At 63.8% G+C, this 53174-nt stretch carries 61 protein-coding genes and 4 pseudogenes; 43 read left to right on the top strand and 22 right to left on the bottom strand.

The features are described from left to right. Positions 1-3: 3 nt before the first annotated feature. Positions 4-543 (top strand): hypothetical protein, encoded by a 540-nt coding sequence (locus G3N61_RS05620; RefSeq protein ID WP_205821820.1) that lies wholly within the window; start codon positions 4-6, stop codon positions 541-543. Here G3N61_RS05620 and G3N61_RS05615 read toward each other — a convergent pair. Beyond that, complete coding sequence (locus G3N61_RS05615) at positions 540-1037, bottom strand: hypothetical protein (protein WP_205821819.1); 498 nt, start codon at positions 1035-1037, stop codon at positions 540-542. The two genes, G3N61_RS05620 and G3N61_RS05615, sit on opposite strands and share 4 nt — an antisense overlap. A 109-nt stretch (positions 1038-1146) precedes the next feature. Here G3N61_RS05615 and G3N61_RS05610 point away from each other — a divergent pair, with 109 nt between their 5' ends. Next, positions 1147-1611, top strand: coding sequence for a DUF2441 domain-containing protein (locus G3N61_RS05610; RefSeq protein ID WP_205821818.1), 465 nt, complete (start codon positions 1147-1149; stop codon positions 1609-1611). A 52-nt stretch (positions 1612-1663) separates the two neighbouring features. Here G3N61_RS05610 and G3N61_RS05605 read toward each other — a convergent pair whose 3' ends face one another. Both G3N61_RS05605 and G3N61_RS05600 read right to left on the bottom strand, forming a co-directional pair. Then, positions 1664-2002: a hypothetical protein gene (locus G3N61_RS05605; RefSeq protein ID WP_205821817.1), complete on the bottom strand. Its 339-nt coding sequence runs from the start codon at positions 2000-2002 to the stop codon at positions 1664-1666. 74 nt (positions 2003-2076) lie between these two features. After that, positions 2077-4143: a DNA cytosine methyltransferase gene (locus G3N61_RS05600; protein WP_205821816.1), complete on the bottom strand. Its 2067-nt coding sequence runs from the start codon at positions 4141-4143 to the stop codon at positions 2077-2079. Positions 4144-4583: 440 nt separating this feature from the next. Here G3N61_RS05600 and G3N61_RS05595 point away from each other — a divergent pair, with 440 nt between their 5' ends. From G3N61_RS05595 to G3N61_RS05585, 3 genes are all read left to right on the top strand, one after another. Continuing rightward, entirely contained in the window at positions 4584-5303 is a 720-nt protein-coding gene (locus G3N61_RS05595) for a hypothetical protein (protein WP_205821815.1), read from the top strand. Between the two features lie 422 nt (positions 5304-5725). Further along, positions 5726-5995 (top strand): hypothetical protein, encoded by a 270-nt coding sequence (locus G3N61_RS05590; protein ID WP_205821814.1) that lies wholly within the window; start codon positions 5726-5728, stop codon positions 5993-5995. A gap of 67 nt (positions 5996-6062) precedes the next feature. Continuing rightward, a complete protein-coding gene (locus tag G3N61_RS05585; RefSeq protein ID WP_205821813.1) occupies positions 6063-6551 on the top strand; it encodes a hypothetical protein in 489 nt (162 codons plus the stop codon). Between the two features lie 75 nt (positions 6552-6626). Here the strand turns inward: G3N61_RS05585 and G3N61_RS05580 are convergent, their stop codons facing one another. Continuing rightward, the gene (locus tag G3N61_RS05580; protein WP_241017603.1) at positions 6627-7043 is read right to left on the bottom strand and encodes a hypothetical protein; all 417 of its coding nucleotides are present in this window, start codon (positions 7041-7043) and stop codon (positions 6627-6629) included. Positions 7044-7117: 74 nt separating this feature from the next. On the opposite strand from G3N61_RS05580, the pseudogene G3N61_RS05575 reads away from it, so the two are divergent. Further along, positions 7118-7357 (top strand): annotated as a pseudogene (locus tag G3N61_RS05575) (hypothetical protein); the annotation flags it as partial. After that, positions 7354-7569 carry a hypothetical protein gene (locus G3N61_RS05570; protein ID WP_205821812.1) on the top strand — a complete coding sequence of 72 codons (216 nt, stop codon included), beginning with the start codon at positions 7354-7356 and terminating at the stop codon, positions 7567-7569. The pseudogene G3N61_RS05575 and the gene G3N61_RS05570, both read left to right, overlap by 4 nt. A 38-nt stretch (positions 7570-7607) precedes the next feature. Here the strand turns inward: G3N61_RS05570 and G3N61_RS05565 are convergent, their stop codons facing one another. Then, positions 7608-8258 carry a hypothetical protein gene (locus G3N61_RS05565; RefSeq protein ID WP_205821811.1) on the bottom strand — a complete coding sequence of 217 codons (651 nt, stop codon included), beginning with the start codon at positions 8256-8258 and terminating at the stop codon, positions 7608-7610. Between the two features lie 227 nt (positions 8259-8485). Between G3N61_RS05565 and G3N61_RS05560 the strand changes: the two genes are divergently transcribed. The 4 genes and pseudogenes from G3N61_RS05560 to G3N61_RS05550 all read left to right on the top strand — a co-directional run bounded on the left by G3N61_RS05560 (position 8486) and on the right by G3N61_RS05550 (position 10521). Beyond that, positions 8486-9457: a hypothetical protein gene (locus G3N61_RS05560; RefSeq protein WP_205821810.1), complete on the top strand. Its 972-nt coding sequence runs from the start codon at positions 8486-8488 to the stop codon at positions 9455-9457. Next, positions 9426-9848 carry a hypothetical protein gene (locus G3N61_RS05555; protein WP_205821809.1) on the top strand — a complete coding sequence of 141 codons (423 nt, stop codon included), beginning with the start codon at positions 9426-9428 and terminating at the stop codon, positions 9846-9848. The genes G3N61_RS05560 and G3N61_RS05555 overlap by 32 nt, the downstream gene beginning before the upstream one ends. Further along, positions 9845-9979 (top strand): annotated as a pseudogene (locus G3N61_RS40240) (RusA family crossover junction endodeoxyribonuclease); the annotation flags it as partial. The gene G3N61_RS05555 and the pseudogene G3N61_RS40240, both read left to right, overlap by 4 nt. 113 nt (positions 9980-10092) lie before the next feature. Next, positions 10093-10521 (top strand): hypothetical protein, encoded by a 429-nt coding sequence (locus tag G3N61_RS05550; RefSeq protein WP_205821808.1) that lies wholly within the window; start codon positions 10093-10095, stop codon positions 10519-10521. A gap of 705 nt (positions 10522-11226) precedes the next feature. Here the strand turns inward: G3N61_RS05550 and G3N61_RS05545 are convergent. After that, complete coding sequence (locus G3N61_RS05545) at positions 11227-11421, bottom strand: hypothetical protein (protein ID WP_205821807.1); 195 nt, start codon at positions 11419-11421, stop codon at positions 11227-11229. A gap of 85 nt (positions 11422-11506) precedes the next feature. Between G3N61_RS05545 and G3N61_RS05540 the strand changes: the two genes are divergently transcribed. The 4 genes and pseudogenes from G3N61_RS05540 (at position 11507) to G3N61_RS05525 (ending at position 14800) form a co-directional block, all read left to right on the top strand. Continuing rightward, a complete protein-coding gene (locus G3N61_RS05540) occupies positions 11507-12172 on the top strand; it encodes a putative metallopeptidase (protein ID WP_205821846.1) in 666 nt (221 codons plus the stop codon). 18 nt (positions 12173-12190) lie between these two features. Continuing rightward, on the top strand, positions 12191-12670 hold the full coding sequence (locus tag G3N61_RS05535; RefSeq protein ID WP_205821806.1) for a DUF2280 domain-containing protein: 480 nt from the start codon (positions 12191-12193) through the stop codon (positions 12668-12670). Beyond that, positions 12621-13844, top strand: a complete 1224-nt coding sequence (locus G3N61_RS05530; protein WP_241017602.1) for a hypothetical protein — start codon at positions 12621-12623, stop codon at positions 13842-13844. The genes G3N61_RS05535 and G3N61_RS05530 overlap by 50 nt, the downstream gene beginning before the upstream one ends. Before the next feature lie 284 nt (positions 13845-14128). Beyond that, positions 14129-14800, top strand: a pseudogene (locus G3N61_RS05525) (SOS response-associated peptidase family protein). A gap of 18 nt (positions 14801-14818) precedes the next feature. On the opposite strand, the gene G3N61_RS05520 reads toward G3N61_RS05525, so the two are convergent. From G3N61_RS05520 to G3N61_RS05500, 5 genes are all read right to left on the bottom strand, one after another. Next, a complete protein-coding gene (locus tag G3N61_RS05520) occupies positions 14819-15460 on the bottom strand; it encodes a hypothetical protein (protein WP_205821805.1) in 642 nt (213 codons plus the stop codon). Positions 15461-16433: 973 nt separating this feature from the next. Beyond that, positions 16434-16637 (bottom strand): integrase, encoded by a 204-nt coding sequence (locus G3N61_RS05515; RefSeq protein WP_241017601.1) that lies wholly within the window; start codon positions 16635-16637, stop codon positions 16434-16436. A 366-nt stretch (positions 16638-17003) separates the two neighbouring features. Then, positions 17004-17846 (bottom strand): phosphatase PAP2 family protein, encoded by an 843-nt coding sequence (locus tag G3N61_RS05510; RefSeq protein ID WP_205821804.1) that lies wholly within the window; start codon positions 17844-17846, stop codon positions 17004-17006. A gap of 321 nt (positions 17847-18167) precedes the next feature. Next, positions 18168-18827, bottom strand: a complete 660-nt coding sequence (locus tag G3N61_RS05505; RefSeq protein ID WP_241017600.1) for a VUT family protein — start codon at positions 18825-18827, stop codon at positions 18168-18170. A 450-nt stretch (positions 18828-19277) separates the two neighbouring features. Beyond that, positions 19278-19703 carry a hypothetical protein gene (locus G3N61_RS05500; RefSeq protein WP_241017599.1) on the bottom strand — a complete coding sequence of 142 codons (426 nt, stop codon included), beginning with the start codon at positions 19701-19703 and terminating at the stop codon, positions 19278-19280. A gap of 71 nt (positions 19704-19774) precedes the next feature. On the opposite strand from G3N61_RS05500, the gene G3N61_RS05495 reads away from it, so the two are divergent. Beyond that, positions 19775-20290, top strand: coding sequence for a GNAT family N-acetyltransferase (locus tag G3N61_RS05495; protein ID WP_205821803.1), 516 nt, complete (start codon positions 19775-19777; stop codon positions 20288-20290). 75 nt (positions 20291-20365) lie between these two features. Here G3N61_RS05495 and G3N61_RS05490 read toward each other — a convergent pair whose 3' ends face one another. Beyond that, positions 20366-20830: a hypothetical protein gene (locus G3N61_RS05490; protein ID WP_205821802.1), complete on the bottom strand. Its 465-nt coding sequence runs from the start codon at positions 20828-20830 to the stop codon at positions 20366-20368. A gap of 332 nt (positions 20831-21162) precedes the next feature. Between G3N61_RS05490 and G3N61_RS05485 the strand changes: the two genes are divergently transcribed. Both G3N61_RS05485 and G3N61_RS05480 read left to right on the top strand, forming a co-directional pair. Further along, a complete protein-coding gene (locus G3N61_RS05485; RefSeq protein WP_205821801.1) occupies positions 21163-21567 on the top strand; it encodes a hypothetical protein in 405 nt (134 codons plus the stop codon). Between the two features lie 210 nt (positions 21568-21777). Further along, positions 21778-22404, top strand: a complete 627-nt coding sequence (locus G3N61_RS05480) for a hypothetical protein (RefSeq protein WP_205821800.1) — start codon at positions 21778-21780, stop codon at positions 22402-22404. A 439-nt stretch (positions 22405-22843) separates the two neighbouring features. On the opposite strand, the gene G3N61_RS05475 is transcribed toward G3N61_RS05480, so the two are convergent. Beyond that, positions 22844-23587 (bottom strand): DUF695 domain-containing protein, encoded by a 744-nt coding sequence (locus G3N61_RS05475; protein WP_205821799.1) that lies wholly within the window; start codon positions 23585-23587, stop codon positions 22844-22846. A gap of 26 nt (positions 23588-23613) precedes the next feature. On the opposite strand from G3N61_RS05475, the gene G3N61_RS05470 reads away from it, so the two are divergent. The 6 genes from G3N61_RS05470 (at position 23614) to G3N61_RS05450 (ending at position 26644) form a co-directional block, all read left to right on the top strand. Further along, the gene (locus tag G3N61_RS05470; protein ID WP_205821798.1) at positions 23614-24057 is read left to right on the top strand and encodes a VOC family protein; all 444 of its coding nucleotides are present in this window, start codon (positions 23614-23616) and stop codon (positions 24055-24057) included. 45 nt (positions 24058-24102) lie between these two features. Continuing rightward, positions 24103-24411, top strand: a complete 309-nt coding sequence (locus G3N61_RS05465) for a hypothetical protein (RefSeq protein WP_043183156.1) — start codon at positions 24103-24105, stop codon at positions 24409-24411. 206 nt (positions 24412-24617) lie between these two features. Then, complete coding sequence (locus G3N61_RS40235; protein ID WP_043182706.1) at positions 24618-24860, top strand: hypothetical protein; 243 nt, start codon at positions 24618-24620, stop codon at positions 24858-24860. 178 nt (positions 24861-25038) lie between these two features. Further along, a complete protein-coding gene (locus tag G3N61_RS05460; RefSeq protein WP_205821843.1) occupies positions 25039-25581 on the top strand; it encodes an aspartyl-tRNA synthetase in 543 nt (180 codons plus the stop codon). A gap of 160 nt (positions 25582-25741) precedes the next feature. Beyond that, positions 25742-26215, top strand: coding sequence for a VOC family protein (locus tag G3N61_RS05455; RefSeq protein ID WP_043182707.1), 474 nt, complete (start codon positions 25742-25744; stop codon positions 26213-26215). Between the two features lie 201 nt (positions 26216-26416). Then, complete coding sequence (locus tag G3N61_RS05450) at positions 26417-26644, top strand: hypothetical protein (RefSeq protein WP_089450413.1); 228 nt, start codon at positions 26417-26419, stop codon at positions 26642-26644. A 136-nt stretch (positions 26645-26780) separates the two neighbouring features. Here G3N61_RS05450 and G3N61_RS05445 read toward each other — a convergent pair whose 3' ends face one another. Further along, positions 26781-27404, bottom strand: a complete 624-nt coding sequence (locus tag G3N61_RS05445) for a phospholipase D family protein (protein ID WP_011351878.1) — start codon at positions 27402-27404, stop codon at positions 26781-26783. A 341-nt stretch (positions 27405-27745) separates the two neighbouring features. Beyond that, entirely contained in the window at positions 27746-28234 is a 489-nt protein-coding gene (locus G3N61_RS05440; protein WP_089450414.1) for a helix-turn-helix domain-containing protein, read from the bottom strand. A 169-nt stretch (positions 28235-28403) separates the two neighbouring features. On the opposite strand from G3N61_RS05440, the gene G3N61_RS05435 reads away from it, so the two are divergent. Next, entirely contained in the window at positions 28404-28841 is a 438-nt protein-coding gene (locus tag G3N61_RS05435) for a PaaI family thioesterase (protein WP_039358790.1), read from the top strand. Between the two features lie 147 nt (positions 28842-28988). Continuing rightward, a complete protein-coding gene (locus tag G3N61_RS05430; RefSeq protein WP_043182711.1) occupies positions 28989-30041 on the top strand; it encodes an NADP(H)-dependent aldo-keto reductase in 1053 nt (350 codons plus the stop codon). A gap of 77 nt (positions 30042-30118) precedes the next feature. On the opposite strand, the gene G3N61_RS05425 is transcribed toward G3N61_RS05430, so the two are convergent. Further along, positions 30119-31405 (bottom strand): MFS transporter, encoded by a 1287-nt coding sequence (locus G3N61_RS05425; RefSeq protein ID WP_089450415.1) that lies wholly within the window; start codon positions 31403-31405, stop codon positions 30119-30121. A 35-nt stretch (positions 31406-31440) separates the two neighbouring features. After that, complete coding sequence (locus G3N61_RS05420; protein WP_089450416.1) at positions 31441-32862, bottom strand: M20 family metallopeptidase; 1422 nt, start codon at positions 32860-32862, stop codon at positions 31441-31443. A gap of 166 nt (positions 32863-33028) precedes the next feature. Between G3N61_RS05420 and G3N61_RS05415 the strand changes: the two genes are divergently transcribed. The 4 genes from G3N61_RS05415 (at position 33029) to G3N61_RS05400 (ending at position 36753) form a co-directional block, all read left to right on the top strand. After that, on the top strand, positions 33029-33982 hold the full coding sequence (locus tag G3N61_RS05415) for a LysR family transcriptional regulator (RefSeq protein WP_089450417.1): 954 nt from the start codon (positions 33029-33031) through the stop codon (positions 33980-33982). Between the two features lie 64 nt (positions 33983-34046). Next, positions 34047-35174 (top strand): tRNA 2-selenouridine(34) synthase MnmH, encoded by a 1128-nt coding sequence (gene mnmH / locus G3N61_RS05410; RefSeq protein WP_089450418.1) that lies wholly within the window; start codon positions 34047-34049, stop codon positions 35172-35174. Continuing rightward, complete coding sequence (locus G3N61_RS05405; RefSeq protein WP_089450419.1) at positions 35171-36229, top strand: permease; 1059 nt, start codon at positions 35171-35173, stop codon at positions 36227-36229. The genes mnmH and G3N61_RS05405 overlap by 4 nt, the downstream gene beginning before the upstream one ends. A 101-nt stretch (positions 36230-36330) precedes the next feature. After that, on the top strand, positions 36331-36753 hold the full coding sequence (locus tag G3N61_RS05400) for a hypothetical protein (protein WP_011351887.1): 423 nt from the start codon (positions 36331-36333) through the stop codon (positions 36751-36753). Between the two features lie 36 nt (positions 36754-36789). Here the strand turns inward: G3N61_RS05400 and G3N61_RS05395 are convergent, their stop codons facing one another. Then, complete coding sequence (locus G3N61_RS05395) at positions 36790-37623, bottom strand: ABC transporter permease (RefSeq protein ID WP_043182723.1); 834 nt, start codon at positions 37621-37623, stop codon at positions 36790-36792. A 6-nt stretch (positions 37624-37629) separates the two neighbouring features. After that, a complete protein-coding gene (nodI, locus tag G3N61_RS05390; protein ID WP_205821797.1) occupies positions 37630-38544 on the bottom strand; it encodes a nodulation factor ABC transporter ATP-binding protein NodI in 915 nt (304 codons plus the stop codon). A gap of 337 nt (positions 38545-38881) precedes the next feature. On the opposite strand from nodI, the gene G3N61_RS05385 reads away from it, so the two are divergent. Continuing rightward, the gene (locus G3N61_RS05385) at positions 38882-39379 is read left to right on the top strand and encodes a universal stress protein (protein WP_011351890.1); all 498 of its coding nucleotides are present in this window, start codon (positions 38882-38884) and stop codon (positions 39377-39379) included. 97 nt (positions 39380-39476) lie between these two features. On the opposite strand, the gene G3N61_RS05380 is transcribed toward G3N61_RS05385, so the two are convergent. The 3 genes from G3N61_RS05380 to lexA are packed head-to-tail and all read right to left on the bottom strand — an operon-like array spanning position 39477 to position 41250. Next, entirely contained in the window at positions 39477-40211 is a 735-nt protein-coding gene (locus G3N61_RS05380) for a DUF2939 domain-containing protein (protein ID WP_205821842.1), read from the bottom strand. Between the two features lie 29 nt (positions 40212-40240). Continuing rightward, positions 40241-40576 carry a hypothetical protein gene (locus G3N61_RS05375; RefSeq protein WP_043182727.1) on the bottom strand — a complete coding sequence of 112 codons (336 nt, stop codon included), beginning with the start codon at positions 40574-40576 and terminating at the stop codon, positions 40241-40243. A gap of 26 nt (positions 40577-40602) precedes the next feature. Further along, a complete protein-coding gene (gene lexA / locus G3N61_RS05370) occupies positions 40603-41250 on the bottom strand; it encodes a transcriptional repressor LexA (protein WP_009689103.1) in 648 nt (215 codons plus the stop codon). On the opposite strand from lexA, the pseudogene G3N61_RS40230 reads away from it, so the two are divergent. From G3N61_RS40230 to G3N61_RS05315, 12 genes and pseudogenes are all read left to right on the top strand, one after another. Further along, positions 41221-41331 (top strand): annotated as a pseudogene (locus G3N61_RS40230) (sodium:proton symporter); the annotation flags it as partial. The gene lexA and the pseudogene G3N61_RS40230 overlap by 30 nt on opposite strands. A gap of 183 nt (positions 41332-41514) precedes the next feature. Next, entirely contained in the window at positions 41515-42552 is a 1038-nt protein-coding gene (locus tag G3N61_RS05365) for a sulfate ABC transporter substrate-binding protein (protein ID WP_043182729.1), read from the top strand. A gap of 122 nt (positions 42553-42674) precedes the next feature. Then, the gene (cysT, locus tag G3N61_RS05360; RefSeq protein WP_089450423.1) at positions 42675-43568 is read left to right on the top strand and encodes a sulfate ABC transporter permease subunit CysT; all 894 of its coding nucleotides are present in this window, start codon (positions 42675-42677) and stop codon (positions 43566-43568) included. Continuing rightward, positions 43565-44515, top strand: a complete 951-nt coding sequence (gene cysW / locus G3N61_RS05355) for a sulfate ABC transporter permease subunit CysW (RefSeq protein WP_089450424.1) — start codon at positions 43565-43567, stop codon at positions 44513-44515. Before cysT ends, cysW begins: the two co-directional genes overlap by 4 nt. 13 nt (positions 44516-44528) lie before the next feature. After that, entirely contained in the window at positions 44529-45587 is a 1059-nt protein-coding gene (locus tag G3N61_RS05350) for a sulfate ABC transporter ATP-binding protein (RefSeq protein ID WP_043182735.1), read from the top strand. Between the two features lie 78 nt (positions 45588-45665). Beyond that, on the top strand, positions 45666-46592 hold the full coding sequence (locus G3N61_RS05345; protein ID WP_043182737.1) for a CysB family HTH-type transcriptional regulator: 927 nt from the start codon (positions 45666-45668) through the stop codon (positions 46590-46592). A 491-nt stretch (positions 46593-47083) separates the two neighbouring features. Next, the gene (locus tag G3N61_RS05340) at positions 47084-47470 is read left to right on the top strand and encodes a DUF805 domain-containing protein (RefSeq protein WP_043182738.1); all 387 of its coding nucleotides are present in this window, start codon (positions 47084-47086) and stop codon (positions 47468-47470) included. A 277-nt stretch (positions 47471-47747) separates the two neighbouring features. After that, on the top strand, positions 47748-48698 hold the full coding sequence (locus tag G3N61_RS05335; RefSeq protein WP_043182740.1) for a sugar ABC transporter substrate-binding protein: 951 nt from the start codon (positions 47748-47750) through the stop codon (positions 48696-48698). A 145-nt stretch (positions 48699-48843) separates the two neighbouring features. Beyond that, positions 48844-50457, top strand: coding sequence for a sugar ABC transporter ATP-binding protein (locus G3N61_RS05330; RefSeq protein ID WP_205821796.1), 1614 nt, complete (start codon positions 48844-48846; stop codon positions 50455-50457). After that, positions 50454-51473, top strand: coding sequence for an ABC transporter permease (locus G3N61_RS05325; RefSeq protein ID WP_043182744.1), 1020 nt, complete (start codon positions 50454-50456; stop codon positions 51471-51473). The genes G3N61_RS05330 and G3N61_RS05325 overlap by 4 nt, the downstream gene beginning before the upstream one ends. Positions 51474-51508: 35 nt before the next feature. After that, complete coding sequence (locus G3N61_RS05320; RefSeq protein ID WP_011351902.1) at positions 51509-52540, top strand: LacI family DNA-binding transcriptional regulator; 1032 nt, start codon at positions 51509-51511, stop codon at positions 52538-52540. Continuing rightward, positions 52537-53174: PfkB family carbohydrate kinase (locus tag G3N61_RS05315; RefSeq protein ID WP_205821795.1), on the top strand; the 638-nt coding region annotated here is incomplete at its 3' end. The genes G3N61_RS05320 and G3N61_RS05315, both read left to right, overlap by 4 nt.

Raw genomic sequence — 53174 nt, 5'->3', positions numbered from 1 at the left:
CACATGAGTTGGCACCGTGGAGATTGGCTGGCATTCGCTCAGGCGGCGGCATCGACGATCGCAGTTGCCGCTGCATTTGGCGTTGTATTTGTGCAGCATCAAATGCACGTCCGTCATACAAATCGGGTCGCTGAACGTGAGAGGTTGCGGGACCGCTACCAAGCAGCGACGTACGCGGAAGCACTCCTTCAGAACGCGATTGACTGTGCTGTTCCGGCTCTCCATGACATTGAAATCGTGTCGCGGCGGTCCACCCTAAACGGCCAAGTCGTTTTTGACGCGTCTCGGCTGGACAAAGCGTCGGATGCACTGGGGCAAGCTATACATAACAGGTTGCCTTCGGAAATAACAAACGCAGTTTTGTCGGCGTGGATGGCGGCCCAGCTGCTTTGTCACGCGCTTCATAGGACAGAGGAAATCCCAACGATGAACATCGAGAAGCTTTTGGCGTATTGCCGCGAACAGTACTCGGTGCTGAATTCGTCATTGGAAGTGGTGCACAATTCGAAGGCAAAGTGGGAGAGGCGGTTGAATGCGGGTTAGCCGGCTTCGACGGAGGGCACGAATCCGTTGGCATTCGCCAACACGATGCATTCCGCCCGCCCGTCCGATGATGGCTGTTGGGGCTGGTTGGTTTCGACCTCAGATTCTCGCTGCTCAAGGAAATTGACCAAATCATCGTAATCCGTGTTGTCCCACACAGCTCCGATGCCGCTGCACTCCGCGCAGCCTGCACCGAGATCGCATTGAAGAATCTCGCTGTACGGATATTCGCCTACCGGGTGGCCGTCCTCCGACTCGTAGCAGCCCGAACAGGTGCGCCAGAAGCCTTTGCCGCTCGTCAGCGCCTCGTGCACGTTCGACAGCTCTACGGCCGGCGCTGCTTCGTGCTGCTCGACAGCGGATGCGGCGAGGTGATCGATTACCCGCTGCAGTCGATCCCATCGAATGCGCCCGCTGTCGTCGCGGGCTTCGCGGCACGAGCCGAGATACGTTTGCTCGGCGCGCAAGCCTTCAATCAGTTGTTTCGTATCCATAGATGTCGCCTCTGTTCCAATACGTACGGCATTTAGAAATTTCATCGAGAAATAGACTGGACGCGGTGCGCGTTACATACTGCTGATCTCTCTAGGAGATCAGCCCTGTATGAATTCGTTCTTCCACTTCACGACCGTAATCCTTGAACCCAAGAGCATCATTCGACCTGGCAATTGGGGCTTTTTCCTGAGGACATACGACATCCGCAATCAGGGGCACGCCATGATGTTGGCCAGCGAAATGGTGCTGGAGCAGATCAGGCAAGCTTCGTTTCCCGATAGGCCGAGTCGACTCAATTGCAACTACGTCTTCGACGATGAGCAGATTGCACGGCAACAGCGCCCCGTGAACTTTGGACTTCATTTCCGTCTTTACGAGGTTCGACTCGTCGACAAAGCCCAGAAAACGCATCGTGCGGCGTTTAACCTTCTCAACGCACGGTTTCCCAATCAAGGCGTGGCCTATTTGCCTTATGCCGAAGACCTTGCGCATCGCTATTGGGGCGGCTCGGATATACAGATTCCTGAAGTGCTGACCGAGTCGCCTATCGAGATCGTGAAAGCTCTCGATTGACGGTCGAGTCATATCCAATACCCATGTCTGATCCAAACCCTTCATGACCGCCTCACAATTGAACCGCTTTGCGTTCGCGCTGTTTGCGGACTGATGCGGCGCGCGCCTGCGAGCAGTCCAGAAACTTGCGGATCTCGGTCACGGTCGCTCGCACGGTTCCTGCTGCGATCGCATTCGTGACTCGGGCAACGTCGGCGGGCTGCACGACGACTGGAAGGTGAAGCAGGAGCGCCGGCTCCGCGGCGGCCGGCGCGACCGGCGGCGTTACGGTCACAACCGGCACGACGGCGTTACTTGCGGGCGTGGCTGGCGTTACCGGATCGGCGTGACTTCCATGCTGGGCTGGCGTTACCGCGATTTCAGTCACGGCATCCGGGCGCAGCACGAGCATCCAAGCGAAGCAGGCAATAGCCTCAAGCACGCCCGCGAAAGCCAGTCCGGCGATCAGGTCGGCGCGTGCGGCGGTCAGGCCGCGACGTGCACGAGCCGGCGTTCGTGTGCGAAGTTGACGCGGGCCAGCGCTTTGGCCTGGAGCGGCGAAACGCTGTTGCCGCACATGCGGATCTGCGCGGTTGCAGTGAGCGGAATGCGGGGGATAAGCCGCGGATCACCTGGCACCTGCACGCCATCCTTGAACAGCAGCTTTGGGTCCGGAATTTCGTGGATGATGTAGTTGCTAGGGAACGACTGTGCTCGGTACAGCTCGGGCGCCTTCAGCATGCGCAGTGTGATGTCGACGAGTACCCACCAAGCATCGGAATGGAACATCAGCACCATCTCGACCTGCTCCGGAAACTGCTCCGGAAGGTGCAGGCGCATCAGATCGGCGCAGAGGCGTGCATTCTCGCGGTGTTCGGGCGACAGGCAGTCGGTAGGTACCTGCATGGCTTGCACGAGCCCCATACGGTCCTTTGTCGGAATCGTGTGCATCGGCTCAGTCAGGTCCTGCCACTGTCCGCCCTCGCTGTAGTACTTGACCAGGTAGGCAGTGACGAGGCGTTGATTCGCGCCCTTTGATGCAATGGTCGACAGCGGTGCGGTCGCGGGCCGGCCGTCGTTTTCCTCCCAGAATCCACCGTTTGCCTGCTCGAAGAATGCTGCCGACAGTGCCTGTTCGCCACGATTGGCGCCGGTAATGGTTGGGAGTGGCGAGTCCGGATGCGTACCCGGGCGCTCTCCGTGGTGCGTCACGTGCATCAGATGCGCTGCGACGATGCCGAGCGGTGCGCTGCCTCCGGGCCGCTTCTGGAAGCTGTTCGCCGTTACGGTCGGCATGGGATCGTTCATCGACGCGCCCGAGCTTCCGGCCCGGAATTTCGTGATGTGTTCTGCGACGACAGCTTGCTTCACTCCGCCGGCGACAGCCGTGCCGAGCGGCTGCTCGATGGATTGCGTACGCGGCTCTTGGCCTATGCGTTCGCCATAACCGACCGTGATCAGGTGGGCACTCGCCAACGCATGATGTGTGCCGCTAGCCGTAACGGTCGCCGTCGGTTGCTCGACGCTTCGCGCACCGAGATGTGACTCGCTAGTACCACGCATCTGAACTAGCGTGGGGGCTACGACGGAGAAGTGGCCGCCCTTGACCTGGGCGCGGATGGTCCGCATTGGTTCATCGGCACGCATGGTCCGCTGATTGCTGGCGTTCGCATGCTCCGTCATGAATGGCGTGGAGACGCTCGAATTATTAGCGCCGCCGGCGTGCTGCGCGGGGATGATGAAGGGTGATGAGCTCGCGAGAACATGCTTCCACATGCCTTTTGCAATGCGGCGCTCGGTGTTCGATACGAGCGGCTTCTTTCGGCCGAAGATGCTGCTTGCTTTGATGCTGAAGTCGATGCACTCGGCTGCCGTACGGTAGGGAGCAAGCATCCCCGCAAGAACTTCGCGCGAGGCAGGTTCGCCATGCTCCGGTTCGGAGAATTCGATCGGCAAACCGTCGCGGCGAGCGACGAGGAACAGACGTTTGCGGATCGTCGGCGCACCGTTGTCGCATGCGCGCAGTTCACGCCAATCCACGTCATACCCATGTTGCGGGAGCTGTCGCACGAAGCTCTCGAAAGTCTTGCCCTTACGCTTCGGATCCGGGCGTGCCGTGCCATCCGGCTGGACGATCAGTGGCCCCCAGTCCTGAAATTCTTCGACGTTCTCGAGCATCAGGACACGCGGCTTTGTGAGTGCGGCCCATCGCATTCCAACCCATGCCAGCCCGCGGATGTGTTTCGAGACAGGCGTGCCACCCTTTGCCTTCGAGAAGTGCTTGCAGTCCGGCGATAACCACACTAGGCCGACCGGGCGATTGCCGGTAACTTCGATCGGGTCGACGTCCCATACCGATTCACACCGGGGATGTGTGTACGGATGGTTTAGCGCGTGCATTGCGAGCGCTTCGGGATCGTGGTTGATGGCGATTTCGACCGGGCGACCGAACGCCCATTCGAGGCCAGTGGAGGTTCCGCCGCCGCCGGCGAAGTTGTCGACGATCAGTTCGCTGCCGAGGTCGAGCGGCATCGTGAAGTTATCGCGCTTCATGGGATCTCTGTCGGGAAAAAGGCCGGGCGCCGGACTGGCCGCCCGTGAAATGCTATTGCCAGGGGAAATTCGAAAAGAAGCGGGCGCTATACAAGCCGCCCACAAGAAAAAGCCACGCATCCGAGGCAACGGAGTTTGCGCGGCTTGAGGGTATGGGGCGTGCTACGATCACAAACTAAACAACTAAGGGGCATGCAGATGAAACACGAATTTGTCGAGGGCGATTACACAGTTGCCGTAACCGCGAGCCCCGATGATTCACAGGACGAGGGGAAGCGGTTTCGCGCTGATGTTGTGATTCGCCGGACGGGAACAGACCACGTCATAAATTCATTTATTCGATATGTAGCGGCTGCTCGGGGAACTCTCAGGCTCAAGGACGCGATATACCACGGGGTGCGTGAGGCACGTCAAAACATCGAGGCCGGATTCCCTCGAGATTGAATTTCGAGAATGGCGGCAGAGGATATGCCACTGAGCGATATATCAGCCATGCTACGATTCGCACCAAAACAAACGAGGGTGCGATGAAAAATTGGAAAACGGTATTAGCAGTGATCGCCGGGATCGCTGCCACGATTATCATTTCCGGATTCGGTGCGACATCCGCTGGCACACGCCCTTACAGCCCTGAACTCATGGCTGCCTGGGTTCAGGCAACTGGGGCCATCGGTGCGATTCTCGCGTCTGGCTGGCTCGTGAAATGGCAGTTCGACAAGCAACGGGCGCTTCAAATCGCTGACCAGCAAGAGAGTGTTCGTATTCGCGCGATGCATCTGATCGCCATTGCCAACGAGGCATTGACGACTGTCAATCTCATGGTCTCGAGCTTCTCCAGCGACGCAGACGCGGATCTGTTCCTGAAGGAGGAGCATGATCCAAATCGTATTGAAGTCATTGGGCTTGCATTGCGCGAGATCCCTGTTCTTGAGCTGCCGTCGACAGAACTCGTGTTGCCGGTGATCATGCTACGGTCAGCCTGCGAGCGCATCTCGGATGCTTCTCGCACACTATCCGAGATGAAAGTGCAATACCTTGGTCAGCACTATCCGGAGCGAGTGAACACGCTTGAACATAAGGTTCTCGTCGAACAGGCTGGATACGTTGACAACGCGAGGCATCAAATCGTTGCCTATGGACGGCAGAGAAAGCTGATCTAGCCCCGCAATATGATCACATGGCTGATTGGAAAAAGAAGGGCGCCAATTGGTGCCCCCTTGAATGCCGCGCGGACCGAGATAAGCCACACGGGTATGCTCCGTTTGATCAGTAAGGCATGCGGTGCGGTTCGGCCGCGCGGCGCCGTTTGCCACCAACGCTCCTCGACGCCTGGTTTGTGAGCGGTGTACACGCGGCTGAGCGGGCCCTTGTCACGCAGGAAGGCCCATTCCCTCTAGCTGCCCGCGCGGTGCGCGAAGATCGTCTTCATAGTGGAACGAGTTGTTCAGCTCTTGCTAGCATCTGGTGTGCCCTGGCAGATCATGATCTGCTATTGTTTCTTCGGGGAACGGTTTCCGGCGACTGTGTCCGCTGGAGAGCGCCGTACTATTGGATGTGGTGAGACCTCTAATGGAGATCGGTGATGTGGCGCAATGAATCGTACAAGGGCTTTTTAATCAACGTCCTGCCAGTGCTGAAACACAATCCGGAGCCAGGGCAACAGGTCCCATACGGCTATACGGGGTACGTGAACCGTCCTGGTGCAGTCATTGCAGTGGAGGCGAACATTCGTCGTTTCACTCATCCGTCGGCTGATTTTCCCAACGAAGCGATGGCGGCTCAGGCTGCGTTTGAAGAGGGGCGATCGATCATCGACCGAACGCATTCGGAACTCACCATAGACGGTCTTTGACCGTATGACCGTCGATATACCGAGCGCGTGACTCGTTCGTCGAACACCACTCAAATAGGAAACTTCCGTGAGCGACACTGAAAAGCGATTGGCCGCATTGGAGATAGCAATCAAACATGTTTTTGAGCAGTTGCCTTCCGGCTATCTGAAAGCAGCACGCCAAGAAATCGACAGCAAAATTGCGAATTGGCAGGCGACCCCTGTTCCTCAAAGGACGTCGATAACGCGGTCAAACGCCATGCAAACGATGGCGGAGTTCAATCCGAATGCAGATCAGCAGGCTAAGGAGCGACAGGCCGCAGGGGATTCACTGACGCGAGCTCGCGAGTTGATCTCTCAACACGTCTACGAGCTCGAGTACAACGGATACAGTGTTGACTTCACGCCACTGGACTGTGGGAATGGGGAATTCGGAGCCCGATGGTCTATGCGAAATAATCACCCGAATGCGGATGGCTTGCCGATGAACAGTGGCGACCTTGGGCATCGTGGCTCGAAAGGGGAAATGGCCAGTCTCGGGGAGAGGGAAGCGAAGCGCTGGATCGATGAAAAGTAGTTTGGCTAAATAAGAAAAGGGCGTCCAGAAGGCCGCCCATCAAAACGCCGCGCAAGGTCTCAGGGCGCGCGGCGGTTAAGCAACCAACAACGTCGGGCGCCACTCGGTGCCGCGCACGATCCGACCGACCGGCTCGAGTACGAGCACCTCGGATTCCTTTTCGCCGCGCACGAGAGCACTGCCGCGCTTCTGTGCTTTCTCGAGCGACGTGTGACGCTTCGGCTTGCAATATCTGCCGACGGTCACGAACAGTGGTGCGCGTGCACCGACCGGACCGAGCGTCAGCTCGTCGATGCGCGCTTCGAGCGTCGCGGCGTTTGCGCGCCAGGTATCGGCCTTGGCAACCGCAGCGTCGCGCTCTGCCGTCAACGTCTTGATGACCTCCAGCAGATCAGACACTCGAACTTCGGCGTCGACTACATCATCGGCACCGCCGTCCGGCACAACTGGACGTGCGACGCATGGGAAGTTGGCAGTGACGGGCGGCTGCACAAGTGCCACCTGAGCCACAGCGAGCGGCTGCTGCTCAGCCGAGTAGGTGACTTCAGGTTCAGTTTTGGCGGCCGCAGACGCTCGCGCGCAACTGCGACATCCACTATCCGCATTTCGCCGACCTGGTCGCCGGCCGCCGGCCGTTCCCCGCGACCAAGCTGCACCTGTTCTGCATGTTCACGGGCTGCGACTACCCGCGGCAGTGGCTCGCGATTCAGGAGCGCAAGGCGATCGAGGAGTGCCGCCGGCTCAGCAATGAAGCGATCGGCGAATACGTCCAACAGGCGTTCGGACAGCGTCAGGCGGCAGCATGACGGTGACGCTCCGCAACCGCGATGTCGGCAAGCTCTTCGCCCGCAAGCTCGGGCGCCCCATGACCTACCTTGGCATCGTCGAGGAAAAGCACCTTTTCATCTTTCGCGATCCCCCGCAGGACTATCTCGCATTCCGTCCGGACCAGCTCTGGATGCTGGAGCGAGTGCGGCCGGAAGCTGCTCACATCGACAACCAGAAGGAGGGGAGCTGATGTCGATGCGGTCGGCGAAACGTGCGCGGTGCGATCAATTACCCAAGGTCGAAATCGGGTGCGTTCTCAAGGTATCCGCGGCTTTCCCTTTCGCAGGTAAAGCTCGCCTGGGTGAGGAGAATGTGAGCTTCTCCGACACAGGCGCGAATCGTTTTCAAGCGCCGCTTGCGAGTGGAACTGTCGGAGTGACGATTCTGTTCTTCGACACGGAGATACGTGATCGCAACATGCAGTCTGTCTTTTGCCCCTGCAATTTTTTTTGCGCAGTTATCTGGGAGGGCGATAAGAGACCTAAGTTCATCCGTCGAGCATATGTCAAGCTCGTCGAGCTTATCCGCGTACATCTTGAATTTATCGGGCGCGGTGTCGACTTGCAGTGCTGCCTCGGCCCACTGCAGGACTCTGTTGACCGAGTTGCAAGCGATTCCGATCCGGAACGTAAGTCCGGCTGCAGCCAGGGACGCTTCGAGGCTTTCAGCGCGAGCCTTTCTTCGGCTGTCTCGGAACGCGACGTACAAAGCAACGACTACCGCGCCGCATGTGCCGATCGCAGTTGCGACGTCCCAGAAGTCTTTGGTAGATCCGCTGGCGCGCGCCGTGATCACCCAAATTCGGTGGAGAGCAAAAAAGGAAATACCGATCATGAGCGCTGCAAAGGCAAGTTCGATGATTTCCCACGCGCGTTTCATGATTTCCCCGGTTTTGATTTGGGGCGATCGTAGCATGACCGCGCTTCGATACCGCGGCGCGCCCACTTGGGAACAAGCTGGTGTGGAAAGTGTGCTGATGCCCGCGAAATCATTTCTGCATCATCCAGGCCGATGCGAGGCTAGTCGTACTTCAACACGCATGCGGTCGAGACACGAATGAACGAGCTTCCGAATTCTTTCACCGTTTCCAACCCCTGGGAGGCCAAGTGACGGCTATTCCCTATCCGGCGGATACCCGGGCCAAGGGCTGGCGCTTCGAGCTCGATTACGAGCGCATTCGCCAGTCCGATACGTGGGCGCTCGCGGTTCCGGAAATTCGCCCGTGGCTCCTCATGCTCTGGATGACTGCATGGGAACAGACGCCTTGCGGCAGCTTACCCGACGATGACGAACTGATCGCGGCACGTATTGGCATGGCGCTCGAGCACTTCCAGGAGATCAAGAAGCGCCTGATGCGCGGGTGGTGGCTTGCCGATGACGGTCGCTTGTACCACAACACGATGATCGAACGCGTGCTTGAAATGATCGATCGGCGTGATGGAGAGCGCATCCGTAAGGCGAATCAGCGCGCCAAGAAGGGGGCGGAGAGGGCGTCTGCCGGTGCTGATTCGGCTGCCGATTGTCCCAACGAGTCTGACAATGTCCATGACATGTCCCACGGGACAGGCGCGGGACAACCATCGGATTCCACCGGGACGGACGCTACCGGAACCGGAACCGGTAGTAAACCTAAACCCATAGGTTCTAGCGACGGCGATGGTGCTTCCTCGCAGGCGCGCGAAAGCCTTGGCGTGCTGACCGCCGTCGAGATCTCCGCGTCGTTGCGAGAGTGGGAGCGCGATCGCGGCAAGGCCGTGCGCAACCTCACGCCGAGCCAGCAGCAGGTGATCGACCTCGCCGCGGCAGGTCCGACTGCGCTTGAACTTCGCAAGGCATATGAGCTAGCGGTCGAAGATCGCGACAACGCGCACGATCCAGCGCCGATAAATGCCGGCTTCATTCGATCGAAGCTCGATCGCGTGCGTCGACCGCCACCGGCACGTGCATCACCTGGCGGTCAGCGCAGCTACCACGACGAACGCGAGGACGTACTCGCGAAGCTCACCGGCCGCAAGCCGGCCCATCAAACCGAAAACGGAGTCATCGATGTCGACGGCAACGCAAACCATCCCCGATAGGATTCCTGATCCGAAGTGGCCGGTGACGGCTATCCCGCAGCTCTGGGTTGAGGCGCTTTTCGAAGCGATGTCCGCGAACTACGGTGCGCGTTTTGCTGACCTCTGGCGTGGTACCGACATTGCGAAGGTAAAGCGGCATTGGGGCAATGAACTCGCGAAGCTGAGCCGCGAGCAGCTGAAAGCGGGCGTAGACCATCTGAGCGTGCTCGGTCGGGCGCCGACCGTTCCAGAGTTTCTCGCGCACTGCCGTCAGGCCCGTCTTGACGTTGCATCGTTGCAGCGGCCGAAGCTGGTAGACCGGCGAGAGTGTTCTCCGGAGGTTGTGGCGTCGAACATGGGGCGCATCCGCGAGATCGTCGCCGGTGTTGCTTCGCGGAAGGTGGCTAGATGACGCAGCAGTCCCTGATCGGTCAATCGCCCGTGGCACGTCGTGTTGAGTTCGTCGTGCCTGGCAAGCCGGTCGCAAAGGGCCGACCGCGCTTCTCTCGCCACAACGGCATCGTGCGGACGCATACGCCGGAGGAGGCCGTCTCAGCGATCGGCAGGCTGAGTTCCTTGACTACCTCTACGGCAGCTCATCGGGCACGATCAACTTCGATGGGCTGAACGGTGACGAAATCCGGGCTCAGTGCGCGATGGTCGTCGGATCTGTGCGCGATCACCTGCCGAAGCCGGAGCGCAATGCGGTTTGGCTCCGCTACGCCTGCGGGATGCCGGCGCGGCCCGCAAGCGCTACCCGTGCGGCAGACCCGGGAACCCCGCCGTCGGACGAGTGGAAGCGCGCTGTGGTCCAAATGCGGACGTATCTGCGGCCGTCGCTTACCGTGACGAGCAGCGACGCGATCATGGCGCTGATTGCGGGCCATTCGCAGACGCGTCTGTGCCAGGACGGGTTGTCGTATCGAGAAATCTCCGAGGAGACGCGCATCGCGGTTCGGACTTTGGAACGGAATGCGCAGACCATCCGGAAGCGCCTCGTCGATCTAGAGCAGCAGGCCGTGAAGCGGCTGACACCGCTCTTCGTGCGAAACAACGTGACGATCGCAGAGACCGTTGAGGCGTAAGCGATACACCGAAAAATCCCCTTGCAAATGTGGCGGATAGGGTGTAGATTTTCATCAGATTGCAGAGTTGCGACCAAAACCCGTCACGCGAAAGCTTGACGGGTTTTTTGTTATTTGCTTCTTGATTGTCTGGTCGACTGGTTACATCCTATCGCTTTCAGATTTACTTGAGGTCGAGGATGCGGGTCAGCGATATAGTAAAGAGACTTGAAAAGGAGCTTATTGGCGGCGTGGTTGAAATCGAGCTAGCGCGCCGGCAACTCGGGAAGATGCCACCGGATCCTGAATGGCCGATGACCGCGCTACGAGTCGTTGAGGATCGAAATCGACTTCCTGTCGTTAAGTGCTGTTACATGAGTCCTCAGTCACAGACCATTCTGCCCTTTTTCGCACCATGGGATGTGCTCCGCATTTATGAGCCAGCTGCAACGGTTTCTCGTGAGACTGACACTTTCAAGAAGGGAGATCGAGTGATGCTGAAGTCCGGCAGCTTGATCATGACGGTGATCGATGTTCACCCAGCGGGAATATCATGCGTGTGGCAACCGGAAATGCGACCGGCAGCAGAGTCCGAGCTGGTTAGTGCGATTGCTTTGCGCAAGGTCTAGTGGAAAGCTAGAACACGGTAGCGTTAGGGTAGGCGCCACTCGCTTGTAGTGACGTGTTGCGGAGCCCGCTGAGCCGACAAGCCAGCGGGCTTTTTCGTTACAGCTTTTGCAGACTAGCTTTCAACTCAATAATCGCGGCGCCGATAAACTTGCCCAGCTTCTCCCCTTGAAATTCGGGATCGGTGGCGTTCCACCAATTGGCAGGCGCAATAAGCGACCCGGATTGAATTGCGGCTTGGATTAATTCGATTGCTTTCGCTGCAGCAATTTCTTCGTGTTCAAAGTAGGCCATCGCATTCCCCATAGGTTGTGCCGGAAAGATCCAGCTCGATGATTCTACGCCGGTGGCAAGCCATTACCGAGCAGACTCGAATAAGATGCCTCGTCCGAAGCGAACCGATGTCGCGCACGTAGCTCACGTGCCTCGTCCTGCACCGCCTGATGCGCTGTTCGACGGCGCAAACTGGTTTCGCTACATCGCGCCAGCCGATGGCGTTGCCGAGTGGGTGAGTGAGACATTGCTGCGCGAAGGCGCGCCGCTGCACAACCCGGATCACGCGCACCTGGTCGATGCTGACGTCGCCTATCTCTGGGCGGCCGTCGAGAACGTGCGCCAGATGCGCCGCGTCGTCGGCCAGTGCGAAGAGGTGATGATCCGCGCCGGCGGCTGGCAGCGTGCCCGGCAGGAGCAGCAGCTCTGCGAGTGGTTCGGCCGCGTGCCTGCGTTCCTGATAACGCTCGACGCGCACTACGCACGAGAGTGCGGCGACCAGGAAAGGTGCGCACTCGTCGAGCACGAGCTGTATCACATCGGCCAGCGCGACGACGGTTTCGGCGCACCGGCCTTCACGAAGGACGGCATGCCGAAGCTCGGTATCCGCGGACACGACGTCGAAGAATTCGTGGGCATCGTCCGGCGCTACGGCGTGGCCGGAGGCGCGGGCGACACGGCGAAGCTCATCGCCGCGGCCCAGCGCGCGCCCGAGGTCGGTCACGTCGACATTGCGCGCGCCTGCGGTACTTGCATCCTGCGGGCCGCATAACCCGAACGTTTTCCCGTCATGGCAGCACTTCCCGAACCGATCAAGGTGTTCGTCACGCAGGCGCTCGCCTGTTTCGACACGCCGTCGCGCGCCGCGAAGGCGGTGCGCGAGGAGTTCGGTGTCGAGGTGTCGCCGCAGCAGTGCGAGCGGTACGACCCGACGAAGCGCGCCGGTTCGGCGCTCAGCAAGAAATATCGGGAGATCTTCGAGCGGACGAGGTCGGAGTTCCTGAGCGACACGTCGCGTATCGGCGTGTCGCATCGCGCCGTGCGTCTGCGGGCGCTTGATCGCGCCGTCGCGCTCGCCGAGCAGCGCGGCAATCTGCCGTTAATGGCGCAGCTGCTCGAGCAGGCGGCGAAAGAAGCTGGCGACGCGTTCACGAACCGCCGCCGCCTCGAACATACCGGGGAGGACGGCGGCCCAATCGTGAATAGGACGGTCGTCGTCGATGAAAAGCAGGTCGCAGACGCCGTCGCCAAACTCGAAGACGAGTATTGACCCCGCCATCGAGCGGGCCGTCCTAAAGGCGAAATGCGAGCGCGATCACCTGTTCTTCAGCCGGTACTTCTTCAAGCATCGGCAGTCGATCAAGTTCCGCGTCAACTGGCACCACATGCTCATCGCCGACGCGGTGCAGCGTGTGATCGACGGCAAGCTGAAGAATGTAGTCATCAACGTGCCGCCGGGCTCGTCGAAGACCGAGCTCGTTGCGATCAATCTGATCGCACGCGGTCTCGCGCTGAACCCGCGCGCCCGGTTCCTGCACATTTCGTACTCGGACGACCTTGCGCTGCTGAACAGCGAGGCGGCGCGCGACATCGTCGCATCCAGCGAATACCAAGCGCTTTGGCCTCTTGTCATCGCTGACGACGCGAAGTCGAAGAAGCGCTGGAACGTACTCGTCAATGGGAAGAAGGCCGGGGGCGTGTACGCGGTATCCCTCGGTGGCCAGATCACCGGCTTCCGTGCTGGCCACATGGCCGAAGGGTGGCAGGGCGCGATCGTCATCGACGACCCACTGAAGGTCGAGGACGCGTACAGCAAGACGAACCGAAACAAGGCGAACCGCAAACTGCTGTCGACCGTGAAGAGCCGTAAGGCGAATCCGGACACGCCGATCATCGTGATCATGCAGCGGCTCGCAGAGGAAGACCCGACGGGCTTCATCAAGTCCGGCAAGCTGCCCGGCGACTGGGAGTTCATCGAGATCCCGGCGCTGATCGCGGACGAGTACGTCGCGAAGCTGCAAGAACGGGAACGACATCGTGCCCGAGCTCCCGCTCGACTGGCACCACGCCGGCTCGATTCAGCAGATCGGGCGCCCGATGTTTCCATTCCCGAATGTGACGGACCACGCGATCACCCGCGTGATTTCGGCACTCGCGTCACAGCAGGCTGTATAGCCGCGGCCATCAGATCATCCCGGCGCTCCGCTTTTCCTTCCGGAGAAGGTGGCGCAGTTCCTGAAGCTTTCCATTCCCGCCACCAAGTTGACCGCGATCCTCGACATTCTTGTCGACGTAGTCGAACCACTCCTGAACCCGATCCAGCGATTTCCGTAGGGCAAGGATCTCGAGGATCAACCTGCGAACCTGAAGATCGGAGTACTCGCGCCACAGCCTGCGCAGCTCGGCATCGTTGGGGGCGTCGAACTCCGGTGTCCTTGCCTTGATCTTGAAGCGAGGATCCGTGAGCGGCACTCGATTGCGATCGATCCTGGTTGCCTCGATTGGCCAGCGAGGGCCGAGAAATGTCGACCTTTCGTCCTGATCGACCCAAAATTCAAATTCCTGCTTGGTGAGCTCGACAGGCGTCCTCAGGCGATTCTTGTCGCCTTCGAATCCGTACTCCCAGATTAAGCCCACTGCGGCTTGATCACGTCGCCATCACTGTATAAAAACACAGTACATTTTGAGATATGCTGGTTCCGTCAAGGGCAGAAAATGGGGAGGGGCGATGTGCACAAATTACCGGGCGCCGCACGAGGACTACGAAATCCGCGAACTGCGGATCGAGCCGTTCAGCGACCTGTACAGGGACTTTCCGTGGAAGCCTGAGATCTACCAGGACTATCTCGCGCCGATCGTTGCAAACGTCGACGGAAAGCTCAGACCATTGGGGGCAGGGTTCGGCTTCTGGCCGCGCGCGCTGCAGAAGGCGAACATCGAGAAGGCGAAGGAGCAGGGGCGGAAGCCGCCGATCATGCGCAGCACGATGAACGTGCGCGACGACAACCTCGGGAAGTCACCTCTGTACGGGCCCGCCTGACGCGCCGGTCGGCGCTGCCTGATCCCGGCCGACTGGATCTACGAACCGTGCTACGAGACGGGCAAAAATGTATGGCACCGGATCGGTCTCACCGATAGGCGAACGATGTGTGTCGCCGGCATCTGGCGGACGCTGCAGGGCCAGGACGGCGCCGCCCACCACGTGATGTCGATGATTACGGTCAGCGGTGAGGGGCACTCTATTTTTTCGCGGATGCACAAGCCCGACGATGAGAAGCGGGCTGTCGTGATCTTGCGACCGGACGACTGGGAAGAATGGCTGACAACATCGAACGTCGAGGCGGCACGGGCGATGCTGCAGCTGTACCCGGCCGAAGACATGGCCACAGAGCCGGCGTGAGCGAATTACGCCAGATCGTTAGCCAATCTTTCCCGCAATTGTGGAGCTGACTTTACCTATAAGCTTGGTTGTGCGCTCTCGATGTGCGGCCTCGTCCAGGGCACTCTTTTTGTCTCGCGCAATGATTAATACCGCCTCTTTCATGAGTTCGAAGTTAGCTAGGCAATCCTTCTCCGACAGCTCATGAATATGTTTGCTCAGAATGCCATACAACTGCGGGTTCTCGACCAAGAATTCCGGAAGGTGAGAGGCGACCAGTTCAATTTTCTCGAGCATCCGTGATTGGCGATATTTTTCCTCGTCCCAAGATGGTCCGGTCTGCGCCAATTTGTGGGCTTCTTCAACGAGCGATTCGAATACTCGACGGAGATAGATGTACGATCCAACGCCGACGCCGTGAGCAGCCAGTCCTATAGCCTTATTTAGCTCTCGCACTCGATCTTGCCCCAGTGCCTTCTCAAACTGCGATGTGTCCGGGATGGAAAGATCTGCCAGAGACGGAAACTGGCCGATTTTCTGTACGCTCTCGCCCCGAACGTGCAGAAATATGAACCGAGCAGTATGCTCAAATGATCTGGCACAGCGAGCTTCGATTTGGAAGTCTTCCACTTCAATCATAGGGCTTTTTATCCCCTCTCTGGCCGCCATTTCGGCTGTCATTTTGCGCCTCTTCGCTTCATCACTCGGAATTGGCGTGTATGTGGAGTGTGCGCGACAACCCGGACAATACATATCAAACGGCGCATCAGTCGTTGTTAGCGCGTGGATCGCACTAACTGTCGACTTTTCCTCATACTCAAATAGCGTCTCGTACAGTGGCGCTTCGACGAGCCACTTAGAAATTTTGCTCCGCGCATCCGTAAGGTTCAACTCGAATCCCCGTTAGTGTTCGTTGTGTGTGTCGCCCCCGGCCGTCGCCGGGCCGGCTTGCCGATTACGTCAGGTGCCGTACGAAAAATGGTATCGCGGGCAGTCTATTCACGCCAGAAGAATCACGTACGTGTCGTTCCGGAGTCGTTCATAACGTCCTGCGATTCGTCATGTTGCACGCGCTCCAGGCGCAGCCGCGGATGTGGATTTCTCTGCAACACGCGGGAACTGGCCTAAAGAACAGCCTTACCGTGAGTGTTTACGCGTTGGTTTTAGCGTAGGTTTTACGGCGATATGAGGCTTGGTATAGCAAATCGTTTCTTCGCAGATGGGAGTCGATGTGGTCGGCGCTGTTTTGCGTCGATGAGGAGCCCGCGAAGCCAAGTAGGGTGGCGGCCGGTGCCACGATCAGACGGCGAAGCCGCGCGTGCAATGCTGCAGCTGTACCAGCGGACGACATGGAGGCCGAGCCGGCGGGAGCCAAATGATGCGAATTTCTCTGGAAGATGAGGAATTTTCGCTACGCCAGACAAGGCTCTCGCGACACCACATATTCCAATGTTCCCGCCTAACACCATGAAATATAAGAAAAATGTATAAGGATTGTGATTCCTGTCGTCGTGGGTTCGAGTCCCATCAGTCACCCCAAAGAATTCCAAGCGGTATCAAGCAGTTAGAAACGGCACTGAGATTTTATCCAGTGCCGTTTTTGTTTTGGAATTCCACAAAATGGAATTCACAGCGCTTTACGATTTTGTTTCGGTCATACACGCGTGTGGTTGTCTGGATTCGCGTGAAGGTCGGGCAGCGCGCCGCGCTTGTCCTTATGCTGTGTCGCGTAATATGCGCACAGGTCATGGAACGTGAACCGGCCGGCAAATACTTTTTCCTCGGTTGCCTCGTTCAGCAACGTCCCCTGGAACCTTTTGACGCCATCGCGCGTGTAGCGCGTGCCGGACGTCATCATGATTTCGATCTGCTCGATTACCTCGCTGCGCCTCTTCCCACGCTTCACTTTAATGTGACCGGCCTGGCGGCCGACCTGCGGCCACGACAGGTCACTTCGGTTACGGCGCGATGAATGCGGCGTGAATCTGGTCGGTCACTGCGTGCAATTTGCTATTTACGACGTCACCGATGACGATCCAGAAGAGGACGCGAGCGGCTGCTTCACGGCGTCTCCTGCCGCGCGAAATTGCTGGATGTCCGATAGTTCAGATAGTTCTAACGCACAGTCGAGCAGTTTCTAAAACGTGAAACCAAAAAAATTGCCCGTTCGAGGCGGGCAGCACTGAAAGCAGTCCGGGAGCGGCCGGACATGGCGGCCACTGACTTATTGGCGCTTGTCGGTAGAGAGAGGGTGGGCGGCGATCGGCAGATCGCGATCGGGCAGCGGGGATTCGGCGGTTGCCCGTAAGTAACCCGGCAGGAAAGCGCGCGTCACGTATATCGTGGCGACGCCGAGGAAGATTCCGGCGACGACGTCGGCGAGATAGTGGCCGCCTTCCGTGGGCGTCGACAGGATCATCGCGATGTTCAGAACGCAAGCGGCAGGAAAAACCCGCCGGACATGCCGGAGACTCCATGCGAAACAGATTGCTAGTGCCGCATGGTACGACGGCATCGATACGAGCCCCTGCGCGTTCTCAAGGACGATCTGCCGTAGTTCGCCGGACCGAAGCAAGATGAAATCTGAAACCGTGTCGGCTGTCCCGGGCGCGTGAATTCCGAAGTGCAGATACGCGCTGCTGGCTGGGTAGAGCCAGCCAACCAATACCACAATGAGCCCCGAGATCGTGGCGTTCAGGACCAGCTCCGAGTAATCTTGCGATTTTCTGACAACAGCCAAAATAAACGGGATTGTCGCAAGCTGAATTAGTCCAGTTTCATACGCCACGTGCAATATGGTTTTTATGGTGGGATGTGCGCCGACCCACTTATATAGTACCTCCCACTCGAAACCGAAGTGTGAATCGAACCGTAGCAACGCCGTGTCGACCAGCGGGTGCCCAGCGCTTACGGTCAGGTATTGCAGTACCAGAGCGGCGTCGGTGAACGCACAGAAGGCACCGATCCACCACAGCACGATGGCGATTTCACGGTAGAAGATGGTCCGCGATTCAGACCGATTACGGAATGCCCGCGAGACCATCCACAGTAGAGTGCCAAGCAACATGGCTAGCACTATTCCGACGCCCTTTTTTGCGATAGTAGAAATAGGCACGGATATTCCGGCTGCTGGGAGCCAGAATAAATCTATCAGTGCGAGTATGCCGTTGATAGCCCATAGGGCGGCATATGGTCGGCTCCGCGTTTTATCGTGGTTTGTCATTATCTTGTCGATCGAGCAATACGTCATCGCCCATACCTGGACGGCAGGTGCGTGGCGATCGAACACGGCGCTACCGCGATCTTTTCTCTGCAGTGGGTGCAGTCGATCGAGGCAACATCGCAGTCGTCCGATGGCTTTGGCCCGTGGCCAAACGCCGACCCGTCCTCACCGATCTACCACATTGCTCGCGATCCCCGCCTGTACCGTTCGAGTATTTCGAAAAACCACCCACGACCACAAAGCGCCGCCAGCCACTTTGGCGACGAACTGCAATGCAGCGATCGTCGGGAACACCGTCCCGAACGCAATCAGCGGAAAGATGATGGAGTCGACAGCCGCCCCCGCGACATTCGCGCCATTTGCACGCGCCAGTATCGGGAAACGACGTGCGAGTTGAAACACGATCGCGCTCGCCACGGCTGCCGAACCAAACGCCACCAGAGACGCGAGGGCGATTTCCTTGGCGGCGGGATTGAGCGCGTAACTGACGACGCCGGCGGCTGCGATCAACGCAAACATCCGTGACCAAAGCGCGCGGCCGCGCCAGTCCAGATGGAGCCGGTCTCGAATCGCGAGATCGAGTCCGATCAGAAGGAACGCGATGATCGGGGTAGCAGCCGGTCCGAAATGAGCGACCATCAGGTTAGCGACAGCGACCGCTGCGATATAGATCAGGACGTACATGATTCCCCTGTGATTAAGAGTGCGCGCGGCGTCGATTCGGAGCCGAAGTTTGCCATACATGGCCAATGAAACGGACGGGCACTCCGCTACGCGCAAGCCGGGTCGAACGGCGAACGATTGACGGAAAGCAGGGTTGGGCATGACAGGATATCGTCATTGTGTAGCAGGTTTTCATCAAACCATCTTTGCCGCGAGATCGTATGGCCGTATCCGGTCGACGTGATGTCGCGCAGTTTCCTTTCCCGATTAAGGTTCTCGCTCCCCGTGCCGTTATCTTCCCTGGACAGCCCTCGTGCCTCGAATGCTGATCCGTTTTCTTGCCTGCTCGCGTTCAGCGTGAGCAGGCTTTTTTCGTTTATGGCCGCCCTTTATCGCCTGAATGGCCGAATGAGACAGGGACTTGGCGTGAACCGACAATGTGCAACAATCTTACATTGGTGTAATGTATCGACTTCCTCGTGCCCTCATGCTTTGCAGGGCCGTTCGATCCCGACAACCCATGAAGGTGTCGGGATTTTTTTTTGCCGGCATCCCGTTGCGCTGGCAACGAGTTGCAGCGACGCCCGGCAGGCACGCGCTGACGCGATCGCGTCAGACGTGAAGGAGGCGAACGCCCACGAACGTCACGAGCCAGTGTGTGGCGACGGCGCATGCAAGGTACGCGACGATCACGTGCGGCGGGCGACGCCGTGAAAACAGATAGGCGCCGAGCACCGCGAACAGGATGGGCGGGCCGAACAGATACGCGAACAGGTCGACGGTGGCGTGGATCGTTGCTGCGCACGCATCTACGCCGCCACCGCAGGAACCGGCCGGCGGTATGCACAACCGATCGAACGCGATACACAGGCGGCTGTCGATCGTGGCCCACGCGATCACGCTGATGACGCCCGCGATTGCAAATCTGATCGTTCCCAACACACGTCGCATTGTTTGAATTCCCCAAGGTTTGTGTACCCGTGGTTCCGGGTTGGGCCGACAAGTATGGTTCGAGCGCGGCGCCGTCGATTTTTGCATGCGTGCAACGCGCGGTATATTTTGCGACGAGACGTCCCGATCAAGACAACAAGCGGAAGGAGTGACCACCGATGCCGGAAACCCGGGCCACGCTGCGCGCCGCGACAGCGCAAGACGCCAACCACATCGCTCGCCTGCACACGCTGAGCTGGCAAACCGCGTACAGCCATATCCTGCCGGTGGCCTACCTGTCCGACGAGGTGCCGACGGAACACGCGATCCGGTGGCGGCAATATCTCGATCGCAATGAAACAGAGTGGGGCCTCGTGCTGATCGCCGAGGTGGACGGCGAGCCCGTGGGCATCGTCAGTGCCGAGCGTCCCGTCGATCCGGCGCTGGGCGTGCTGCTCGATTGCCTGCACGTCCATCCTTCTCATCACGGAAGCGGCACGGGCAAGCGCATGATCGAAGCCGTTCGGGCGTGGGCGCGCGGGCTCGGCGTGGACAGGGTCCACCTGAAGGTGCTGGAGGGCAACGAACGGGCGATCGGTTTCTATGAACACAACGGCTGGCAACTGGCGGGTATCGAAACGAGCCGCATCGGCCAGACGGAGGTCACCGACCGGATCTACGCGATACCGGCGTAGCGGCCTGGCGACATTCGGGCGAACGGTCGCATGACGTTCGGCCATTGCCGGGCGAAGGCCAAACGTACTCCAGCGCTACTCGCTGCAGTACCGCACGAGCAAATCGGCTTCCGTCTCATGCACCTCGACGGGCAGGGTCGTTGCGCCCGCATAGGCGAGATAGCGCGCGCGATGCTGGCCGTTGCGGAACGACGCCACGCCGACTTTCGACAGGCCGGGGATGCCGAGCAGCGTGCGCGTTCTCGTCTCGCGAAATGTGATGTACGGCATGTCGGGAATCCTGTCCTGGTCCGGATCGAGGAATTCGCGAATGCCCGCGGCCTTTCCGGGGGCCCAGTACAGCACTGACGGCAACACGTAGTCCGTCGTGTCTCGGTCGGCGCATGTCAGCAGTTTCTTCAGGTCGATCGTCACGACCCGGTGTCGCGTATCGTCGGACGAGAATACCCGCTTGAGGTGCGTATAGGCATAGGGGGCGTGCCCGGGGAGCTGGACAATCCAGACTTCTACGCCATTCTGTTGTGCGTGGGCGAGTGCCATTACCATTACTTCCTCTGGTGCTGCAAGCGGTCGTCTTTGTTGAAGTTTAGCAGCGCGATTGCGGCGGGGAAGCAGGGCAATACCCGCAACCGGAAAGCGGAGCGATTCGCAGCAGAACCTGAACCGCGAATGAAAGCGCGGAGAGGAAGGGTGGAAAAATCGAATGCGGTCTTGTGTCGGCGATCGATATCGACAGGTCACGGGAATGTCGCGATACTGCCAGCGGGAATGACGCACCGCGCGAGTTTCACTCGGGATTCACGCGGCGTCGCGAAACCCGGGATGCACGAATCATCATAAGAACAGAGAGGGCAGATTGACCGGAGAAAACCATGCCGTCGAAACTTGAGATCGAGTATCTCGATTACTGTTTCACCGCAACGCTCGAAATCAGGGAGTCCGGTCGGACAGGCGTTGTCGATTGGCGTCTCGAATCCGCTGCGCGAAGCAAGACGCTTGCGTGGATCGTGTTCGACCGCTTTCTCGAGCGGCATGATTTCGCCGATGAAGAAGAGGCGCGTGCCAATATCGTCGACTGGCTGGAGCGGTTGGCCGATCCGAGATCCGGCGCGTCGGTCGAAATAGCGAAGGCGAACGCGGTTGCTGCTGGCGCGGTGGCGACGGGCGCATCGGCCGCATCGACCGAGTCGACTGCGGAAATCGTCGGCGAAACTGTCATGGACGTCGCCAGCGATCTCGACTGGATCGAGATGGTTGCGGAATGGCTTTTCAGCTGACTGTCACGACGGCGAAACCCGATTGTCATGACGCAAGTTCCTGGGTTCGCGAAACCCGGTTTCAAAAAAATCGGTAGAGAAAAATGAAGTCTGAATCGTGCCGCTAGAAAAAATAGAATGATCCTGCTTTGACAACACTTGCTACTTACCGGAAACTGGCCCCGGGCCTCAAATCATTCGCTTGAATTAAAACAAAATAAAATTCCGGACATGAAAAGAAGAACGCTACTGGCGGCGGGCGCGATCATTGTCGCTGCCGGCCTGACAGGCTGCACCGCCATGCTGTTCGAAGACGGCAGGTATGAAGAGACAGTCGACCGATTCCTTGTCAGCGAGGACGGCAAGAAATTCGTCGTGCTCGGCAAGAAATATCACTACATCTTCGATATGCCCGAGCATCTCGGCGCTGTGCTGGCATCGCCTTACCGCAAATCGATCAAGGCGGCGCTCTATGGGTTCGTCGCGCAGGGCAGCAAGATCTCGGGCAAGTTCTCGCTGCGGCTCCCCCGCAATGGCATGACCGACGAGGATTGGGATCGCGCGCAGGAGGACGGCTTCACGAAGCTCGGAAGCAGAGATCTGGAGATGAATGGTGTGCTGGACGGATCGCGCTATCTGGCCGATGGTTTTGCGCAAGGCAAGACGTGGTCGTCGTTTGAGCATTCGTACAGGATCCAGGTCACCGATCGCATTACCACGGCAGGCAAGGCCGTGCGCTTGCTCGCGACACCTGTCACGCTCGCGGCCGACGGCGTGATGATGGTCGGGGCAGTGGTGCTGTCGCCCGTCATCGTGGTGATGCTCGCGCCGGTCGCGGGCGTTGCGCTCGGACCGTGACGCGATTCGCGCGGCACGCACGCGGTCCGGTTGCCGCGGCATTGTCACCAAAGGGTGAGTTGGCGCACAGATCGTTGCGCGGCCCGCGCTCACAATTTGGCCGGTTGACCGTTCTTCCCCGGCCCGGTCAACCGTTTCCCCGCTCGCTCGCGCAGGAGCGGGGGCTTTTTGCCCGTCCGACGCCGGAAGGCTGCGTCGGCGGAACCGGACAGGCGTTCGGCGGGTGGCGTAATCGCATCGGTTGCGCGCCCTGGCATCCGATCGCCTGATCCGTACGAATCGCTTTCCTCGTGCCTGAGCGAACCCTCAGGCCCATCGCCGGTTTCGGCCGGTGATGCCTTGGTCCCGGCGGCGCGCAACCCTGCCGCCGGGATGTTTTTTGCGCCGGATGCGCCGGATGCGTTGCATCACGTCGCGCGCAGCGGGCACGTCCCCCCGCTCAGCGAGCCTGTTCGACGCTGGTTTCCCAGCCGTCGTATTCCCCTCCGAACGAACGTACCTCGTGATTGATCGCGACTGTATGGCGCGTGATGTCGGCCAGTGCCATGGTGCCTTCGTGCGAAAACCGTACGGCCGACTTGCCGTCTTCGGTGGGCGCAACCGATTCGACCGGATAGCCTTTCGCTTCCGCCCAGTCTGCGAACTGATGCGCGTCGCTTTGGTCGGGGAAGTACGCCCAGTGCATCACGCGCCGGCTGACGTCGCTGGCGTCGCCTTTCTTCCGCAATTCATCCAGCACGCGCATGTCGCGCATGATCTGCCAGTCGTCGTCGGTCGGGTAGAGCGTTTGCCAGTAGGCTTCCTTGTCCGGATCGTCCTGGTGCGCGTACTGAAGGGCATAGGTCGTCTGATCGGCCAGTGCGTCGACGATCTCCGCCGCTGCCGCGTCGTCGAACGGCACGTAGAAGAGGAAATCCCGATGGCCGTCGACGGTGATGCGGCCAACCTGCATGCCACCTTTCGCGGTGATCGTGGCGTCCAGCAGATCCTCGATCGTCGCGAGCGCGGCGAATTCGTCGCCGGCCGGCAGGCCTTCCGGCGTCGGATGCGCAAAGGGGACGCGCACGCTGAGCAGCGACGCGCGCGGATCGCCTTCCGCGATTTCCGCAAAGCTGTGGTTGAAGCTGATGAAAGCCTGATGGTCGCCCATTCTGGCAGGGAAGGTTCCCCAGGCGTCGGTCATGTGTTTCTCCCGTGCACGATTGTCTGTTGACGGTTGCAAAGCGTCCCAATGTATCATCGAAAATCGCGTTGGCCGGAGAAGCGCACATGATCGCGAGTCTGGGCATCCTGGTGCCGGTCGAATACGACGGCTTTCGGGCGGTGGTGGATTTCTATCGTGTGGCGCTCGCGCTGCCGGTGCATTCCGATGGCGTGTCGGTAGCGGGGAATCCGTGGCATCGCTTCGTCGTCGGCGGAGCGACGCTGACCGTTCATACGGGCCGCGCTGGCGAGTTTCCGTATCCGGAGTTTCGACCGACCGGCCATGGCATTGCGCTGGCCATCGAAGTGGCGCAAGTCTCGGAAGTCGTCGCGCGGCTCGAGTCGTGCCGCGTCAGTATCCTGAACGAGTGGGACTACGGCGACGGTACGATCGCGATTTCCGTGGCGGATCCGGCAGGAAACGTCTGCGAGATCTGGGGCTGTCCGTGACCCGTACCGGGACGGCGGGCCGAAAAAAATTCGAAGGAGATGCCGATGTCGATGTTTGCGGTGAATGGCGTGAGAATCGATCCGCTCAGCGCGCGCGTGACGCACGTGCGCTGGGCGGCCGTGAATCCGGCCGACCGGTCGTGGGCGGCGGCGCCCAGCGAGGCGCCGGTGGCGGACGTGGCGCGCGCGCTCGCGTCCGGCAACGATGTCCGCGCAATCTTCTCGGCATCGGACGCCACCGCGATCGGGCCCAGGCTCAAACGCGTGCAGTATCGCGATGCATCGGAAGGCATCGAGCTCGACATCGATGCAACGAGCGAGTCGCGCACGTTGCGCGATCTGCCGCAAATCTGACCGGCGCGGCGCGCGCCGGCGATAGCGGGTGCCGCCGCATGGCTGGCGGTACCTGGCCGAACGGCCGCGCGCACGACGTCGATCGCGAGGAGTAGTATTGGATGACCGTCATGCCGGGTTGACGGTTGCGCCGAACGGTTTGACGGGCCACGCGATCTTCAGCGAGCCGGTTACCGGAAGCGAATATCGCATACGCGTACGAGACCATGTCCAGATCGCTCATCGCCCCGTTGGCATCCGCACTTTGTCTGGCGCTGTCGGCTTGCCAGACCGCGTCCGAGCCGCCTTTGCTGCCGTCGCCCGACACCGCGTCGACAGCGGCAGCCGTTCCGGCATCGTCGCCGGCCGCGCCGATTCGCGGCATCGGCCTGGCGCCTCATCTGGCAGGGCAGAGTCACTGGGCCACCGGTCAATGCACGAGCAACGGTACCGTCAAGGTGTGCAACTAAACATGACCGATGCCGACGGAGCGCTGCCCGTTCCGCGCGGACGCAAGCGTGTTGGCGTGCGTCGATACGTACTGTCCTCGATCGCGTCCGCTGCGTGGCGACAAGCCGCCCGTCGCGGCGCGTCGATAGGGTGTCCGACCTCGATGACCCGGTTGCCGTCGATGTGAGCGATCGGGCGATGAACGACGAACGCGAAACCGCCGATTCCGGCTGGCATGTCGATCCCGTCGCGGGAACGGTCGCCGGCCAGTTGCCGGTGACGCTGGCGGTCGACAGCCGGAGCCTGCAAAAAAGGGCGATCGCGTGCGCGGTGCTCGCCGCGGCGGGCCTATGCGGTTATGCGGCCGCGCCGGCGCTCTGGCCGGTGGCGGCGCTGGCCGTGTTGCTGGCGCTGGCGGGTGTTGCCTTCTTCGTGTCGTCGCGGCGCAGGATGGCGCTGCAGGTCGACGAGACGGGCTTCAGGCTGATCGGGGCCGTACGCGAACAACCCGTCACGCGATGGCGCGACGTCACCGAATTCCGGATCATCAGCGTCGCCGGTAATCGTTACATCGGCTACCAGTTCTCGGCGCATTCGTCGCGCACCAGGGTGCCGGGCGGCGTGATGCTGCCGATCTCCCGGTTTGCCGATCTTCCGCTCGATGCAGTGGCCGGATTGCTGGAGGCGTGCCGTCGGCAGTTCGGTATGCCGGACAACGAGGCCGACCGAACGGGCCGATGACGCCCGACACGGGGAGCCCGCGGCCCGGATACGCGAGAAAACAAAAAATGTCGGGCGCCGTGTCGATTTCGACCGGGTTCGTCCGTCGTAGCATCGGAGGCGTGCGCATCGCGCGTCCGTCCCGATTCCGATACGACAACCGCCCGAAGGAGCGACACCCATGTCCACGTCCGTCAAACCGATCCCGGAAGGGATGCGCACGCTGACACCGCATCTGATCTGCGCCGGCGCAGCAGCAGCCATCGACTTCTACAAGCGCGCGTTCAATGCGAGCGAACAGTTTCGCCTGACGATGCCCGACGGCCGGCTCGCGCACGCGTGCCTCGTGATCGGCGATTCGACACTGATGCTGGTGGATGAAATGCCCGATCACGGCGCACTCGGGCCGAAGGCCCTGAAAGGCACGCCGGTCTGCCTGCACCTGTACGTGCCGGACACCGACGCGGCGATCGCGAAGGCGGTCGCGGCTGGCGCGACGGTCACGATTCCGGCTGCCGACATGTTCTGGGGCGATCGCTACGGACAGGTCGAGGATCCGTTCGGGCATCGCTGGTCGCTCGCGACGCACCAGCGCGACCTGACGCCCGAGCAGATCGCCGAGGCGATGGCCAGCGCGCCGCCGTGCGGAAGCTGACGCAGCCACGCAACCGCAGTTGAACGGCCGGGCGGCGGCATGCGCCCGCGCTCGGCCAGGATCGATGCAGATGCGTTGGGAAGCGGGCGCCATGAGCCCGCGTTTTGCCCCGATGCGCAATGCGATGCGCGGCGCCTCAAGGTGCCCGGCGCCGTGCCGTAAACAGGGCGAGACCAATCGTTCATCGCTTCCCATCGCACCATGGTTCGAATTCTGTACGCAGGCTATCTCGCGTTTGCGCTGTATCTCCTTTATCCGATGGTTCAGAACACGCTGGCATTCGGCATCGTATGTGCGGGCAGCGCGCTGCCGGGCGGCGCCAGCGGCTTGTCGACGACTTCGGCAAGCGGTGTGAGCGGACAGGCGAATCGCTGTGCGCCGACGACGCAAGCCGGCGTCGCGGCGGGGCGGACGCCCGACATCCACTGAGCGCGACGGTGTCGCTCCGGACGTGCGATACGCGAGGCGGCGCGCTGGCCATTCGGCTGAATTGCACATCGCGTCATGCTCGCCGATCATCTGCAACACGGTCGAGCGAATGCGGCAGGGCGCCGCGCTGTGTGCGTCAGTAGCTGGAGCGGTACGGCGTGCCCTGGTCGAAGCGGCTTTGCCAGTGCGTGAGGTAGCGCGACGCGAGTTGCGGGTTGTTCCACACCACGACGACGTTCTCGGAATTGCGGCTGGCCGCCGACGCGCTGTAGTTGAACGAGCCGGTTTCGACGTGCTCGGCGTCGATCACGAGGTATTTGTCGTGATGGATCGCATAGGCATCGATCGTGCGCGTCGGGATCCCTGCGTTGACGAGCAGGTTCAACGCCTGCTTGCTGCTCTTCGCGCGGTTGCCCTTGTCGTCGACGACCACCGCGACATTCACGCCGCGTCGCTTGGCGGCGAGCAATGCGCGCGTGACGGGTGGCGACGTGAACGAATAGGCGGCGACGCGGATCGAGCTGCGCGCGGCGCCGATCGCTTTCAGCACGAGCGCTTCGGCACCGCCGTCGGGCGAAAACGCCGATTCGACGACCTGTGTCGCGGGGGCTTCGTGAGTGGGGGCCGGCAGCCATCGCGACACGAAGTCGATCGCCTGCTGGAGCAGCGATTCACTTTGCGTCTTGCCGAAGGCGGCGAACGGTGTGGCGAGCAGGGAAGCGGCGAGGCAGGCAGCGGCGAGGCGATTGCGCGACAACATCTTGGACAGCGAACAATTTCGAGACAGCGGGCCGTGAGTGTAACGCAGACGTGGCGGCCCGGTCACGTGCGGATGAGACGAGATGACTCGTCGAGATGGCCTGCGATGTCAGAAGCGGCGACGCAAAGTTGCGTTGCGCGGGATCCGTGTGCGCGCTCGCGGTGAGCAGCGGATCGGCGCGATCGCGGCGCGCGAATGCACGTGCGGTGGTGGCGGGATGGCGTCGTGCAGGCCATGCGTGCGTGCAGCCGGGTGGGCTCGATGCAGCCCACGACGGCAGCGCAAACGCAACGAACGATCCGTGTGCGTCACGCGTTCACGCATGGCTGTACGACGCAGCGTCAATCCTCGGCAGCGGGCGCTCCGGCTGCCTCGGCCGCGATCCACCCGGGGCCGCGCTCCAGCTGCACGTCGCGTGCGTCGAGCGGCTCGCCGCACGCCGAGCATACGGTGACCGCATGCATCAGATGGCCGCAAGTGCGGTGGCGCAACTGCACCGGCGGCCCCCGGCCGTCGTCTTTCCAGCGGTCGCCCCACGCCGTCATCGCGAGCAGGGTCGGGTAGAGGTCGAGGCCCTTGTCCGTCAGCCGGTATTCGAAACGCGGCGGTCGCTCCTGATACGCGCGCTTGACCAGCACGCCTTCGTCGACGAGTCGCGCGAGCCGCTCGGCCAGCACGTGGCGCGTGAGGCCAAGCTGGGTCTGGAACGCGTCGAAACGGCGGCAGCCGACGAACGCGTTGCGGAGGATCAGCATGGTCCAGCGGTCGCCGAGCACAGCGAGCGTACGTGCGATCGAACAGTTCAGCGTGCCGATGTCATCCCATTTCATCGTCGAGTCTCTTGCGGCGGTTCAGCGAAATAGCGGGTTCGATTATAGAACCCGTCTTCGGTTGCAACGGGCCCGGCCGCGTTGACAACGGCCACCATCGTTGTCAATAATGGGTTCCAATTTGGAACTTACTCGCGCGGCGACGCGCTTTCAACCCGGAGACAACCCGATGAACCCGCTTTCCCTGTCTGGTCTCGATCTGTTGCGCGCCGCGGTATCGGGCGATGCGCCGCTCGCGTCAATTTCCGAAACGATCCCGATGCGCCCGCTCGATGTCGAGCTCGGTTATGTGAAGTTTTCGGCGCGGGCGGATGGCCGGCACCTGAATCCGCTCGGCGGCGTGCACGGCGGGTTCGCCGCGACGGTGCTCGATTCGGTCACGGGGTGTGCGGTGCATTCGATGCTCGATGCGGGCGTCGGCTACGGTACGGTCGACCTGCACGTGAAGATGCTGCGGCCCGTGCCGCGTGACGTCGACCTGGTGGCGGAAGGGCGCGTGATTCACCTGTCGCGTTCGCTGGGCGTTGCCGAGGGCACGCTGAAGACGGCGGACGACAAGATCGTCGCGCATGCGTCGGCAACCTGCTTCATCCAGCGGCCGCAGTGACGGCGGGCGGCAACGCCATCGTCCGGAACGACGCGTGAATCTCCACGCCGGCGCCGCAGGCCGCCTGTAAGGGTTCGCGGCGCCTGTCTGAAGCGGCCGCTTCAATGTGATAGCGTTCCTGCTTTCCACCGACGCGACAGGACCAGCATGGAATACCGCACACTCGGCGATTCGGGCATCGAGGTCAGCCTGATCGGCCTCGGCACGATGACGTGGGGCGAGCAGAATTCGGAGCGCGATGCGCACGAGCAGATCGACTACGCGATCGGGCAGGGCGTGACGCTGATCGATGCCGCGGAGATGTATCCGGTGCCGCCGAAGCCCGACACGCAGGGGCGCACCGAGCAGTACATCGGCACCTGGCTCGCGCAGCATCGCGCGCAGCGCGAGCGCATCGTGCTCGCGACGAAAATCGCCGGTCCGGCGCGGCAGCCGCACAATCCGCGCCATATTCGCGGCGAAGGCAACCAGTTCGACCGCAAGAACCTGACCGAAGCGCTCGACGGCAGCCTCAAGCGCTTGCAGACCGACTACGTCGATCTCTATCAGTTGCACTGGCCCGATCGCAGCACGACGACGTTCGGCCGTCCCGCCTATCCGTGGGTCGACGACACCTATACCGTGCCGATCGAGGAAACCCTCGGCGTGCTCGCGGAATTCGTGAAGGCCGGCAAGGTGCGCGCGATCGGCGTGTCGAACGAAACGCCGTGGGGCGTCGCGCAGTTCCTGCGCGCGGCCGAGAAGCTCGGGCTGCCGCGCATCGCGAGCATCCAGAATCCGTACAGCCTGCTGAACCGCACGTTCGAGAACGGGCTGTCGGAATTCACGCATCGTGACGGCGTCGGCCTGCTCGCGTATTCGCCGCTCGCGTTCGGCTGGCTGTCCGGCAAGTACGAGAACGGCGCGCGTCCGGCCGGCGCGCGCATCACGCTGTTCGAGCGCTTCCAGCGTTACAGCAAGCCGCAGGCCGTCGAGGCGACGTCGCGTTACGTCGCGCTCGCGCGGCGTCACGGGCTGTCGCCCGCACAGCTCGCGCTGGCGTTCGTCAACAGCCGGCCGTTCACGCGCAGCAACCTGATCGGTGCGACGTCGCTCGAGCAGTTGAAGGAGAACATCGGCAGCATCGACGTGAAGCTGTCCGACGAGATCCTCGCCGAGATCGACGCGCTGCACGAACTGCAGCCGAACCCGGCGCCGTAAATGGCGCACGGCCCGCGCGGCAGCGATGCCGCGGCGGGTCGCACCGGCGGCGCATCGCTGCGCCGTCGTTTCTTCCGTTACCGCATCTTGAGTCGCGTGCGCGCGACGAACAACGCGATCAGGCTCAGCAGCGCGCAGCCCATCAGATAAAGCGCAGGCGACAGCCGGTTGCCGGTCGCGCTGATCAGCCAGGTGATGACGAACGGCGCGAAGCCGCCGAACAGCGTGACACCCGTGTTGTAGCTGACCGCGAGCCCCGTTGCGCGCGTCTGCGACGGGAACAGCTCGGCCATCAGCGCCGGCAGCGCGCCGCAGTACATCGCCTTCAGCGCACCGATCCAGACCAGGGCGGCGAGCATCGTCGCGAACGACGCGTGGCGCGTGAGCCACGCGAACGTCGGCCATACGGTGACGAGCATCAGCACGGCCGCGGTCGCCATCATGCGGATCCGCCCGGTGCGATCGGACAGATGGCCGACGACCGGCGTGACGAGCGTGAGCACGAAGCCGGTCGCGAGCGTGGCCGCGAAGCCCGTCGACGCAGGCAGCCCGAGCTGCTTGATCGCGTAAGTCGGCATGTACAGGATCATGTAGTTGATCGCGGTCGAGATCACGAGCGCGCCGATCGACAGCAGCACCCGCACCTTTTGTTCCGCGAACAGCTCGCGCACCGGCGCTTCGGAGCGTGCCTGCGTCTTGAACTCGACGCCTTCGTCGACGTAACGGCGGATGTACAGTCCGACCGGGCCGATCGCGAGCCCGAACAGGAACGGCACGCGCCAGCCCCAGCTTTCGAGTTGCGCAGACGTCAGCGTGGAGGTCAGCAGCGCGCCGAAGCCCGATGCGAGCAGCGTCGCGAGGCCCTGGCTCGCGAACTGCCAGCTCGACATGAAACCGCGGCGCTGCGGCGCGTGCTCGACGAGGAACGCGGTCGAGCTCGCGAATTCGCCGCCCGCGGAAAAGCCCTGCATCAGCCGCGACAGCATGATCCCGAGCGGCGCGAGGATGCCGATCGATGCGTAGGTCGGCATCAGCGCGATCAGCAGCGTGCCGGCCATCATCATCGCGATCGACAGCAGCAGCGACGCCTTGCGGCCTGCACGGTCCGCGTATGCGCCGAGCACGAAGCCGCCGATCGGCCGGATCAGGTAGGACAGCCCGAACGTGCCGAGCGTGAGCATCAGCGACGTCGCTTCGCTCGTGGCGGGGAAGAACAGCTTGGCGATCGTCACCGCGAAGAAGCCGTAGACGATCAGGTCGAACCATTCGAGTGCGTTGCCGATCGACGCCGCGAAGATGATGCGCCGGATCTTCGCGGCGCTGGGGCGGGCGGCTTCCTGCGAGGTCAGGGTGGTCGTGTTCATCGTGTATGCAGGTCCCGTGAAAGGGGCGAAGCGCGTTACAGGGCGGCGCCGGCCGCGGCGGGCGCCGCGCGGCGAACGGTCGGTGCGTCGTCGCCGAGATCCCAGAAGAGGCCGGCCATCATCTGCAGCCCCTCGCTGACGACGCTCGCGAGCAGGTGCTCGTCGGGGGCGTGCTGCGAGCACGCCGGGTACGAGTGCGGCACCCACAGCGTCGGCAGCCCGAGCGTGTCGGCGAACACTTCGTTCGGCAGCGTGCCGCCGAGATTCGGCAGGATCGCGGGCTTCTTGCCGGTGGTGCGCGCCAGCGACGCGACGGCCCAGCGGACCCACGGATCGTCCGGCGGCACGCGCGTCGCCGGTGCGCCGCGTTCGACGTCGATCTCGATGTCGGCGAAGCCGTGTGCATCGAGGTGCGTGCGCAGATGGGCATGCAGCGCTTCCCAGTCGGTGCCGACGACGAAGCGCAACTGGCAGTGCGCATACGCGGCGGGCGGGATCGCATTGACGGGGTGCTCGGGGTTGCCGGCCTTGAACGCGAGGATCTCGAACGTGTTCCAGCCGAACACGCGCTCCGCCGCGGTGAGGCCGGGCTCGCCCCAGTCGGCGTCGAGCGCCGGATCGCCGGGGCCGCCGCCGACGGAGAGATCGGCGAGCGCATCGCGCACGGCGGCCGGGATCTGCGGCGGACGCAGCCCCGCGACGCGAATCGCGCCGCGCGCGTCGACGAGGCTCGCGAGCGCGTGTGCGAGCACGATCGCCGGATTGCGCAGCAGCCCGCCCCAGTTGCCGGAATGATGCGCGCCGTCGCGGGCGCGCAGGCTCAGCTTGAAATTGACCGAGCCGCGCGAGCCGAGGAATACCGTGGGGCGCGCGGCGGCGATGCGCGGGCCGTCGGACGCGATCAGCACGTCGGCCGCGAGCGCGTCGCGTTCCTGGCGGCACAGTGCGTCGAGGCCCGGCGAACCCGTTTCCTCGCCCATCTCGATCAACAGCTTCGCGTTGAAGCCGAGCCGGCCGCCGCGCGCGTCGAGCACGCTCGCCAGCGCGGCCAGGTTGATGGTGTGCTGGCCCTTGTTGTCGGCGCTGCCGCGGCCGTACCAGCGGTCGCCGTCGGCCGTCAGCGTCCACGGCGACAGCGGCGCGCGCCACTGCGCGTCGTAGCCGCGCACGACGTCGCCGTGGCCGTAGATCAGCACGGTCGGCAGCGCGTCGTCTTCGTGGCGCGAGGCGAGCAGGAACGGGCCGCCGCCGTCGACCGGATTGTCGACGATCCGCGACGTGAAGCCGAGGCGCGCGGCCTCGGGGGCGATCTCGTCGGTCAGGTAGGCGCGCAGCGCGGCTTCATTGCCGCTTTCCTGGCTCTCGGTGCGCAGGCCGACGCGGCGGCTCAGGGTCGTGAAGAACGCACCGGATTCGAACTGGTTCAGCGCGTGCTGGATGGCGGCGGTACGGCTCAAGTCGTGTCTCCTCTGTCGGGTTCCCTGCACGCGGCGGATCGGGCATGCAGCGTGAAGTGCGATCGATTCTAGAAAGCCGATTTATTTGTCACAATGATCGAATTTCGAACCTTTCTTTGCCTAAAAGGCAAAGCAGTGCGGCCGGCGGCCGGGCGGAGACAGAACGATGGCGGCTTTCCTGCATGGCCTGGCGTTGCGGTATTTCGTCGAAGTGGCGCGCACCGGCTCGATCAGCGACGCGTCCGCGCGGTTGCACGTGGCCGTCTCGGCGATCAGCCGCCAGATCGCGAAACTCGAGAGCGAGCTCGGCGCGCCGCTGTTCGAGCGCCGGCCGCGCGGGATGGCGCTGTCGGAGGCCGGCGAGCGGCTGCTGGCGTTCGCACAGCGCAGCCTGCTGGAGGCCGAGCACGTGATGAAGGACATCGGCGGGCTCGATGCGTTGCACGGCAGCCTGCTGAAGATCGCGTGCTCGGAAGGGTTCGCGATCGATTTCCTGCCCGGCACGCTCGCCAGCTTCAAGGCGCGCCATCCGGGCGTCGATTTCTCCGTGTGGGTGGTGTCGCCGGCCGACGCGACGCGGCGCGTGCGCGACGGCGACGTGGACATCGCATTGAGTTTCAGCCTCGCGCCGGAGAAGGGCGTGCGCGTCGAACATACCGAGCGCGCGCCGATCTTCGCGCTGGTGCGGCACGACCATCCGCTCGCGACGCGTGACGCAGTGTCGCTCGCCGATGTCGCGCGTCACCCGCACGTGCTGCCCGAGGCCGGCACGACGGTGCGACAGCTGATCGACATCGCGTGCGCGCTCGACGGGCTGCTGCTCGAGCCCGAACTGACGAGCAACAACACGGCGGCGATGTACGGCTACGCGCGGCGCACGGGCGCGGTGATGTTCACGGGGCTGCTGTCGGTGCGCGACCGCTGCGCCGCGGACGGCTTCGTCGTCGTGCCCGTGACGAACCCGCAACTGCGCGAGCGCAGCATCCAGGTGCAGACGATGGCGGGGCGCGATCTGCCCGCGTCGGTACGGGCGTTCCGCGACCATCTGATCGACGCGATGCAGGCCGCATCGACGCCGCCGACTGCCGCGCGCGGCCCGAGACGCCGGCCCGTGAGATAATCGTCAATCCGCCTTCCTTGTCCATGCGGCTCATCGAGCCGCATCGCCCCTGTTTGACGCCAAATTGAAGAACCTGATTGTCACCCTCGATCGCGCCGGCGAGTTCGACGAGATCATCGACGTGCGCACGCCGCTCGAGTTCGCCGAGGATCATATTCCCGGCGCGCTGAACGCGCCTGTCCTCAGTAACGAGGAGCGCGTGCTCGTCGGCACGATGTACCGGCAGGTGTCGCCGTACGAGGCGACGCGCGTCGGCGCGGCGATCGTCGCACGCAACATCGCGCGCCATCTCGATACGACGTTCGCCGACCGTCCGCGCAACTGGCGGCCGCTGATCTACTGCTGGCGCGGCGGCAAGCGCTCGGGCTCGATGACGACCTGGTTCAACCTGATCGGCTGGAAGGCGCGCCAGCTCGACGGCGGCTACAAGGCGTACCGCCAGTCGGTGTGCGCGACGCTCGACTCGCTGCCGACGCGGTTTCGCTACATCGCACTCGTCGGCCATACGGGCTGCGGCAAGACGCGCCTGCTGAACGCACTGCGCGACGTGGGCGCGCAGACGCTCGATCTCGAAGGGCTCGCGTGCCATCGCGGCTCGCTGCTCGGCGCGCTGCCGGGCAAGCCGCAGCCGGCGCAGAAGGGGTTCGATTCGGGGCTCGTCGAAACGCTTGGACGTTTCGACCCCGAATGGCCGGTATTCGTCGAGTCGGAAAGCCGCAGGATCGGGCTCGTGCAGTTGCCGATCGCGTTGATCGACGCGTTTCACGCCGGGCCGTGGGTGCATGTCGACGCGGCGCACGACGAGCGCATTGCGTTCCTTCTCGACGATTACGCGCACCTGTTCGACGAACCGGACGCGTTCAAGGCGCAGCTCCATCGGCTGATCGGCCTGCATAGCCGCGAACAGGTGACGCACTGGAAGGCGCTGATCGATGCAGGCGCGCGCGCCGACCTGTTCACCGAGCTGATCGACAAGCACTACGATCCCGCCTACGCACGGACCTACCGCGCGACGTACAACAAGCCGAACCGGGCGCTGACGTTCACGTTCCGGCCCAACGCCGCCGACGTGCACGATCAGGCGCGTGCGCTGCTGGCCGAACTCGCGCAAGCCGGGTTGCCCGCATCGGCCGCGCTTGCCGCAGGCGCGACCTCCGCAACCGACCCAGACCAATCGACGACCACACGATGACGACCACCCGCACCCAACCCAGTCCCGCCCTCGGCTGGATGACTTTCCTGCTGATCGCGGTCGCGGGCCTGTTCTACGTGAAATGGTTTCCGTACTACAACAAGGCGTTCGTTGCCGCCGAGCATCATTCGATCGGCCAGTCGATCCTGATGGGCACGTCGGCGGCCGCTCCCGAGCCGTCGCTGAAGGCTGCGCTCGACTACGCGTGGGCGTACGGCAAGGCGATCTGGCAGGCGATGGTGCTCGGCCTGCTGCTCGGTTCGGCCGTGCAGGCGCTGCTGCCCGCGCACTGGGTCGCGCGCGTGCTCGGTCGCACCGGCTTCGGCAGCGTCGCCGCGGGCGGCCTGCTGTCGCTGCCCGGCATGATGTGCACGTGCTGCGCGGCGCCGGTCGTCGCGGGGCTGCGTGCGCGCCATGCATCGCCGGGCGGCGCGGTCGCGTTCTGGCTCGGCAACACGGTGCTGAACCCGGCGGCACTGGTCTTCATGGGCTTCGTGCTCGGCTGGCAGTGGAGCGCGCTGCGCCTCGTGCTCGGCGTCGCGATGGTGTTCGGGATCGGCTATCTGCTGAACCGGATCGCACGTCCTGAAGACGCCCGCATCGACGATGCGCAGCTCGCCGCGCTGGCGGCCGAGCAGGCCGCGGCCGGCAATCCGTTCGTCCGCTGGGTGAAGCTGCTCGCGCGCATGGCCGTGCGGCTCGTGCCCGAATACATCGTGCTCGTGCTGCTGCTCGGCGCCGCGCGCGCATGGCTGTTCCCGCATATCGGCCCGGACATCGGCAATCATCTCGGCTGGATCGTCGCATTCGCGGTGGCAGGCATGCTGTTCGTGATCCCGACGGCCGGCGAGGTGCCGATCATCCAGGCGATGCTGTCGCTCGGCATGGGCGTCGGCCCGGCCGCCGCGCTGCTGATGACGCTGCCGCCGATCAGCGTGCCGTCGCTCGCGATGCTCGCGCGTTCGTTCAAGCCTTACATGCTGGCCATCGTCGCGATCCTCGTCGTCGTATTCGGGATCGCGAGCGGCCTGCTCGCGATCGCGCTCGGGTTCTGACGCGTACAAGCGGCGCGCCGGTCGGGCGCAATCGTCATATTCATCCGGCGCCGCCGTTGCACGTGTGCGGCGCCATTTACAAGAAGCAAACAGGAAAACGCATGACCCAACCGAAGATCCATCCTCGACTCGAAAAGGCGCTGACGCGCGGCGATCTCGCGATCCGCCAGGCCAATTCCGCGCGGGCGACTGCCGTGCTGAACGCACTCGGCACGATGATCATCGAGGCCTCCGCAACGATCGGCGTCGACGCCAGCATCGACATTCCGCAAGGCGACCGCATTTACGATCCGGTCAACGGCCTGTGGCCGCAGAAGATGCTGGTGTCGTTCGATGGCCCGGTGGACGAAGCCGACAAGGAAGAGCTGCGCTCGGTCTATCTGGTTGCCGACGATCCGGGCACGCAGTTCCGCGTCGAATGGCATCGCGCGGACGGCAAGCTCGGCCGCCAGGAAGGTGGCCCGCTCGCGACCGTTGCGTTCCTGACCGACGTCGAGATTCCGTGGAGCGACGACGACGAGTGACGTCGTCGCATGAGGCCGGTGCCCGGGCGCCGGCTGTCAGCGCATCATCCGCCGCCGGAACAGCCACGCGGACAGCAGGAAGCCGCCGACCGCGTAGCCGGCGAGCACCGCGACATGCAGCGCGACGTCGGTGGCCGGCCGGCCGAGCATCGCGGGCCGGATCAGCTCGACCGCGTTCGCGAGCGGCAGCGCCTGCGCAGCGTGCTGGGCGATCGGCGGCAACTGCGTGGTCGGGAAGAACACGCCCGACAGCAGCAGCATCGGCGTCAGCACGAGCGTCTGATAAAACATGAAGAAATCGTAGGACGGCGCGAGCGCCGTGACGATCATCGCGATGCTTGCAAACGCGAGGCCCGCGAGCGCGATCACGGGCAGCGCCGCGAGCATCGACGGAAACTGCGCATAGCCGAGCGCCCCCGCGACGAGCATGATCGCGGCCCCCGACAGCATCGCCTTGCTGGCCCCCCAGACGATCTCGCCGAGCACGATGTCGCCGAGCGCGAGCGGCGTATGCATGATCGCTTCCCACGTGCGCTGCACGTGCATCCGCGAGAAGCCCGAATACATCGACTCGAAGCTCGCGGACATCATCACGCTCGACCCGACCGTGCCGGCCGCGAGGAACGCGATATACGACACGCCGTCGACATGGCCGAGCATCAGCCCGAGCCCGAACCCCAACCCGAACAGATAGATCATTGGATCGGCAAGATTGCCGAACATCGATGCGAGCGCGAGCTTGCGCCAGACGAGATAGTTGCGCCGCCAGACGGCGATCCAGTTGGTCGCGTTGGCGGGCATCGCGATCGCGAAGCGTGACACGCGCGGCGGTGCCGACGGTGCGGCGGTGGAATAGTTGCGGACGTCCATGATCGATCAGTCCTGCATTTCGCGGCCCGTGAGCCGCAGGAACACATCTTCAAGATTGGCCGGGCGATGCAGATAGCGCAACCCCGGGCGACCCTTGAGCCGCGCACTGAGCGGTTCCGGGTCGCTCACGTAGCAGAACAGCGTCTCGCCGCTGATCTCGGTGTGCTTCGCGAACGCCGACAGCTCGTCGCGCAGCGTGGCCGGATCGGGCCCGTAGATCTCGATCACGTCGCAGCCGATTTCCGATTCGATCAGCGCGTGCGGCGCGCCTTCGGCGATCTTGCGGCCTTCCTCGATCACGCACAGCCGGTCGCACAGGCGTTCGGCTTCTTCCATGAAGTGCGTGGTGATCAGGATCGTCTTGCCGCGTGCGAGCAGCGAGCGCAGGCGTTCCCACATGAGGTGACGTGCCTGCGGGTCGAGGCCCGTCGTCGGCTCGTCGAGCACCAGCACATCGGGATCGTTGACGAGCGCGCGCGCGAGCGTCAGGCGGCGCTTCATGCCGCCCGACAGCTCGCCGACCTTCGCATCGGCCTTGCTCTCGAGCTTCGCGAATTCGAGCAGCGGCTTCACGAGCGCGCGCGTAGCCTGCGCGGACATGCCGAAATAGCGGCTGAACACGAGCAGGTTCTCGCGCACGGTGAAGTCGGGGTCGAGATTGTCGAACTGCGGGACGACCCCGACGCGCTGGCGCGCATGCCGCGCACGCGATGGAACCGGTTCGCCGCAGAGCGAAATGGTGCCCGCATCGGGATGCGTGAGGCCGAGCAGCATTTTCAGCGTGGTGGTCTTGCCGGCGCCGTTCGGCCCGAGCAGGCCGTAGCATTCGCCGGCCTGTACCGTGAAGGACAGGCCGTTGACGACGAGCTTGTCGCCATAGCGCTTTTCGACGTTCCGGAAATCGATCGGTGCAACGGACATGGGCATGTTGTCGTTGTAAGCGGGCGCGGAAGCGTTCCGCTGCCCGATGCGTGGCCGGTTGGCGAACCGATCGGACGATTGCGTGTCACACGGGCATGACCGAAGCGCACGACGCCGGCGCCTGATGGCCCGCTGGAGTACGAACGGGCCATTCTAGTGCATCGGCTGCGTCTCTTCAGGGCATGCCTGCACGGTGCGATGCATGCGCGCACCGATCGTGCACCGCATCATCGCGCACGCGCCGAGCGGGGCGAATCAGCGTTTTCCATCCCTTGCGTCCTGAATTGCGGCGCACCATGATGAATGCGTAGGCTCGTTGTTGCGATAGGGAGGTTTCATGGCTAGCTACAACAAGATTCTGCTGTGTTACGACGGCACGCTCGAAGGACGCAAGGCATTGCGCTGCGGCGCCAATCTCGCGATGGACCTGAAGGCCGAGACGCATTTGCTGTCGGTCGTCGACATGCGCTCGAGCATTGCACAGAGCGCGGGTTTGCTGACCGACGTCGCGTGCGGCCGGTTCGAGGAAACCGCGCGTGAAATCCTGCAGGAAGGGGTGAACTGGCTGCGCGAGCGTGGCGTGCAGGCCGAAGGCCATTTCGCGTTCGGCTATCCGATCGACGAAATCGCGAATCTCGCGACGGAACTGCAGGCCGACCTGGTTGTGGTCGGCCATCGGTGCCGCAGCGGGCTGTCGAGATGGTGGATGGGCTCGGGTAACACGCAACTGCTCGATCGCGTGAACTGCAGCATTCTGGTTGCATGTTCGTCGGCGCAGGAGCAGAAGGCCGAAATCGCGCGCGAGCGTGAAGCGGCCACGGCGAACGGCAAATGATCCAATGATTCGATGACTGCCTGACCGGCGAATCGCGCCGGTCAGGCGTCGTGCCACGTCAGTGGCGCGGGCGACGGCCGTGGCCAGTCAGGACCGGTCAAGCGTGCAGGTCGATCGCCGACAACTTCCACGAGAACAGGCCGAAGCGGTGGAATATCGCCGCGTAGCGCGTGCCGTCGGCACTGCGCTGGTAGGTCACGACGAATTCGTCGATATTCCGGTAGCCGGCGCTGGTTTGCTGCGGGTGCGGCGAATGCGTTGCATCGGCCGGGCTGGCCGGTGCGGCAGCGGCGGGTGGTTGCGATGACGCAGCCGTAGCGGCTGCGTTGCTGCCCGGAGTCGCAGCGCTCGCCGGTGCCGGATTGGCCGTTGGTGCGGCCGGCGCGTTGCCCGGTGCATTGCCGCCTGGCGGCAGATTCGACCATTCCGGTGGACGCTCACCCGGATTGCCACGCGGCGGCAATCCGCTCATCAGCGCGGCCACGCCCTCCGGGGTCGCGTACGCATCGACCAGCGGGCCGATCAGCGCAGACCCGATCAGCGCAGACCCGATCAGCGCGCCGATCACCGCGAACGGATTGTTCTTCTTCACCGCGTCGATCCGGCGCATCAACTCTTCCGTGACCTGCTGCTTGAGGCTGATGCGCAGCGACGGAAAATCGACATATTCACTGATGGCCTGCGCGTCGCGCGCATCGATCGCCGATTTCAGGCGACCGAGCGCGACGTACGGCGACGCGTAGGCATAGCCGATCGCCGCAATGATGGCGACGGCCAGCACGACGATCAGCAGGGGCTTGAGCCGCCAGGCGCGGCTCGACGATCCGGTCACGTTGCCTCCGGTGCGGGGATGTTCCGCAATCAGAGACCGCCTGGCGTGGCCGATCGTTCCTCTGCGATGCAGCGATCGATCATCCGGCACACGGCATCGATCGTGCCGACCATGATCAGGCGCGAGCGGCCGTGATAGACGCGCACCGGTGCGCGGCGTGCGGGTTCCGCGTGATTCAGGCCGGCGTTCAGCGATACCCGCGCGAAAGCGGGGAGCGCCGACGGCAGCAGGGACGCCTGCCGTTCGACTGCGACTTCTTCTTGCACAGGCGCCGCCGCGGACAGCGGTGCGCAGGGCGTGCGGCCGCGCAGGTGACGCAGGCGACCGAATTGACGGAAAGGCAGCAGACGGGAAAGGCGTTCCATGATGTTCTCCTCAGCGAGACGGAATGTCAGAGTTCGCCCGAGCGGATCAGCCCGACGGCGATGCCTTCCAGCGCGAATTCCGCGCTGCCGGCCTTGACGAAGATGTTTTCGTAATCCGGGTTCTCCGCGATCAGCTCGAGACCGCCCGGCCGGCGCATCAGGCGCTTGACCGTGACGTCGTCGCCGAGACGCGCGACGATGATCTGGCCGTCCTTCGCTTCCGTGCGCTTCTGCACGGCGAGGAGGTCGCCGTCGAGGATGCCGGCGTCGCGCATCGACAGGCCGCGCACTTTCAGCAGGTAGTCGGGCTTGCTGGAGAACAGCGCGGGATCGCACGCGTAATGCTGCGAGATGTGCTCCTGCGCGAGGATCGGGCTACCGGCCGCGACGCGGCCGACGAGCGGCAGCGACAGCTGCATCAGGCCGGCGTGCGGCAGCGTGAACTGGTGCGGGGCGTCGTCGATGCCGAGCAGGCGGATGCCGCGCGACGCACCGGCGGCCAGCTCGATCACGCCTTTGCGGGCCAGCGCGCGCAGGTGCTCCTCGGCCGCATTCGGCGAGCTGAAGCCCAGCTCGGCCGCGATCTCGGCACGGGTGGGCGGGAATCCGGAGCGCTCGATCGCGCGGCGGATCAAGTCGAACACTTGCTGCTGACGGGCGGTGAGTTTGGTCATGGCTGAACTGTATGGATAGACAGTGAGCTGTATTTTTATACAGTAGTTCGCGAATTTCAAGTGTTACGTGAGGTTCGACGCGATCACGCCGGTTCCGGCGCGATTTCGCGACGTCCGGACGCCGGTTCATCTGCCGCAACCGTCCATCCCGTCTGCGTTAGCACTTTTGAGTATTAAAAAATGAGGAACGATTATTTTTAATCATGTAACCCGTTCGTTAGACTGGCCCGACATCGCAATACCGACAACACTGGAGAACCAAGGATGGGCAAGCGCAATACGGGGCTGGTGGGCGGAGTGGGCCGCCTGATCGCAACACTCGCGCTGGGCGCGGCGGCGGCGCTGGGCGTCGCGACGCACGCGCAGGCCGATACGACGTTCCTGAACGTGTCGTACGACCCGACGCGCGAGCTGTATCAGGACTTCAACCAGGCGTTCGGCAAGGAGTGGAAGGCCAGGACGGGCGAGACGGTCAACTTCAAGCAGTCGCACGGCGGTTCGGGCGCGCAGGCGCGCTCGGTGCTCGACGGCCTGCAGGCCGACGTCGTCACGCTGGCACTCGCGTACGACATCGACGCGCTCGCGAACAAGGGGCTCGTCAACAAGGACTGGCAGAAACGCCTGCCCGACAACGCGTCGCCGTATACGTCGACGATCGTGTTCCTGGTGCGCAAGGGCAATCCGAAGGGGATCAAGGACTGGGACGACCTGACCAAGCCGGGTATCTCGATCGTCACGCCGAATCCGAAGACGTCCGGCGGCGCGCGCTGGAACTACCTGGCTGCCTGGGCGTACGCGCTGCACAAGCCGGGCGGCAACGAGCAGACGGCGAAGGAATTCGTCACCAAGCTCTACAAGAACGCGGGCGTGCTCGATTCGGGCGCGCGCGGCGCGACCACGAGCTTCGTGCAGCGCGGGATCGGCGACGTGCTGATCGCATGGGAGAACGAGGCGTTCCTGTCGGTCAAGGAGTTCGGCACCGACAAGTTCGAGATCGTCGTGCCGTCGGTAAGCATCCTGGCCGAACCGCCCGTCGCGGTGGTCGACAAGGTGGTCGACAAGAAGGGCACGCGCAAGCTGGCCGAGGCGTACCTGAACTTCCTGTACAGCCCGCAGGGCCAGGAGATCGCGGCGCGCAACTACTACCGGCCGCGTTCGAAGAACGTGCCGGCGGAGCTGACGAAGCAGTTCCCGAAGCTGAAGCTGTACACGGTCGACGATACCTTCGGCGGCTGGACGAATGCGCAGAAGACGCATTTCGCGGACGGCGGCGTGTTCGATTCGATCTACAAGCCGCAGTAACGCCATAACGACAGCGGTGCGCCACGACAGCGCGCCGCATCCCCGACGGCCCGCCGGCGCAATGCATCGCGCCGGCGTTTGCGTCGGACCCGTGAGCAGCAACGACCCAGCAAGAGCATCCGATGACGACGTACACCTTTCGCAAGCCGAGCGCGCTGCCCGGTTTCGGCGTGACGCTAGGCATCACGGTGGCCTATTTGAGCCTCGTGGTGCTGATCCCGCTCGCCGCCACGTTCCTGAAGACCGCGACGCTGTCGTGGGACCAGTTCGTCACCGCCGTCACGTCGCCGCGCGTGCTCGCGTCGTACCGGCTGACGTTCTTGTCCGCCCTCGGCGGCGCGCTGATCAACGCCGTGTTCGGTTTCCTCGTCGCGTGGGTGCTCGTGCGCTACACGTTCCCGTTCAAGCGCCTCGTCGATGCGATCGTCGACCTGCCGTTCGCGCTGCCGACGTCGGTCGCCGGCATTTCGCTCGCGGCCGTCTATGCGACCAACGGCTGGGTCGGCCAGTATCTCGCGCCGCTCGGCATCAAGATCGCGTTTACGCCGGCCGGCGTGCTGGTCGCGCTGACCTTCATCGGGCTGCCGTTCGTCGTGCGCACGGTGCAGCCGGTGCTCGAGGATTTCGAGCGCGAGCAGGAAGAGGCCGCCGCGTGCCTCGGCGCGTCGCGCTGGCTGACGTTCCGCCGCGTCGTGCTGCCGGCCGTGCTGCCGGCGCTCCTCACCGGGTTCGCACTGGCGTTCGCGCGCGCGCTCGGCGAATACGGCTCGGTGATCTTCATCGCCGGCAACGTGCCGATGAAATCCGAGATCACGTCGCTGCTCATCATCACGAAGCTCGAGCAGTACGACTACGCGGGCGCGACCGCGCTCGCGGTCGTGATGCTCGTCGTGTCGTTCCTGATGCTGCTGCTGATCAACACGCTGCAGTGGTATCTGCAGCGCCGCACCAGCAAGGGCGCGAGCGGCCCCGCGCCCGCCACCGTCGCCGCCGTCGCAGCAGGAGGCCAGCAATGAGCCAGGAGGCCACCGTCGTGCTGAAAACCCCGTCTTCGGCTGCGCAAGGGCGCGCCGCAAAGCGGCTCGACCCCGTCAGCGAGTCGCGCGTCGTGCGCTGGCTGCTCACGGGCATCGCGCTGGCGTTTCTTGCGTTCTTCCTCGTCGTGCCGCTTGCCGCGGTGTTCGTCGAGGCGCTGCGCAAGGGCATCGGCTTCTATCTGGAATCGCTCGCCGACCCCGATGCGTGGGCGGCGATCAAGCTGACGCTGACCGTCGCCGCGATCGCCGTGCCGCTGAACCTCGTGTTCGGCGTGTGCGCGTCGTGGGCGATCGCGAAGTTCGAGTTCCGCGGCAAGGCGTTGCTGACGACGCTGATCGACCTGCCGTTCTCGGTGTCGCCGGTGATCTCCGGCCTCGTCTACGTGCTGCTGTTCGGCGCGCAGGGCTGGCTCGGGCCGTGGCTGCAGGATCACGACGTGCAGATCATCTTCGCGGTACCGGGCATCGTGCTCGCGACGATCTTCGTCACGTTTCCGTTCGTCGCGCGCGAACTGATTCCGCTGATGCAGGCGCAAGGCACCGACGAGGAAGAGGCCGCGCGCGTGCTCGGCGCATCGGGCTGGCAGATCTTCCGTCGCGTGACGCTGCCGAACGTGAGGTGGGGCCTGCTGTACGGCGTGATCCTGTGCAACGCGCGCGCGATGGGCGAGTTCGGCGCGGTGTCGGTCGTGTCCGGCCACATTCGCGGCGTGACCGACACGATGCCGCTGCACGTCGAGATCCTGTACAACGAATACAACTTCGCGGCGGCGTTCGCGGTGGCGTCGGTGCTGGCGCTGCTCGCGCTCGTCACGCTCGCGCTGAAGCTGCTCGCCGAGCGCCACCTGGCCGCCGAACTGGCCGGCGCGCGCGATACCGCTCCCGCACATGCCGGCCCCGTCGCCGTCGTTTCGTCGAAATCGTAAAGAGGCAACCAGAATGGGTATCACCGTCCGTCACCTTCAGAAGCGCTTCGGCGATTTCACGGCGCTCGACAACGTATCGCTCGATTTTCCGCCGGGCGAACTGGTCGCGCTGCTCGGGCCGTCCGGCTGCGGCAAGACCACGCTGCTGCGCGTGATCGCGGGCCTCGAGCACGCGGATGCGGGGCAGGTCGTGCTGCAGGGGCTCGACGTCGCGTCGGTCGGCGCGCGCGAGCGCCAGGTCGGTTTCGTGTTCCAGCACTACGCGCTGTTCCGCCACATGACGGTATTCGAGAACGTCGCGTTCGGGCTGCGCGTGAAGCCGCGCCGCGAGCGGCCATCGGAAAGCGTGATCCGCGACAAGGTACACGAGCTGCTGAAGCTCGTGCAGCTCGACTGGCTCGCGCAGCGCTATCCGTCCGAGCTGTCGGGCGGCCAGCGCCAGCGGATCGCGCTGGCCCGCGCGCTCGCGGTCGAACCGAAGGTGCTGCTGCTCGACGAACCGTTCGGCGCACTTGACGCGAAAGTCCGCAAGGAGCTGCGCGGCTGGCTGCGTCGTCTGCACGACGACCTGCACATCTCGACGATCTTCGTCACGCACGATCAGGAAGAGGCGCTGGAAGTCGCGGATCGCATCGTCGTGCTGAACCGCGGCCACGTCGAGCAGGTCGGCAGCCCGCAGGACGTCTACGATCATCCGCAGAGCGCGTTCGTCTACGAGTTCCTCGGCGCGGCCAACCGGTTGCCGGGCACGGTCGCCGGGCGCGGCTTCGTCGCCGAGGGCGCAGCCGCGCCGATCGAGGTCGACGCCGATTTCGCGGGCCCCGCGAATGCGTACGTGCGGCCGCACGACCTGCAGCTGTGGCCGGCGGGCGAAGGGCACCGCGACGGCATCGCAGTGGACGTGCGCCGTGTGATCCCGCTGGGCGGTTCGGTGCGCGTGGAGCTCGAGGCGCGCGCAGGCGGCGCGCTCGAAGCCGAACTCGACCGCGACGCGTGGCGTGCGCTGTCGCTGCAGGTCGGCGACGGCGCGACGGCCGTGCCGCGCGCGGTGCGCGTATTCCCCGCGCGCTGACGCGCGGGTGCAGGGCAGGAGGGGGCGGGTGCCGCTCCGGTTACACAAGCAAACAACGACAGCCTAAGAGGCATACCCATGAATTTTCAGCAACTGCGCTTCGTGCGCGAAGCGGTGCGCCAGAACATGAACCTGACGGAAGTCGCGAACGTGCTGTACACGTCGCAGTCGGGCGTGTCGAAGCAGATCAAGGATCTCGAGGACGAGCTCGGCGTCGACATCTTCATCCGGCGCGGCAAGCGGCTGACGGGGCTCACCGAGCCCGGCAAGGCCGTGCACCAGCTGATCGAGCGGATGCTGCTCGATGCCGAGAACCTGCGCCGTGTCGCGCGCCAGTTCGCCGACCAGGACAGCGGCCACCTCGTCGTCGCAACGACCCACACGCAAGCGCGCTACGCGCTGCCGAAGGTGATCCGGCAGTTCACCGAGGTGTTCCCGAAGGTGCATCTCGCGCTGCGCCAGGGCAGCCCGCAGCAGATCGCGCAGATGATCCTGAACGGCGAGGCCGATCTCGGCATCTCGACCGAGGCGCTCGACCGCTACCCGGACATCGTCACGTTCCCGTGCTATTCGTGGCACCACACGGTGGTCGTGCCGAAGGATCATCCGCTCGTCGGCCGCGAGAACCTCACGCTCGAGGAAATCGCCGAGTACCCGATCATCACGTACGACCAGGACTTCACGGGCCGCTCGCACATCGATCAGGCGTTCACGCAGGCGGGGGCCGTGCCCGACGTCGTGCTGACCGCGATCGACGCGGACGTGATCAAGACCTACGTCGAACTCGGGATGGGGATCGGCGTCGTCGCGGCGATGGCCTACGATCCGCAGCGCGACACGGGGCTCGTCGCGCTCGACACGCAGCACCTGTTCGAGGCGAGCACGACGCGGGTCGGGTTGCGCAAGGGCGCGTTCCTGCGCGCGTATGCGTACCGGCTGATCGAGATGTTCGCGCCGCACCTGAACGAAGCGGAAATCGCGGGGCTGTTGCGCGAAGCCGTTTGACGACAGCGCGTCGCGCGCCATCCGCGCCGTTGCAGCGGATGGCGCGACGTCCCTGCGCGGGTTGTCATGCATTGGGCGGCGGCACGCGATCTGCCGCCGCCTTGGTGGTTCGATTCACCGAATCATCGACCGCCATCGTCCAGTCCGATTCATCGCCCCACGCGGCGAGCGAGATGCGGTCGCCTGCCGGCACACCATCAACACAGCACGTTCGAGCGCCCCGTTTCGGGTGCGGTCATCTGCCATACCGGGCGACCCGTTTCCACACGGATGTGATTCAATGCGCGTGAATGCCGGCGGACGGATGCCCTCGGCCACGCTCCTGACCGACAGGTCCGCACAGCGGCGCAATGCAACGCGCCGGAACGAACCGCGGGACGTATGACCGACAGCCGGATCGCGTTTATGGAACCATGCGCGCGGATTGCCGACTCCGACACACTCGGCGACATATTGCGCAGTACGCAACACACGTGACGAAGCGCTAAACAATGAATCTGAAATGGTTTCTCTTTTCCTTCGAAGGCCGAATCGGGCGCCTGCCGTGGTGGATCTACGCACTGGCTTACGCTTTGCTCTGCGCGTTTTTCGATGCGGGTTCGCGCGGCTCGTCGACTGACGATCTGCCGCTGCTTGTGGTGCTGGTGGGCGTCGTCATCGCGGTCATCGCGGTGTGGTCGTCGATTGCGGTCGGCGTGAAGCGGCTGCACGACATCGACAAGTCGGGATGGTGGATGCTGTTGTTGTTCGTGCCGATCGTCGGCTCGCTCGCATTGTTCGTGATGAACGGCTTCATCGCCGGCACGCCGCAGGCGAACCGGTTCGGCGAGCCGCCGTCGGTTGATGAAGACGCGCCGGCGCCGCATGATCCGGCGTGACGCGCGCTCCGAATAAACCCTTAAATATTGATCAGACAGGTTGCGCGCCGACACGAATCGGTACAGCATAGCCTTCACTCCGCCGGCGTCCCGCCGGCGGTGGCGTGTCAACGACAGCACGCGTCAGGCAGTCGGCCGTCTGCCTCGCTTCCATTCCGTGGTACCGACAGCAGCATCGATGGCCGTTGTCCGGGTAGTGTGGCGCAAACGTTTGCTCACATTAAAACAACAGTCAAACAATTGTCCGGCCCTTGGGGCCAGTCGCCAGGAGATGTGTATGAATGTCCTCTTTCGCCGTCGCTTCCTGACCGCCGCGCTCGCCGCTGTCGCGGTCGCCGCCGCACCGGCCGTCCACGCGCAATCGACGGCCAAGCCGAAGGTCGCGCTCGTGATGAAGTCGCTCGCCAACGAGTTCTTCCTGACGATGGAAACGGGCGCGAAGGAATACCAGAAACACAACGCGAGCCAGTTCGACCTGATCACCAACGGCATCAAGGACGAGACCGACACCGCGAACCAGATCCGCATCGTCGAGCAGATGATCGTGTCGAAGGTCGACGCGATCGTGCTCGCGCCGGCCGATTCGAAGGCGCTCGTGCCGGTCGTGAAGAAGGCGGTCGACGCGGGCATCATCGTCGTGAACATCGACAACCGGCTCGACCCCGACGTGCTGAAGTCGAAGAACCTCAATGTGCCGTTCGTCGGCCCGGACAACCGCAAGGGCGCGCGCAAGATCGGCGATTACCTCGCGAAGCGGCTGAAGGCAGGCGATCAGGTCGGCATCGTCGAAGGCGTGTCGACCACCACCAACGCGCAGCAGCGCACGGCCGGCTTCCAGGACGCGATGAAGGCGGGCGGGATGAAGGTCGTGTCGGTGCAGTCCGGCGAATGGGAGATCGACAAGGGCAATGCGGTCGCGGCCGCGATGCTGAACGAATACCCGAACCTGAAGGCGCTGCTGTGCGGCAACGACAACATGGCGATCGGCGCCGTGTCGGCCGTGCGCGCGGCCGGCAAGCAGGGCAAGGTGCTCGTGGTCGGCTACGACAACATCAACGCGATCAAGCCGATGCTGAAGGACGGCCGCGTGCTCGCGACCGCCGATCAGTACGCGGCGAAGCAGGCGGTGTTCGGCATCGACACGGCGCTCAAGGCGATCGCCGAGCATCGCAAGCAGGCCGACATGTCGGGCGTGGTCGAGACGCCGGTGGATCTCGTGACGAAGTGATGCAGCTCCGATGCGGCCGCCGCCCTCAAGAATTTGGCGCGGCGGCCGTTATCCGGGGTGAGCGCGATCACGGCCACTGCATGCACATGCACTTGTGAGCGTCACACCCGCGCGCCGCGTGCGCGCGGCCGCAACCAGGATCGCGATGGACCCGACCTTCCAACCCTCCCGCGCAGCCACTCCCGTGCTGTCCGTATCCGGCATCGGCAAGACCTATGCCGAACCCGTGCTCGCTGACGTCACGCTGGCGCTCGAGCCGGGCCACGCGCTTGCGTTGACGGGCGAGAACGGCGCAGGCAAGAGCACGTTGTCGAAGATCATCGGCGGGCTCGTCGAACCGACCACCGGCACGATGCAGCTCGGCGGCCAGCCGTATGCACCGGCGAGCCGGACCCAGGCCGAAGCGCTCGGCGTGCGCATGGTGATGCAGGAGCTGAACCTGCTGCCGACACTGACGATCGCCGAAAACCTGTTCCTGAATCGCCTGCCGCGGCGCTTCGGGATCATCGATCGCGCGCGGCTGCGCGACGATGCGCGGGCCGCGATGGCACAGGTCGGGCTCGACACCGTCGATCCCGATACGCCGGTGGGCGCGCTCGGCATCGGCCATCAGCAGATGGTCGAGATCGCGCGTAACCTGATCGGCGACTGTCGCGTGCTGATTCTCGACGAACCGACCGCGATGCTGACCGCGCGCGAAGTCGAGCTGCTGTTCGAGCAGATCGACCGGCTGAAGGCGCGCGGCGTCGCGATCGTCTACATCTCGCACCGGCTCGAGGAGCTCGCGCGCGTCGCCGAGCGGGTCGCGGTGTTGCGCGACGGCCGGCTCGTCCATGCGGGCGACATGGCGGCGACGACGTCCGACGGGCTCGTCACGCTGATGGTCGGGCGCGAGATCGGCGAGCACATCGATCTCGGCGAGCGCCGTATCGGCGCGCCGCGGCTCGTCGTGTCGGGCCTCACCCGCGGCACGGCGGTGCGCGACGTGTCGCTCGAAGTCCGTGCGGGCGAGATTTTCGGCATCTCCGGGCTGATCGGCGCGGGACGCACCGAGCTGCTGCGGCTGATATACGGCGCCGATACGCCGGATGCGGGGACGATTGCGGTCGGCCAGCCGCTGAAGCCGGCGCGGATCGGTTCGCCCGTCGAGGCGGTGAAGCACGGCATCGCGCTGATCACCGAGGATCGCAAGGGCGAAGGGCTGCTGCTGTCGCAGTCGATCACCGCGAACGTGTCGCTCGGCCAGCTCGACCGGCTCGCGCGCGGCGGCATCGTCGACAGCGCGCGCGAAACGGCGCTCGCCGAGCAGCAGATCGATGCGCTGCGGATCCGCACGCACGGTGCGGCGCAGGCGGTCGGCGAGCTGTCGGGCGGCAATCAGCAGAAAGTCGTGATCGGCCGCTGGCTCGCGCGCGACATGGGCGTGCTGCTGTTCGACGAGCCGACCCGCGGGATCGACGTCGGCGCAAAGTTCGAGATCTACACGCTGATGGGAGCGCTCGCGCGCGAAGGCCGCGCGCTCGTCGTCGTGTCGAGCGACCTGCGCGAGCTGATGCTGATCTGCGACCGGATCGGCGTGATGTCGGCCGGCCGCATGACCGCCGTGTTCGAACGCGGCAACTGGACCCAGGATGCGCTGCTGGCCGCGGCGTTCGCCGGCTTCGGCCGCGAGACGCCGCCGGGCGGCACACGGCATCCGGACGCGGGGCAGGCGCCAGGCGCCGCTCCGGGCACTTCGACGACAGGACGACAGCCATGACCCAGCCTCCCGTATCCCCGACCGACGCAGGCGCGCAGCAGGACGTGACGGGGCGCCGCGCGCGCACGCTGTCCGGCACGCGGCTCGGGCTGTCGAACTATCTCGGGCTCGCCGGCGCGCTCGCCGCGATGATCGTGCTGTTTTCGGTGCTGAGCTCGCATTTCCTGACCTACGACACGTTCAGCACGATCGCGAACCAGATTCCCGATCTCGTCGTGATGTCGGTCGGGATGACCTTCGTGCTGATCATCGCCGGGATCGACCTGTCGGTCGGCTCGGTGCTCGCGCTCGCCGCGTCGATGGTCAGCGTCGCCGCGCTGAAATGGCAGTGGGGACCGCTGCCGGCCGCGCTGATCGGCATCGCGGTCGCGACCGTCACGGGCGCGCTGACGGGCGCGGTCACGGTCGGCTGGCGGATTCCGTCGTTCATCGTGTCGCTCGGCGTGCTGGAGGCCGCGCGCGGCGTCGCGTACCAGCTGACGAATTCGCGCACGGCCTATATCGGCGACGCGTTCGATTTCCTGTCGAACCCGATCGCGCTCGGCATCTCGCCGGCATTCCTGATCGCGGTCGCGGTGATGATCGCGGCCCAGTTCGTGCTGACGCGCACCGTGTTCGGACGCTATCTCGTCGGGATCGGCACGAACGAGGAAGCCGTCCGACTTGCAGGGGTTAACCCCCGGCCATATAAAATTCTCGTATTCGCACTGATGGGCGCGCTCGCCGGGCTCGCATCGCTGTTCCAGATTTCGCGGCTCGAGGCGGCCGACCCGAACGCGGGCGTGGGCCTCGAACTGCAGGTGATCGCGGCCGTCGTGATCGGCGGCACGAGCCTGATGGGCGGGCGCGGCTCGGTGATCAGCACGTTCTTCGGCGTGTTGATCATCTCCGTGCTGGCCGCGGGGCTTGCGCAGATCGGTGCGAACGAACCGACGAAACGGATCATCACCGGCGCGGTAATCGTGGTGGCAGTCGTGCTCGATACGTATCGCAGCCGGCGCACACGCGTGCGGTAAAAAGACAGACAGAACAGACCAGAGAGAAACGGGAAATGGCGACGATCAAGGATGTGGCGGCCATGGCGGGCGTGTCGTTTACGACCGTCTCGCACGTGGTGAACAATTCGCGGCCGGTGTCCGCGGATGTGCGTGCGAAGGTCGAGGGCGCAATCCGCGAGCTGAACTACGTGCCGTCGGCCGTGGCGCGCTCGCTGAAGGCGCGTGCGACGGCGACCATCGGCCTCGTCGTGCCGAACAGCACGAATCCGTACTTCGCGGAGCTTGCGCGCGGCATCGAGGATCAGTGCGCGGCCAATGGCTATTGCGTGTTCTTCTGCAACTCGGACGACGATCCGGTGAAGCAGCGCAACTACCTGCGCGTGCTGCAGGAAAAGCGCATCGACGGGCTGATCGTCGCATCGGCCGGCGAGGATGCAGTGCTCGCGCAGACGCTCGCGGATATTCACGCGCCGCTCGTCGTCGTCGACCGCAACATCGAGGGGCTCGCGGCCGATCTCGTGCAGATCGACCACGAGCGCGGCGCGTACCTGGCGACGCGGCACCTGCTCGAGCTCGGGCACGCGAAGATCGGCTGCATCACGGGGCCGACCGACACGGCCGTCAGCGCGATGCGCGTGCACGGCTTCATCCGCGCGATGGCCGAGCGCGGGGTCGACATCGTGCCGGGCGCGATCGCGGAGAGCGACTTCTCGTGCCTCGGCGGTTATCACGCGGCGTCGCGGCTGTTCGAATCGGTGCGGCCGAGCGCGATCTTCGCGGGCAACGACCTGATGGGCGTCGGCGCGCTGCGCGCGGCGGCCGAGCGCGGCATGCGCGTGCCGGACGACTGTTCGATCATCGGGTTCGACGACATCGAATTTTCCCGCTACACGTATCCGGCACTGTCGACGGTCGGCCAGTCGGTGCGCGCGCTCGGCGAAATGGCCGCGCAGACGCTGATCGAGCGGATCGGAGGCGGCTCGACGGCCGTGCCGAGCCGCCGCCGCGTCGTATCGCCGCGCCTCGTGCTGCGTGAATCGACCGCGATCTACCGCGAGCCGCCGGCCTCCGGCGGTCGCGCATGACGGCGCTCGCACCGGGCGCCGGCCGCGTGACGGTGGTCGGCAGTCTCAACATGGATCTCGTCGTGCGCGCGCCGCGTCTGCCGTTGCCGGGCGAAACGCTCGCCGGCCACGCGTTCGCGCAGGCAGCGGGCGGCAAGGGTGGTAACCAGGCCGTCGCCGCTGCGCGGCTTGGTGCGCAAGTCGCGATGATCGGCTGCGTCGGCGCGGATGCGCATGGCGCGGCCCTGCGCGCGGGCCTCGAAGCCGAGGGGATCGATTGCGCGGGGCTCGCGACGAGCGCGTCGGCAGCGACCGGCGTTGCGCTGATCGTCGTCGACGATGCGAGCCAGAACGCGATCGTGATCGTCGCGGGCGGCAACGGCGAGGTCACGACCGATATGGTCGCGCAGCACGAGGCCGCACTGGCGTCGGCCGACGTCGTTATCTGCCAGCTCGAAACGCCGCCGGACGCGGTGTTCGCCGCGCTGTCGGCCGGGCGTCGGCTCGGCCGCACGGTGGTGCTCAATCCGGCCCCGGCCGTCGCACCGCTGCCGGACGGCTGGCTGCCGCTCGTCGATTACCTGATCCCGAACGAGGTCGAGGCCGCCGCGCTGACCGCGCTGCCCGTGCGCGACCCGGCGGAGGCGGAAGCCGC

Origin of the sequence: Burkholderia sp. Ac-20349, assembly GCF_017104865.1 — a bacterium.
Lineage (GTDB): Bacteria > Pseudomonadota > Gammaproteobacteria > Burkholderiales > Burkholderiaceae > Burkholderia > Burkholderia aenigmatica.
This window is presented reverse-complemented; position numbering and strand designations above follow the sequence as displayed.

Coding starts and splice junctions, on each gene's coding strand:
- G3N61_RS05515 (WP_241017601.1), bottom strand. CDS start 16,637: ATGATGACGTCCGGCACGCGCTACACGCGCGATGGCGTCAAAAGGTTC.
- G3N61_RS05520 (WP_205821805.1), bottom strand. CDS start 15,460: ATGACAGCCGAAATGGCGGCCAGAGAGGGGATAAAAAGCCCTATGATT.
- cysW (WP_089450424.1), top strand. CDS start 43,565: ATGAGCCAGGAGGCCACCGTCGTGCTGAAAACCCCGTCTTCGGCTGCG.
- lexA (WP_009689103.1), bottom strand. CDS start 41,250: ATGACCAAACTCACCGCCCGTCAGCAGCAAGTGTTCGACTTGATCCGC.
- G3N61_RS05455 (WP_043182707.1), top strand. CDS start 25,742: ATGTCCACGTCCGTCAAACCGATCCCGGAAGGGATGCGCACGCTGACA.
- G3N61_RS05340 (WP_043182738.1), top strand. CDS start 47,084: ATGAATCTGAAATGGTTTCTCTTTTCCTTCGAAGGCCGAATCGGGCGC.
- G3N61_RS05425 (WP_089450415.1), bottom strand. CDS start 31,405: ATGAACACGACCACCCTGACCTCGCAGGAAGCCGCCCGCCCCAGCGCC.
- G3N61_RS05330 (WP_205821796.1), top strand. CDS start 48,844: ATGGACCCGACCTTCCAACCCTCCCGCGCAGCCACTCCCGTGCTGTCC.
- G3N61_RS05405 (WP_089450419.1), top strand. CDS start 35,171: ATGACGACCACCCGCACCCAACCCAGTCCCGCCCTCGGCTGGATGACT.
- G3N61_RS05475 (WP_205821799.1), bottom strand. CDS start 23,587: ATGACCGACGCCTGGGGAACCTTCCCTGCCAGAATGGGCGACCATCAG.
- G3N61_RS05375 (WP_043182727.1), bottom strand. CDS start 40,576: ATGGAACGCCTTTCCCGTCTGCTGCCTTTCCGTCAATTCGGTCGCCTG.
- G3N61_RS05565 (WP_205821811.1), bottom strand. CDS start 8,258: ATGAAACGCGCGTGGGAAATCATCGAACTTGCCTTTGCAGCGCTCATG.
- G3N61_RS05510 (WP_205821804.1), bottom strand. CDS start 17,846: ATGTTGCTTGGCACTCTACTGTGGATGGTCTCGCGGGCATTCCGTAAT.
- G3N61_RS05505 (WP_241017600.1), bottom strand. CDS start 18,827: ATGCCCAACCCTGCTTTCCGTCAATCGTTCGCCGTTCGACCCGGCTTG.
- G3N61_RS05570 (WP_205821812.1), top strand. CDS start 7,354: ATGACGGTGACGCTCCGCAACCGCGATGTCGGCAAGCTCTTCGCCCGC.
- G3N61_RS05395 (WP_043182723.1), bottom strand. CDS start 37,623: ATGGACGTCCGCAACTATTCCACCGCCGCACCGTCGGCACCGCCGCGC.
- G3N61_RS05610 (WP_205821818.1), top strand. CDS start 1,147: ATGAATTCGTTCTTCCACTTCACGACCGTAATCCTTGAACCCAAGAGC.
- nodI (WP_205821797.1), bottom strand. CDS start 38,544: ATGTCCGTTGCACCGATCGATTTCCGGAACGTCGAAAAGCGCTATGGC.
- cysT (WP_089450423.1), top strand. CDS start 42,675: ATGACGACGTACACCTTTCGCAAGCCGAGCGCGCTGCCCGGTTTCGGC.
- G3N61_RS05605 (WP_205821817.1), bottom strand. CDS start 2,002: ATGCTCGTGCTGCGCCCGGATGCCGTGACTGAAATCGCGGTAACGCCA.
- G3N61_RS05535 (WP_205821806.1), top strand. CDS start 12,191: ATGGCAGCACTTCCCGAACCGATCAAGGTGTTCGTCACGCAGGCGCTC.
- G3N61_RS05500 (WP_241017599.1), bottom strand. CDS start 19,703: ATGCAAAAATCGACGGCGCCGCGCTCGAACCATACTTGTCGGCCCAAC.
- G3N61_RS05430 (WP_043182711.1), top strand. CDS start 28,989: ATGGAATACCGCACACTCGGCGATTCGGGCATCGAGGTCAGCCTGATC.
- G3N61_RS05590 (WP_205821814.1), top strand. CDS start 5,726: ATGTGGCGCAATGAATCGTACAAGGGCTTTTTAATCAACGTCCTGCCA.
- G3N61_RS05345 (WP_043182737.1), top strand. CDS start 45,666: ATGAATTTTCAGCAACTGCGCTTCGTGCGCGAAGCGGTGCGCCAGAAC.
- G3N61_RS05325 (WP_043182744.1), top strand. CDS start 50,454: ATGACCCAGCCTCCCGTATCCCCGACCGACGCAGGCGCGCAGCAGGAC.
- G3N61_RS05555 (WP_205821809.1), top strand. CDS start 9,426: ATGTCGACGGCAACGCAAACCATCCCCGATAGGATTCCTGATCCGAAG.
- G3N61_RS05545 (WP_205821807.1), bottom strand. CDS start 11,421: ATGGCCTACTTTGAACACGAAGAAATTGCTGCAGCGAAAGCAATCGAA.
- G3N61_RS05350 (WP_043182735.1), top strand. CDS start 44,529: ATGGGTATCACCGTCCGTCACCTTCAGAAGCGCTTCGGCGATTTCACG.
- G3N61_RS05540 (WP_205821846.1), top strand. CDS start 11,507: ATGCCTCGTCCGAAGCGAACCGATGTCGCGCACGTAGCTCACGTGCCT.
- G3N61_RS05365 (WP_043182729.1), top strand. CDS start 41,515: ATGGGCAAGCGCAATACGGGGCTGGTGGGCGGAGTGGGCCGCCTGATC.
- G3N61_RS05490 (WP_205821802.1), bottom strand. CDS start 20,830: ATGGCACTCGCCCACGCACAACAGAATGGCGTAGAAGTCTGGATTGTC.
- G3N61_RS05620 (WP_205821820.1), top strand. CDS start 4: ATGAGTTGGCACCGTGGAGATTGGCTGGCATTCGCTCAGGCGGCGGCA.
- G3N61_RS05480 (WP_205821800.1), top strand. CDS start 21,778: ATGAAAAGAAGAACGCTACTGGCGGCGGGCGCGATCATTGTCGCTGCC.
- G3N61_RS05550 (WP_205821808.1), top strand. CDS start 10,093: ATGGTCGTCGGATCTGTGCGCGATCACCTGCCGAAGCCGGAGCGCAAT.
- G3N61_RS40235 (WP_043182706.1), top strand. CDS start 24,618: ATGTCCAGATCGCTCATCGCCCCGTTGGCATCCGCACTTTGTCTGGCG.
- G3N61_RS05485 (WP_205821801.1), top strand. CDS start 21,163: ATGCCGTCGAAACTTGAGATCGAGTATCTCGATTACTGTTTCACCGCA.
- G3N61_RS05615 (WP_205821819.1), bottom strand. CDS start 1,037: ATGGATACGAAACAACTGATTGAAGGCTTGCGCGCCGAGCAAACGTAT.
- G3N61_RS05400 (WP_011351887.1), top strand. CDS start 36,331: ATGACCCAACCGAAGATCCATCCTCGACTCGAAAAGGCGCTGACGCGC.
- G3N61_RS05530 (WP_241017602.1), top strand. CDS start 12,621: ATGAAAAGCAGGTCGCAGACGCCGTCGCCAAACTCGAAGACGAGTATT.
- G3N61_RS05435 (WP_039358790.1), top strand. CDS start 28,404: ATGAACCCGCTTTCCCTGTCTGGTCTCGATCTGTTGCGCGCCGCGGTA.
- G3N61_RS05600 (WP_205821816.1), bottom strand. CDS start 4,143: ATGAAGCGCGATAACTTCACGATGCCGCTCGACCTCGGCAGCGAACTG.
- G3N61_RS05415 (WP_089450417.1), top strand. CDS start 33,029: ATGGCGGCTTTCCTGCATGGCCTGGCGTTGCGGTATTTCGTCGAAGTG.
- G3N61_RS05335 (WP_043182740.1), top strand. CDS start 47,748: ATGAATGTCCTCTTTCGCCGTCGCTTCCTGACCGCCGCGCTCGCCGCT.
- G3N61_RS05460 (WP_205821843.1), top strand. CDS start 25,039: ATGAACGACGAACGCGAAACCGCCGATTCCGGCTGGCATGTCGATCCC.
- G3N61_RS05465 (WP_043183156.1), top strand. CDS start 24,103: ATGTCGATGTTTGCGGTGAATGGCGTGAGAATCGATCCGCTCAGCGCG.
- G3N61_RS05450 (WP_089450413.1), top strand. CDS start 26,417: ATGGTTCGAATTCTGTACGCAGGCTATCTCGCGTTTGCGCTGTATCTC.
- G3N61_RS05445 (WP_011351878.1), bottom strand. CDS start 27,404: ATGTTGTCGCGCAATCGCCTCGCCGCTGCCTGCCTCGCCGCTTCCCTG.
- G3N61_RS05495 (WP_205821803.1), top strand. CDS start 19,775: ATGCCGGAAACCCGGGCCACGCTGCGCGCCGCGACAGCGCAAGACGCC.
- G3N61_RS05440 (WP_089450414.1), bottom strand. CDS start 28,234: ATGAAATGGGATGACATCGGCACGCTGAACTGTTCGATCGCACGTACG.
- G3N61_RS05385 (WP_011351890.1), top strand. CDS start 38,882: ATGGCTAGCTACAACAAGATTCTGCTGTGTTACGACGGCACGCTCGAA.
- G3N61_RS05320 (WP_011351902.1), top strand. CDS start 51,509: ATGGCGACGATCAAGGATGTGGCGGCCATGGCGGGCGTGTCGTTTACG.